The organism is Cellulomonas endophytica (assembly GCF_004123805.1).
GTDB lineage: Bacteria > Actinomycetota > Actinomycetes > Actinomycetales > Cellulomonadaceae > Cellulomonas > Cellulomonas endophytica.
Genome location: NZ_RWJX01000018.1, coordinates 1 through 57671 on the forward strand (window position 1 = coordinate 1; position 57671 = coordinate 57671).

Genomic DNA, 57671 nt, shown 5'->3' on the forward strand with positions numbered 1-57671 from the left:
CCCGCCGGACCGGGGCCCGGCCCCGCCGCGCCCGGCCCGGGCCCCGCCGGACCCGGCCCCGGGCCCGTGGACCCCGGACCGGGGCCCGACCCCGGCCCGCCGGCGCAGCGCGTGCGCGTGGTCACCCCGCAGGGCGACACCGTCGTCCTCGCCGGCGACCAGGAGGTCGTCACGGAGATCACCTTCGTGCAGTACCGGCCGGAGCCCGTGGCCCTCGACACCGGCTCCGCCGTGGGCCTCTCCGTCGAGGGCGGGGTGTGCTCGGACATCGGCGACGGCTCGTTCCAGCTCGACGGCGGCGTGGGGGACACCTGCGTCCTGCGGGTGGTGGCGGCGGGTGACGCGAGCCACGCGGCGCTGGACGCCCGGTTGACGATCCGGTTCCGCGCCGGGCAGCACCTGTCCTGGCGGGTCACGGCCGAGCCCGAGTCGCCGGGCTGCTACGCGCCGGGCCAGGTCGTCGGCGACCTCGTGCTCGCCGTGGCCGGCGGGACGACGACCCTGCGGGACCTGCAGGTGGTGCGGAACGATCCCGAGCTGCGGTGGGACCGGGCCGCCGAGGACGACGAGACCGTGGTGCGGGTGACCGTCCGCGTCGCGGACGACGCCGCCCCCGGTCGGTACGACCTGCGGCTCGGCTACAGCATCGGCGGCGGCACCCTCACCTCGTCCGACGCCCCGACCGACCGCGACTACCGCGTCGGCGACCCGACGGAGGTGCCGCCGTGCGCCTCGACGCCGTAGGGACCGCCCCGGGGGGCGCGGGCCGGACCGCGAGGGGGAGCCGGCTCGGGTCCGCGCGCCGGGGGGCGGCCGCCGCGGTCGTCGTCGGCCTCCTCCTGCCCCTGGTCGCGGCGTGCGGCGATGGCGGCGGTCCGAGCGGCACCGCGTCCGCGTCCGGCGCACCCGCCGTGCCGTCGGCCTCCACGCCGTCCGCCTCGGCGACGGGAGCGACGCCCGGAGCGACGACCGGAGCGACGCCCGGCTCGACCTCGACGCCCGGGACCGGCTCGACGCCCGGGACCGGCTCGTCGCCCGGGACCGGCTCGTCGCCCGGGACCAGCTCGACCCCGGGCACCGGCTCCGCGACGCCGAGCACGGGCACGACGCCGGGCACCGGTTCCTCCGCGACCGCGAGCCCGGAGCTGCCGGCCCAGGCGGTCGAGCTCGCCCTGCCCGGTGGTCGCGTGCGGATCACGGGGGAGCACGCGCTGTCCGTCACCTTCTCGAGCATCACCATCGACCCGGAGCCGGTGGCGGTCGACACGGGAGCGCCCGTGGTCGTCGCGCCGGAGTCGGGCTCCTGCAGAGCCGACGAGGGCGGCATCTCCTACAGCGGCGACATCGGCGACGCGTGCGTGCTGCGGGTCACGGCCCCCGGGGACGCGGGCCACCGACCCTTCGACGCCCGCATCCACATCGCCTTCCGCGCCTCCCAGCACCTGTCGTGGCAGGTCGCCCAGGAGCCGCGGTCCCCGGGGTGCTACGCGCCGGGGACCACGGTCGAGGGCGCCCTCGTGCTCGTGGCGACCGGCACCACGTCGGACCTGTGGGCGCTGGACGTGCTGGACGACGGCGCCGGCCTGAGCGCCGAGCGGGACTACGACAGCGCCCGCGAGGTCCGGGTGACGATCCGCGTCGACCAGGACGCGGAGGCCGGGCTGCACGTCGTCCGGGTCGGGTACCTGTCCCAGGGCCAGACGCTCACGTCGGCCGACCGGCCGACGGTCCGGGACTACCGGGTGAGCGACCCGGGGACGGACCCCACGTGCGCCTCGTCCTCGTGAGCCACCAGGCCGCCGACGCCGAGCGCGCCGCCCGCCTGCGCACGGAGTGGACGGCCGCGCGCCCGGGGGACCGGCTGTTCCTGTCCAGCGACGCGGCCGCCGGGCCGGCGGGCGGCACGGACTGGCGGGCGTGGATCCGACGGGTGGTGAAGAGCAGCGACCTCGTCGTGCTCCTCGCCGACGAGGGCTCCCACTCCGTGTGGTGCAGCGCGGAGCTCGGCATGGCGGTGCTGCTCGGGCGGCCCGTGCTACCCCTGCTCGTGCGGCCGGGGGCGCCGGTCAACCCCGTCGTCGCCCACGTGCACGCCGTGCCGCTGGAGCAGCCCGTCGAGGCCGTCCTCGCCGCGGTGGACGCGCTCCTCGGGCAGGCCGCGGGCGGGGCGGCGGTGCCGCCGGACCTCGTGCCGTGGCCCGGCCTGCAGCCCCTGACGGCCGGGCACGAGGCGGTGCTGGGGCGCTCGGCGGTGCTGCGTCGGGTGCGGGAGGAGGTCGACCGCGCCCGCCTGGAGCGGACGGTGCAGCACGTCGTGCTCAGCGGGCCGTCGGGCTCGGGCAAGTCCTCGCTCGTGCGGGCCGGGCTCGTCCCCGAGCTGCGCCGGCGGGGCTGGACGGTCCTGGACGCCGTGCAGCCCCGCGGGCTCGCCCGGACGCCGGCGGACGCGCCCGGGCCGGCCCCCGGCGCCGGGCTCGTCGTCCTCGACCAGGCGGAGGAGCTGGCGGCGCTCGACGCGGCCGCCCGCGCCGGGGTCGAGGGGTGGCTGGGGCGGGCGGTCGCCGACGGGTGGTCCGTGCTGGCCGTCGTGCGCAGCGAGCACCGCGCGGCGGTGGCCGCCCTCGTCGAGGCGCCCGTGGACGTGTACGTGCCCTTCGTCGAGCGGCGCGACCTCGTCGACGTCGTCCGGCTCCCCGCGCGGCAGGCGCAGCTCGACGTGCCGGACGCCCTCGTCGACCGGCTCGTCGCCGAGACGGGGTCCGGCGAGGCCCTGCCGCTGCTGGCCTACACGCTGCACCTGCTGTGGCTCGACCGGGACCGCGTGGCCGGGGCGCTGCGGGAGGAGAGCCTCGACCGCCTCGGCGGCGTGCAGGGCGTCCTCGCCGGGCAGGCCGGGGCGGCGCTGCGCGGCCTGACGCGGGTCGCCGGCGGCGAGGGCTCCCCGACCACCGGCGAGGAGGTGCTGCGGACCCTGTCGCGGCTGGCGTCCGCGGACACGCTCCCGCCGACGCGCGACCCGCTCCCGGTCGCGTCGTTCAGCGACCGGGAGCGCACCTGGCTCGACGCCTTCCGCGACCGCGGCCTGCTCGTCTACCGCACGTCCTTCGCCGTCGACGACGTCCTGGACGTCGTGGAGGTGCCGGGCGGGACGGACCTCGTCGACGTCACGCACGAACACCTGCTCCGCTGGGAGCCCCTGGAGCGGACGATCCGCGACCAGGGGCGCCGCAACGCCGACCGGCGCGCGGTGGAGGAGACCGCCCGGGCGTGGGCCGCCGGCGGCCGCGCCGACGCCACGCTCCTCGTCGGGGGCGCCCGGCTCGCCGGCGCGCTGGCGGAGGGGCTGCACCGTCGCGAGGGCGTCGTCGGGGACTTCGTCCGGGCCGGCGCCCGGCGCGAGCGCGTGCGCCGCGTGCGCTCCGGCGCCGTGCTGCTCACCGTGCTGCTCGCCGTCACGGCCGTCGTGCTCGGCTCGCTCGCGCTCGTGCAGCGGGCCCGGGCCGAGGAGGCGCGCGCGGAGGCGCAGGCCGTGCGGGTGGCGGCGCAGTCGGGGCAGGCGGTGCCGGGCCGGCGGGACCTCGCGCTGCTGGCGGCGGCCCGGGCCTGGCGGCTGCGGGCCGGCGTGGACACCGAGGCGGCGCTGCTCGACGCCCTCACGGCGCCGCGCGGCCCGCTGCGGTACGTCACCGGCGACGACCAGCGCTGGCCGACGCTGCGGCTCGTCGCGCCGGGGACGGGCGTCGTCGTCACCCCCGACCGCTCCCTGGCCCGCGTGGACCTGGCCACCCGGGCGGCCACGCCGCTGCCGGTGCCGGTGTCCGTGCGGGAGCAGTGGGCCGTGCCGGGAGCCGACCGGGTCGCCTTCAGCGGGGTCACCGGCGAGGGCGGCGCCCTCGTCCACCACGCCGGCGACGTCGCGCTCGACGGCGGGGCGGTCCGGCTCGTCGCGCACGGGACGGAGATCACCGCCGTGGTGTCCCTGCCCGGCGGACTGCTGCTGGGGGACGCGGACGGCGCGGTCCTGTGGGCCGCCGCGGCGGGCGACGGACTGGCGCCCCCCGAGCCCGTCGCGCAGCACCCGGACCGGGTCACGTCCCTCGTCGCCACGCCCGACGGCACCTGGGCGGCCGACGCCTCCGCCGGCGGGGTCCTCGTGCACCCCCTCGTCGACGGGCGGCCCGCGGGGACGCAGCGCCTCGTCGAGGTGCCGCCGGGCACGCCCACGCAGGAGGTGCTCGCCTTCCACGCGGGCGGCGCCGACGGTGCCGACGGTGCCGACGGTGCCGACGGTGCGGACGGTGCGGACGGCGCCCTCGAGCTCCTCGGCGCGGGCAGCGACCCCGAGATCGCCCGGTGGGCGCTCGACCCCGCGGCCGGCGCCTTCGTCCCCGCGGGGCGGCTCGGCGCGCACGGCGGCGCCGTCACCGCCCTGGCCGTCGAGCCGGGGGCGCCCGTCCTGTGGTCCGCCGGCGCCGACGGCGACCTGCGGGAGTGGGACCTGGTCACGGGCGCCGCGCGCGGCGAGCCGCTCACGGGGCACGCCGGGGACGTGCGCGGGCTCACGACGACCGGCGGGGGAGCCGTGGTGTCCGCCGACGACACCACCGCCGTCCTGTGGGACACCCGCGGCGCGCGGTCCGTCGTGGCGCCCGCGGTGGCGGTGCCCGGCACGGACGGGGAGGCCGTGGCGGCGCTCGTCGCCGGGGACGGGCCCGTCGCCGTCGTGACCGCGGCCGGCTGGCTCCGCCGCACCGGGCAGGAGCCCGTGCCGGCCCCGCGGGGCGCCCGCCGGGCCTGGTGGGCCGGCGGCGGCGCGGTCGTCGAGACCGGCGGCCCCCAGCTCGACCGCGGGCCCGCCGCCCTGTGGGCCGTGGGCGGGCCCGCGCCGGTCCCGCTCGCGGAGGGGGCCGACGCGGTCGCGGTCGGGACGTGCCTGGCAGCGGTCGCCCAGGGGTCGGTGGTCCGGTTCCTCGACGTCGGGGGCTGCGGCGCCCCGCCCCCGCCGCTCGCGGTGCCGGCGCCGCCGGTGCGCGCCCTGGCGCTCTCCGAGGACGGGACGCGCCTGGCGCTCGCGGACGCGTCGGCCGGCGTGGCGGAGCGCCGCGTGGCGGACGGTGCCGCGCTGCGCTCGCGCGACCTGGGCACGGGGGTCGTCGCCACGGCGCTCGCGTGGGTGGGCGACGACGCCCTCGCCGTCGGGCACGACCGCGGGGCGCCGCCGCGCGTCCTCGACCTCGGGGGCGACACCACCCGCGACGTCACGGTCGTGGGGCACGACGACGCCGTCTGGTGGTTCGCCCACGACCCGGCACGGGGACGCCTGCTCAGCGGCGGGCAGGACGGCCGGGTGGTGCAGACGGACCTGGCCGGGCAGCGACCCGTGGGGCGCCCGCTCACCGCCCGCGAGCGGCTCCGGGAGAACGACGGGCGCTCCGCCGTGCGCGGGCTGCTCCTCGCCGACCGGGGTCGCGCCGCGCTCGTCGTGCAGGACGGCGCGGTGACGCCCTGGCTGCTCGACCCCGCGGCGCTCGCGGACCTCGCCTGCCGCGCGGCGGGCCGGACGCTCACGCCCCCCGAGCTCGCGGAGCTCGGCCTGCCCGCCGAGGATGTGGCGACGTGCCCGTGAGCGCGCACGGGGCACCCGACGGGCCCGACGAGGGGCGGGGCTCCGTGTGGGACCGGTGGGTGCGGACGGCGGCCCCGCCCCCGGTGGCGGAGGTGCGCGGCACGCTGTGGTCGGGCGCGCCCCCCGCGGCCTGGGACGACCTGCCGCCCGCCACCCGGGACGCGGTGCTCGCGCAGTACGACGCCTACGTCGAGGGCGCGGACCGGGTGAGCGCCCGGCGGGCGACGGCCAACTCCTTCTTCCTCACGCTCAACACCGCGGTCGTCACGGCCGTCGGCGTCCTCGGGGCGGAGGTGCGGCCCGACGTGCCGGCCACGCTCGTGGTGCCCTGGGTGGCCCTCCTGGCGCAGTGCCTCGCGTGGTTCTCGGTGCTGCGGGCCTACCGCCAGCTCAACGCGGCGAAGTACGTGGTGATCGGGGCGATCGAGGAGGTGCTGCCCCTGTCCCCGTGGTGGCGGGCGGAGTGGCGGGCCCTCGGCGCGGGCCGGGACCCCGCGCGCTACCGGCCGGTCGGGCACGTGGAGGCGCTGGTGCCGGCCCTCTTCGCGCTGGCGTACACCGCCGGGCTGGTCCTCGCCCTCGTCGTGCCGCCCGGCGCGTCCTGACCGCCGGCGCGCGCCCGGCGCCCTCGTCGGACGGGGGGCCGTGCCGGCGGGGGTCGGGCCGGCGGAGGTCAGGCCGGCGGAGGTCCGGAGCTGGCCCGCACGACGAGACGGGTCGGCACCATGACGGGGTCCAGCCCCGGCGTGCCCGTGCCGCGGATCTGCACGAGCAGGAGGTCGACGAGCTCGCGGCCGATGCGGTGGAAGTCCTGCTGCACGGTCGTCAGCGGCGGCGCGCTGTACTCCGACAGCGCGATGCCGTCGAAGCCGACCACCGACACGTCCTGGGGGACCCGCCGCCCGTGCTCGTGCAGCGCCCGCACGAGGCCGAAGGCGGTCTCGTCGTTCGCGCACAGCACGGCGGTGACGTCCGGGTCCTGCGCGATGCGCTGCCCCGCCGCGTAGCCCGACCGCGGCGTCCAGTCCCCGGGCCACGGCGGGGGCGGGGTGAGGCCGGCCTCCTGCAGCCGGCGGCGCCACGCGCCCGTGCGCACCATGGCGGGCTCGGAGGAGGCCGGGCCCGCGACGTGGTGGACCGTGCGGTGGCCGAGCCCGAGCAGGTGGTCGACGGCGTCGCGCACGCCCTGCACCTGGTCCGCGGCGACCGCGGGGTAGTGGCCGACGAGCCGGGAGTACGAGGCGACGACGGGCAGCCCCGGCGGCAGCACGAGGGTCTCGGGCGTGCTCTCCTCGGCGCGGATGATGACGAGGCCGTCGACCGCCCGCTGCGAGAGCCGCCGGGCGGCGTGGACCCAGTCCGCCGCGCCGGGGGCCCGGACGTGGATGAGGGTGACGGTGTAGTCCTCGAGCTCGGCCGCCTCGAGCACCGCCTCCGTGACCCCCGCCTCGCCCGTGCGGTCGAACGCGTGCGCGAGGAGCCCGATGGTCCCGAACCGCCCGCTGCGCAGCGCCCGCGCGACGCGGTTGGGGGAGTAGCCGAGCTGGCCCATCGCCTCGAGCACGCGGTCCCGCGTCACGGGCCGCACGGCCGCGGCGCCGTTCGCCACGCGGGAGACCGTCTGCGCCGAGACCCCGGCCAGGCGCGCCACGTCCTCGATCGAGGGGCCGGTGGACCGCCGCCGCGCCGTCGTCGGTGTGGACATGGCGGCGATGCTAGACCGAGCGGGGCCTCCGGATGGCGACGTCACCATCCGGAGGGGTGACGCGTGCCGCGGGCGGCCGCATCGTTACCCGAGCGTGATCTGGGGGGGTTGCGGCGCGAGCGTCCCCCGCTGCTATGTTCACGTCACCATTCGGGACGACGACGTCAGGAGCAGGTCAGGGTGCGCGGGCAGGGCTGCCCGGGCACCGGTCCGCGGCAACCGGCGCGGGCGTGGCACGCGAGGACGCGACACACACCAGAAGGAGACGGCCTCCATGAGGACATCTGCACGCACGATCCGCGTCATGGCAGCGGTGCTGCCGCTCGGGCTCGCCCTCGCCGCGTGCGGCGGCGGCGGTGGCGACGACACCGGCTCGGGCGAGGGCGGCGGCGGGGGCGACGGCGACAACACCCTCACGGTGTGGGCCTGGGACCCGGCCTTCAACATCTACGCGCTGGAGGAGGCCGAGAAGGTCTACCAGAAGGAGAACCCGGACTTCACGCTCGAGGTCCAGGAGGTCCCCTGGGAGGACGTGCAGACGCGCCTGACGACGCTCGCGCAGTCCCAGGAGACGGGCGAGCTGCCCGACATCTTCCTCATGCAGAACAACGCGTTCCAGAAGAACGTCATCAACTACCCCGACCTGTTCAGCGACCTGTCGGGCAGCGACGTCGACTTCTCGGAGTTCCCCGAGTCCGTCGTGGCGTACTCCACGGTGGACGACGTCAACTACGGGGTGCCCTTCGACAACGGCACCGCGATCACCGCGCTGCGGACGGACGTGCTCGAGCAGGCCGGCTACACCGTCGACGACTTCACGGACATCACCTGGGACGAGTTCATCACCCTGGGCGAGGACGTCCTGGCCAAGACGGGGCAGCCCCTGCTCTCCGGCCAGGCCGGCTCCTCCGACATGCCCGTGATGATGCTGCAGAGCGCCGGCGCGAGCCTCTTCGACGAGGAGGGCAACCCCACCATCGTCGACAACGACGCCCTGCTGGCGGCGATCGACACGTACCAGCGCCTCGTGGAGAGCGGCGTCTACATCGAGGTCAACACCTGGGACGAGTTCATCAACACCCTCGTCAACGGCACCGTCGCCGCGACGGTCCAGGGCGTCTGGATCCTCGGCTCCATCCAGAGCGCGGAGGACCAGGCCGGCAAGTGGGCCGTCACGAACGTGCCGATGCTCGACGGCGTCGAGGGCGCGACCCACTACACCGCGAACGGCGGCTCCTCGTGGGCCATCAGCTCCAACGCGGACGTCGAGCTGGCGCAGGACTTCCTGGCGAAGACGTTCGCGGGCTCGGCCGAGCTCTACGACACGATCCTGCCGACCGCGGGTGCGCTGGCGAACTGGATCCCGGCGAGCGAGAGCGACGTCTACGGCGAGCCGCAGGAGTTCTTCGGCGGCGACGCGGTCTACAGCAAGGTCGTGGGCTTCGCCGAGCAGGTGCCGAGCAACAACACCGGCGCCTACTACTACGAGGGGCGTGACGCCGTCAGCGTCGCGATCACGAACATCATGAACGGGGCCGACCCGGAGTCCGCGCTGGCGGAGGCGCAGTCCACCGTCGAGTTCGCGATGGGTTCCTGACCTGACCCACCCCCGTGCCCCCGTCCCGCGCACACCTGAGAGGTGGGTCCGCCGTGGCTCGTCCGACTGCAACGGCGCAGAGGTCCGTCCCGGGAGACGCTCCCGTCGCCGGCACCGTCCCTGCGCCCCTGGCGCCCCGTCCGAAGATCTCGCGGCTCGAGCGCCGCAAGAGCCTCACGGGCTGGGTGTTCCTGCTCCCCGCGTCGCTGCTCATCCTCTGGCTGAGCTTCTGGCCCATGATCCAGGCGGCGATCCTGTCGCTGCAGACCGGCCGCGGCACGCGGCTGAGCTTCGCCGAGCCGCTGTGGTCGAACTACACGCGCCTGCTCGAGGACGAGACGTTCAAGCTCACGCTCCAGAACACGTTCCTCTACCTCATCATCCAGGTCCCGCTCATGCTCATCATGGCGCTCGTCCTGGCGAACCTCCTGAACAACCCGAACCTGCGGTACAAGAGCCTGTGGCGCACCGCGATCTTCCTGCCCAGCGCGGTCGGGCTCGTCTCCTACGCCCTCGTCTTCCGGACGATGTTCGCCAACGACGGCCTCGTCAACGACCTGCTGCAGGGCATGGGGTTCATCGACTCGCCGGTGAACTGGCTCGGCGAGACGGGCACGGCCCGGTTCGTCCTCGTGCTCGGCCTGCTGTGGCGCTGGACGGGCTACAACATGATCTTCTACCTGGCCGCGCTGCAGACCATCGACCGCTCGACGATCGAGGCCGCCAAGATCGACGGCGCCAGCTCGGCGAAGGCCTTCTGGTACGTCACCGTGCCGCAGCTCAAGCCCATGATCCTGCTCACCGCGATCATGTCGACGAACGGCACGCTCCAGCTCTTCGACGAGTCCTACGCCCTCACCGCCGGCGGCCCCGCGAACACGTCGATGACCATCTCGCACTACCTGTACATGGTGTCGTTCCGCAACAGCCCGAACTTCGGCTACGCGTCGGCCATCTCCTACGTGATCCTCATCATCGTCGCCGCGCTCGCCGTGGTGCAGCTCAAGGTCGGTGACAAGCGTGACTAGGTCCATGCAGAAGGTCCCGGGGTACCTCTTCCTGACCCTGGCAGCCGTCGCCTCGGTGTTCCCGCTCTACTTCATGGTCGTCTCGGCGACGAACTCCAGCAACGAGGTCCTGGCCTCCAAGCTGCTGCCGGGCACCCACCTGCTCGAGAACTTCCGGTCCCTGCTCGGGGCGCAGCCGCTGGGCACGGCGCTCTGGTACTCGGCGATCATCGCGGTCGGCACCACGGTGCTGGCGCTGCTGGTCACGTCGATCGCCGGCTACGGCTTCGAGGTCTTCCACACGAAGGCCAAGGACCGGTTCATGGGCCTGCTGCTCCTGGCGATCATGATCCCGTTCGCCGCGACGATGATCCCGCTGTTCCGCATGTTCGCGGACCTCGGGCTCGTGAACAGCTGGATCGCCGTGGTGCTCCCCGCGATCTCGACCCCGTTCCTCGTCCTGCTGTTCCGGCAGGCGTCGCGGTCCTTCCCGCACGAGGTCATCGAGGCCGCCCGGATCGACGGGCTCAAGGAGCTGCAGATCTTCCTGCGGATCTACCTGCCGACGATGAAGCCCACGTTCGCGGCCGCCGCCGTCATCACCTTCATGACCGCGTGGAACAACTTCCTGTGGCCGAAGGTCGTCCTCGTCAACAACGACGTGCAGACCCTGCCGATGCTCCTGACGAACATCCAGGCCGGCTACGTCACCGACTACGGGATGCTCATGCTCGCGGTCCTCATCGCCTCCCTGCCCGCCATGCTCGTCTTCCTCGCGCTGCAGAAGAGCTTCGCCGAGGGCATCACCGGAGCCATCAAGTGACCTTCAGCCTCGACCGCACCGCCGACCCGCGCTACGTCGCCGAGCACCGCCTGGCCCCGCACTCCGACCACCGGTGGTTCGCCTCGGCGGAGGAGGCCGCCCTCGGCACCAGCTCCTTCGAGCAGAGCCTCGACGGCACGTGGCGCCTGCACTACGCCAAGAACCCCGGCGCGGTCCTGCCGGGCTTCGAGGACCCGGGCCTGGACCGCAGCGGCTGGGACGAGGTGACCGTCCCGGGCCACCTGCAGCTGCAGGGCTACCACCGGCCGCAGTACGTCAACGTGCAGTACCCCTGGGACGGGCACGAGACGCTCGAGCCCGGGCAGGTCCCGCAGCGCAGCAACCCCGTCGGCAGCTACGTGCGCACCTTCCGGCTCGACCGGACCCCGGCGCCTGGCGAGCGCGTGAGCATCACCTTCCACGGCGCCGAGAGCGCCGTGGCCGTGTGGGTCAACGGCCGCTACGTCGGCTTCGGGGCGGACACGTTCACGCCGTCGGAGTTCGACGTGACGGACGCCCTCGTCGAGGGGGAGAACACCCTCGCGGCGCAGGTGCCCATGTGGACGTCCGGCTCGTGGATCGAGGACCAGGACTTCTTCCGGTTCTCCGGCCTCTTCCGCAGCGTGGTGCTCCGCCACCGGCCGGCCGTGCACGCCGAGGACGTCCGGGTCGTGACGGACGTGGCGCCCGGGCTCGACCGCGCGGTCGTCCGGGTGCGGGTGGCCCTGCAGGGGGAGGGCTCCGTGACCGCGGTGCTCGACGGCGTCGGGCCGCTCGTGCCCGGCCCGGACGGCGAGCTCGTCGTCGAGGTCCCCGACCCTCACCTGTGGAGCGGCGAGGACCCGCACCTGTACGACCTGCGGCTCGAGGTGCGCGACGCCGGCGGCGCCGTGACCGAGGTCGTGCCGCTGCGCGTGGGCGTGCGGCGCTTCGGCATCGAGGACGGCGTCCTGGCGGTCAACGGCCGGCGCGTGGTGTTCACGGGCGTGAACCGCCACGAGTTCGGGGCGCACGGCCGGGTCATGACCCGCGAGGAGACCGAGGCGGACCTCGTCCTCATGAAGCGGATCGGGATCAACGCGGTCCGCACCAGCCACTACCCGAACAACGGGTTCTTCTACGACCTGTGCGACGAGTACGGGCTGTACGTGATCGACGAGATGAACCTCGAGTCGCACGCGATGTGGGACCGGATCCGGCGCCAGGACGCGCCCCTCGAGGAGGCCCTGCCGGGCGACCGGCCCGAGTGGCTGCCGGCGCTGCTCGACCGCGCCGCGAACATGCTCGAGCGCGACAAGAACCACCCGAGCGTCGTGATGTGGTCCTGCGGCAACGAGTCGTACGGCGGCACGGACCTCCTCGCGGTCGCGGACTGGTTCCGGTCCGTCGACGACCGCCCCGTGCACTACGAGGGCGTGCACTGGGACCCGCGCTACCCGGCGACCACGGACGTCGTCAGCACGATGTACACGCCGGCGGCGGAGGTCGAGGCGTTCCTGGCCGAGCACCGCGACAAGCCGGTCATCCTCTGCGAGTACGCCCACGCCATGGGCAACTCGTTCGGCGCCGTCGGCAGGTACCTCGACCTGGCCTACCGGGACCGCCTCTTCCAGGGTGCGTTCATCTGGGACTTCGCCGACCAGGCCCTGCCCGTCACCGACCGCCACGGGCAGACGTTCGACGGCTACGGCGGGGACTTCGGCGACACCCCGCACGACGCGGACTTCTCCGGCAACGGCATCCTCTTCGCCGACCACACGCCGAAGCCGATCGTCCAGGAGGTGCGCTACCTCTACCAGCCCTACCGGCTGGAGCTGCGCGCCGACGGGCCGGACGCGGGCGTCGTCGTGCACAACCGTCACCTGTTCACGTCCTCGTCCGCCCACGCGTGCGTCGTGACGCTCGCACGCGAGGGGCAGGTGCTCGACGAGCAGACGCTCGACACGGACGTGTCCCCGGGCGAGCAGGGCGTCTACGCCCTGCCGGTCAAGGTGCCGGGCGACCCGGGGGAGTACACCGTCGACGTGTCCTTCCGCCTGCGGGCCGCCACCCGGTGGGCCGACGCCGGCCACGAGGTCGCGCACGAGCAGGCCGTCGTCCGGGTCGCCGCGCCCGCGCGCACCGCCGCGGCCGCCGGCCCCGCGCCGACCGTCGTCGACGGGATCCACAACGTCGGCGTCCACGGCGAGGGCTTCAGCGCCCTGTTCTCCCGGCTGCACGGCGGGCTGCTGTCCTACCGGACGGGTCCGGGCACCGCGACGGGCGGCGGGCTCGAGCTCGTCCGCTCCGTGCCGCAGCCCAGCTTCTGGCACGCGCCCACGTCGAACGAGCGGGGCTACGGCGGCCCGGGGGAGGACGGTCCCTGGCTCCTGGCGAGCCGGTACCCGGCCCTCGCCCCCGACGTCCCGCAGCCCGCGCTCGTGCGGCACGACGACGCCGTGGAGCTGACCTTCCGGTACGTGCTGCCGACGTCGCCCGCGAGCGCCTGCGACGTGACGTACCGGGTCGACGGCACCGGCCGCGTCGAGGTGACGCAGGTCGTGCGGCCGGGCGAGGGGCTCGGGGACATGCCGGAGATGGGCATGCTGCTCACCACGGACCCGGACCTGCACCGGGTGCGGTTCTACGGCGAGGGCCCCGAGGAGTGCTACGTCGACCGCCGGGCGGGCGCCCGCCTGGGCGTGCACGCGTTCGACGTGCGCACGGCGCTGACCCGCTACCTGCGCCCGCAGGAGTCCGGCAGCCGCACGGGCGTCCGGTGGGCCGAGGTGACGGACGACGACGGCGTGGGGATCCGGCTCGAGCACGTCGGCGAGCCCGGCCCGACCGGCGGCATGGAGCTGTCGGCCCTGCCGTGGACGCCGTTCGAGATCGAGAACGCGGCGCACCCGAACGAGCTGCCCCCCGTCCACCGGACGGTGCTGCGCCCGGCGCTCCAGCGCCGCGGCGTCGGCGGGGACGACTCCTGGGGGGCGCGCACCCACCCGGAGTACCTCCTGCCCACGGGCCGGGAGCTGACGTTCCGGTTCGCGTTCCGCGGCATCGGCTGAGGACGCACGCCCCGAGGCCGCCGGAGGTCCCGCACCCGCGGGACCTCCGGCGGCCCTGTCGTACCGGGCCGGCCGAGGGGTGACCTCACACGAGGGCCGCCTGCCTCGTCGGAGGGGGCATGACCTCCACCACCCGCCGGCTCCTGCTTGGCGCCCTCGTCCTCGTCGGCCTGTACGTCGGCCTCTGGGCCGCGGTCCTCCCGGCCTCGTTCCACGCGTCCTTCCCCGGCCCCTTCGGCCCGTGGGTGGCGCAGGACGGCCCGTACGACCAGCACCTCGTCCGCGACGTCGGCACCCTCCACCTCGCGCTGGCGGCGGCGGGCGCCGTCGCCACGCTGCGCCCCGCGCGCGGCACGACGACCGCGGTCGCCCTCGCCTGGGTCGTGCACTCCGTGCCCCACCTGGCCTACCACGTGGCCCACCTCGACCACCTCGGTCCTGCCGACGCGGTGGCGCAGACCGTCGCGCTGGGCGGCACGCTCCTCCTCGCGGCGGCGCTGCTGCTCCCCGGCCGCCGGCCGGCCCGCGCCGGCACCACCGCGCCGGCGGCGGAGGTGGCCCGGTGAGGCTCGCCGTGGCCGGGGGGACCGGCACCGTCGGCCGGCTCGTCGTCGACGCCGCCCGGGCCGACGGGCACGACGTCGTCGTCCTCACGCGCTCGAGCGGGGTCGACCTCGTCGCAGGCACGGGCACGGGCACGGGCACGGGAACGGCCACGGGCGCGGGCCTCGCGGAGCGGCTGGCGGGCGTGGACGCGGTGGTGGACGTGTCCTCCGTGACCTCGACGTCGACGGCGGCGAGCCGCCGCTTCTTCGGCGCCGTGACCGCGCACCTCCTGCAGGCCGGGGCGGCGGCCGGGGTCGGCCACCACGTCGCCCTGTCCGTCGTCGGCTGCGACCGGGCCCCGTACGGGCACTACGCAGGGAAGGTCGAGCAGGAGCGGCTGGTCGCGGCGGGCCCGGTGCCCTGGACGCTGCTGCGCGCCACGCAGTTCCTGGAGTTCGCGCCTCAGGTGCACGCCGCGCTGGCGGTCGGCCCGGTGCACCCCGTCCCCGTGATGCGCTCGCAGCCCGTCGCGGCGGCGGAGGTGGCGCGGCGTCTCCTCGCGCTGGCGGTGGCCGCACCGGCGGGACGGGCCCGCGACCTCGCCGGGCCGCAGGAGGTGCGGATGGCCGGCCTCGTCCGGGCGTGGGCGCGCCGCGCGGGGCGCCGCGGCCCCGTCGTGCCCGTCACCGTGCCGGGGCCGCTCGGGCGGGCGTTCCGCGACGGGACGCTCCTGCCGGGGCCCGACGCCGACCGCGGCACCACCACCCCGGCGCGATGGCTGGCGGACGTGGTGGGGCGCTGAGCCACGGCACCGCTCCGGCAGCCCGGCCGGCGCCGCCCGAGCCCGGTGCCGGTGAGCACGTCGACCCCCGCGCGTCGGGACAGGACGACCACGTCGTGACGCCCGGACCGCCGGCGGGCGAGGCGCGGCCCGGGCGGCCGGTCCCGCCCGCCACGGCGACCCTCACGGGCGGGCCTGCGGCGCCGGCCCTCCGTCCCAGGCCGTCAGCTTGTGCGGGTTGACCTGGAGCCAGACGTCCCGGACGCGCCCGTCCACCACGTGCAGGCCGAGCAGGCCGCGCAACGCGTCCCCGTCCGGCCCGCGGTGCACGACGCGGAACGCCAGCCCGTCGCCCGTGCGGACCGGCTCCATCGTCAGGTGCGGGTCCTTGCGGGCGATGCCGAGGAGGAACCGGGCGACGTCGTCGGCGCCCAGCACCGGGCGCCGCGCCGCGCCCACCACGCCGCCGCCGTCGGAGCGCAGCGTCACCGCCGGGTCGAGCAGGGCGGCGAGCGCGTCGAGGTCGCCCGTGCGGGCGGCGTGCGCGAAGGCGCGGGCCACGTCGTCGTGCGCGCGGCGGTCCCGCACCACCGCACCGTGCTCGCGCACCCGCCGGCGGGCCGACGTCGCGAGCTGCCGCACCGCGGCGGGCGTGCGCCCGACGGTCTCGGCGATCTCCGCGAAGGGCAGCGCGAACACGTCGTGCAGGACGAACGCCACCCGCTCCGCCGGGGTCATCGCCTCCATGACGACGAGGACGGCCGTGCTGACCGACTCGTCGAGGCTCACGTGGTCGAACGGGTCGGAGGTGGCGGCCGGCGCCCCCGACCCCGTCCCCGCGAACAGGTCCGCCGGCACCGGCTCGGGGAGCCACTCGCCGACGTAGCGCTCCCGCCGGTGCCGCGCGGAGGCCAGCACGTCGAGGCAGACGCGGCTCGCCACGCGCGTGCACCAGGCGGCGGGGTTGAGCACCGCCGCGCGCTCGGCCTCCGTCATGCGGTACCACCGCACGTACGTCTCCTGCACCGCGTCCTCGGCCTCGGCCATGGTGCCGAGCATCCGGTACGCCAGCGAGAGCAGGTGCCGGTGCTCCTCGACGACGAGCGGGAGCCCGCTGGGCCCGGCGCTCACGGGACGGGCACCCGGACGCGGTCCCACGGCCGCGTCGCCCGGACGAAGGCGGCCCGGGGGTCCGCCACGTCGGCGAGCGAGGCGGTGTCCCGTCCGACGACGGCGGCGGCCGCCCAGTCCAGGCCGACCCGGACCTTGCGCTCCCACGAGGGGACGGCCAGCAGGTGGTAGCCGCGGTGCATCAGCCAGGCGGCGCGCCCCCGCACCACGAGGCCGTGCCACTGGAAGAGGCCGTGGCCCGTCCCGAGCGTGGCGACGACCCCGAGGCTCGGGTGCCGGTACGGACGCAGGTCCTCGCCACGCAGGGCGGCGACGAGGTTGCGTGCGAGCAGCCGGCCCTGGCGGACGGCGTGCTGGGCGTTGGGCACGGTGCGCGCGCCGCCGCCCACGGCCAGGTCGGGCACGGCGGCGACGTCCCCGGCGGCCCAGGCGTGCGGGACGACCCGCCCGTCGTCGGCGACCCGCAGGTCCGCCAGGACGGTGACGGAGCCGCGCGCGTCGAGGGGCAGGTCCGTGTGCGTGGCGACGACGGGGTTCGCGCCGTTGCCCGCCGTCCAGACCACGAGGCCGGAGTCGTACCGCGTGCCGTCCGAGAGCACGAGGTGGCCGTCGACGGCCGAGAGCAGCCGCGTGCCGAGGTGGACGTGGCCGCCGCGTGCGCGCAGGTGCTCGACGACCCACCGCCCGGGGCCGTCCGAGACCTCGGGCAGGAGGCGGCCCGTCGCCTCGACGAGGTGGAACGCGACCTCGTCGGGCCGGATCTCCGGGTACCGCGCCAGCAGCGCGTGCGCGAGGGCGAGGGTCTCGCCGAAGCCCTCGACGCCCGTGAAGCCCCCACCGACGAACGTCACCGTGAGCAGCCGGCGGCGCAGGTCCCCGGCCGGCAGCGCGGCGGCGCGGTCGAAGGCCGTGAGCACACGGTCCCGGACGGCGACGGCCTCCTCGACGTGCTTGAGGCCGATCGCCTGGTCCGCGAGGCCGGGCACGGGGAACGTCCGCGTCACGGCGCCGGCGGTGAGGACGAGCTCGTCGTAGTGCTCCGTCCACCGGGCGCCGTCGACCGTCGTGATCCCAGCCGTCCGCGTGGCGTGGTCCAGGCCCGTCACGGAGCCGGCGACCACGCGGGTGCGCCGCAGGTGGCGCCGCAGCGGGACCACCGTGTGCCGGGCCTCCACCTGGCCGCCGGCCACCTCCGGCAGGAAGGGCTGGTAGGTCATGTACGGGCGCGGGTCCACGACCGTCACGCGGGCCTCCCCGCGGCGCAGCCGCCGCTCCAGCCCCCACGCCGCGTACAGCCCGGCGTACCCGCCCCCGACGACCAGGATGTCCTGCACCGTGCCCCTCCGTCCCGACGGACGTGCTCCGTCACCACCCTCGACGACGCAGGGTCCCGAGGTGTGAGGTGCCCCTCAGGGCGCGCGCAGGACGAGGAGGAACTGGCCGCCGCCGGGCTCCACCGCCGCCTCCACCGCCAGGTCGGGCGCGAGCCGGGAGACGCGGTCGACGAGCCAGGCGGCGGCCTCGTCGGCGTCGCCGCGGCTCGGGCACCGTGCGACCACCTCGCGCCCGCCGGAGCGGGCGAGCCGCTCGACCGCGGGGATGATCGGTGCCGGGTCGACGACGAAGAGGTCGGCGCGCCAGGGCACCACGGGCGCCACCGCGCCCTTGCGGGTGTTGCACGCGCGGTGCGCGAGCCGCTCGGCCGCCCCCGCCGGGGCCCGGCCCCTGCCGCGGCCCTTGCCGCCCTTCGACGGCTTGCCGCCGGCGCCGCCGTCGATGCTCGGCCCGCGGTCGGCGTTGACGGAGGCGTCGGGGTCCACGGGCTCGTCGCAGAGCCAGCAGCGCCAGCCGTCGCGCTCGCCGACCTCGTCGAGCGTGCTCACGCCGCCTCGTCGGGGACCAGGAGCTCGACCCGCACGCCGCTGACGAGCGTGCGCACCTCGTCGAGGAAGGCGGCGACCTCCGGCCGCGACTCGTGCGCCGCGTGGGCCTCGGGGTCCCGGTAGACCTCGTAGAACACCCGGGCCAGCGGCGCGTCCTCCACCCGGTGCGTCGCGTAGACGAGGGTGCCGGGCTCCTGGGTGCGGATGCCGGGCAGGACCCCGGCGACGAGGGCGTCGAAGCGGGCCGCGGCCGCCTCGTCGGGGAGGTCGAAACGGACGACGAGGGCGCGCATGCGAGCACTGTAGGGGCAGGCGGGCCCGTACCCCGGCCGGCCCGGGGCGGCTCAGCCCGCGCTGCGGCGGTCGGGCAGGATCTGGGTGGGTCCGGCCGGTGCGGCCTCCCCGCGCCCGACGGCGGCGTCGTGGCTGTCCCGCGCGCGCTGCAGGAGGTCCATGAGCTCCGGCTCGTCGCGGACCTTCTGCTTGTACCTCGGGCCCAGGGCGACGATCTGGTCCCGCTCCTGCAGCAGCGCCCGGAAGATGCGCTCGCGCTCGCCCGGGTCGGCGGTGTACTCCGCGTCGAGGTAGGAGGTGGCGTGGCGGCGGGCGTTGGCGATCGCGTTCTGCGCCTTGCCGGCGGGGCTGAGCAGGGACGCGAGCACGGTGACGACGAGGACGCCGAGGATCACGCCGAGCGAGAGCCCGGTGCTGATCTCCACGACCTCGACCGGCTCCCCGCCGTTGACGAACGGCACGTTGTTCTCGTGCAGCGCGTGCAGGACGAGCTTGACCCCGATGAACGCGAGGATCGCGGCGAGGCCGTAGGACAGGTAGATGAGGCGGTCGAGCAGCCCGTCGATGAGGAAGAACAGCTGCCGCAGCCCCAGCAGGGAGAACGCGGTGGCCGTGAACACGATGTAGGTGCTCTGCGTGAGGCCGAAGATCGCGGGGATGGAGTCGAGCGCGAACAGGATGTCCGTGCCGCCGATCGCGACCATGACGAGGAGCATCGGCGTCAGCACGCGTCGCCCGTCGACCGTCGTGACGAGCCTGTCGCCGTCGTACTCCTCCGAGGTGCGCAGGACCTTCCGCGCCAGCCGGATGACCACGTTGTCCCCGGCGTGGGAGTCCTGGCCCTCCGAGCGCAGCAGGTTGCCGGCCGTCAGGAGCAGGATCAGGCCGAAGAGGTAGAAGACCCAGGCGAAGGAGTTGATGAGCGCCGCGCCGAGGAGGATGAAGCCCGTCCGCGCCAGGAGCGAGAACACGATGCCGAACAGCAGCACCTTCTGCTGGTCCTCCCGGGGCACCCGGAAGCTCGTCATGATGATGAGGAAGACGAAGAGGTTGTCGACGGACAGCGCCTTCTCGGTGACGTAGCCGGCGAAGTACTCCGACCCCGCCTGCGGCCCGGCGAGCACGAGGACGCCGACCCCGAACAGCAGTGCGATGCCGATGTAGAGGGCCGACCAGGTCGCCGCCTCGCGGAGCGTGGGCACGTGCGCCTTGCGCACGTGGAACACGAAGTCGAACGCGAGGAGCGCGACGATCCCGACGACCGTCAGGGCCCACACGACGGCGGTGACCTCCATGCACGTGCTCCTGCCTGGCGACGCCGCGGCGCGAGCCGCCCGTCCCCGCTGCGTCGGCGCGCCGGGGAGGAGCCCCGGCCGGTGACCGAGAGGGTAGGCCCCGTCGAGGGCCCGTGCCTGTCGCCGGCTCTTGGCAGGCGGGCCCCGGCGGGCCAGGCTCGGGGCATGCCGCCGGCCGCCGCCCTCCCCGCCGCCCTCCCCGACGCCCTGCGCGGCGCCGTCCGCGGCGAGGTCCTGGTCCCCGGTGCGCCGGGCTACGACGACGCGCGGGCCGTCTGGAACGCCGCGGTCGACCGGCGTCCGGCCGTGGTCGTCCGGTGCGCCGGGTCCGAGGACGTCCGCGCCGCGGTCCGGATCGCCCGGGAGCGCGGCCTGCCGCTCGGTGTGCGGGGCGGTGGGCACAGCGCCGCCGGGTGGGCCGTGCCCGAGGGCGGGCTCATGATCGACCTGTCCCGGATGGGAGGCGTGGACGTCGACCCGGGGGCGGGCACGGCACGGGTGCAGGGCGGCGCGCTCCTCGGGTCGCTGGACGCCGCGGCGCAGCCGTACGGGCTCGCGACGACCGCCGGGATCGTCTCGCACACGGGCATCGGCGGCCTGGCCCTCGGCGGGGGCGTGGGCTGGCTGGCGCGGCTGCTGGGCACCACCTGCGACAACGCCACCGGGTACGAGGTCGTCACCGCCGACGGCGGGCTCGTCCACGCCTCGGCGGAGGAGCACCCGGACCTCTTCTGGGCCCTGCGCGGCGGCGGCGGGAACTTCGGCGTCGTCACCCGGTTCGACCTGCGGCTGCACGACGTCGGCACGCGAGCCCTCGTCGCGGAGGTGGACCTCGACGCGGCGACCGGCCTCGGGCCGCTGCGGGACTGGCTGGCCACGGCCGAGGTCGCCCCCCGTCGCGCCACCCCGCTGGCCGAGGTGCGGGCGGGCGGCCCGCTCACGCTGGGGTTCGTCTGGGTCGGGGAGCCCGACGACGCCGCGCCGTGGGTCGCGCGGCTCGACGCGCTCGGCACGCCGCTGGCCCGTCGCGTGACGGCGCTGCCCTACCTCGAGCTGCAGCGGCAGTCGGACGTCGGAGCCGCCCACGGCTTCCGCCGGTACATGAAGAGCCACTACCTGCGCGAGCTTCCCGACGCCGCGCTCGAGGCCTTCCTCGCGCACGCCGAGGCCGAGGTGGGCGCGGCGAGCCTCCTCGCCTGCGGCGGCGCGATCGCGGACGTCGACCCGGGCGCGACGGCCTTCACCCACCGCGACGCGCGGTTCGAGTACGACACCGGGGCCCGGTGGGAGGACGCGTCCGACGACGAGCGGCACGTCGCGTCGTGCCGGCGGCTCGCCGCGACGATGGAGCCCTGGAGCGTCGGCGCGTACGTCAACGCGATGGGCGACGAGGGCGCGGCGGGCGTCCACCGGGCGTACGGGGCGGCGACCTTCGCGCGGCTCCGCGCGGTCAAGGGGGCGTGGGACCCGGGCAACGTCTTCCACCTCAACCAGAACGTCCCGCCGGCCTGACCGGCCTCCCGGGTCGTCCGCGCCGCACGCCCCGAGGCCCGGCCCCGGGCCGCGTCTGCCGTGCGCGCGTGCGCGTCCCGGTCCTCCCGCTCGACGCGTCCACGACGCGTCGCTCCGCGGGCAACCCGGCCGCCGTGGTGCTGCTCGACCGTGTCCCGGACGAGGCGCTGCTCGGGGCCGTGGCCGCGGACGGCCCACCGCGCCCTCGTCCCGTACCGGGCGGCACGGACCGGCCGCGACATGCTCCTCGCGTACCAGGCGTCGGCCCGCGGGAGCTGGACTGCCGGCTCGTCGGCGACCGCGTCGAGCTGATCGGCTCCTGCGTGCCGTGCCTCGAGGGCCACGTCGAGATCTGACCGAGCCGCCTCCGGGGCCGGGCCGGGGCCGTCGGTGCACGGCCCGGCTCCAGCACGAGCGCCGTCGCTCCTCCCGCATGCCATGGCCCCGCCGCCCCCGCACCACCGCGACCGCATCCGGACGGGCGTCCACACCGGGCCGTCGCGCACGGCAGGATGGCACCCGTGGAACGGGGGCCGCGCGGCACGCGCACGGGCGAGGGGCGCGAGGCGCACGGCGAACTGGACGGGCTGGTCCGGCTGCCGGGGCGGACGGCACTCGTGCAGGCCGTGGACGCCGCGGCCCGGGCCGGTCGCGAGGCGGTGCTGCTGCACGTCGGGGTCGACGGGTTCCGCGACGTCAACGTGCAGCACGGGCACGCCGTCGGCGACGAGGTCCTCGTCGAGGTCGCGCGGCGCCTGGCCGCGGTCGCGGGCGACTCGCTGGTGGCGCGGCTCGGCGGGGACGAGTTCGGCGTCCTGGTCCTCGGCCGGGGCGCCGCCGACCGCGCGCAGGACCTCGCGGAGCGCGTGCTCGAGGTCGCCGGCGCGCCCTACCCGACCTCCGCCGCGGGTCCGGTGGAGCTCACCGTCAGCGTCGGGATCGCGGCGCCGGCGCGCGGGGCGGGGGAGCGGGTGGTCGTGGACCTCCTCGTCGCGGCGGACACGGCCCTGCACCGCGCCAAGCGCCGCGGGCGCGCCCGGGCGGCGTGGCACGAGCCGTCGGAGGACGCCCGGGACGCCACCGTCGACGACACCCGTCGGGTCGAGCGCCGGCTGCGCCTGGCGCTGCGCGCGGGGGCGATCGACGTGCACTACCAGCCCGTCGTGCAGCTGCCGGGCGGGCGCTGCCTGTCCGTCGAGGCCCTGGCGCGGTGGCACGACGAGGAGCTCGGCACCGTCCCGCCGGACCGGTTCGTCGCCGTCGCCGAGCGCACCGGCCTCATCGTCGACCTGGGCCGCCACGTCCTGGAGCGGGCCTGCCGCGACATGAGCCGGCGACCCCCGACGGAGCCGCCGATCAGCGTGGCGGTGAACGTCTCCCCCCTCCAGCTGTCCGACGAGGAGTTCCTCGCCGACGTCGCCGCGGTCCTGCGGTCGACGGGGCTGGCGCCCGAGCGGCTCTGCCTGGAGGTGACCGAGACGGCGGCGGTCGACGACCTGCCCGCCACCGGCCGCCGCCTGCAGGCCCTGCGGGACCTCGGCGTGCAGATCGCCCTCGACGACTTCGGGACGGGGTACTCCTCGCTGACGATGCTCCGGACTATGCCGATCGACGTCGTGAAGATCGACCGGTCCTTCGTCGCGCACATCACCGGCGACGCCCGCGACGCGCTGCTGGCCCGCCTCGTCATCGACGCCGCGCACGCCCTGGGCATGCGGGTCTGCGCCGAGGGCGTCGAGACGGCGGAGCAGGCGCGGCAGCTCGTCGCGCTGGGCTGCGACCGGGCGCAGGGCTGGTGGTTCGCCCGCGCGGTCGGGCTCACCGACCCCGCGCTGGCCCCGGCCCTCGCGGGGCACCGCCTCGGGGGCCCCGTGGCCGCGCCGGCCGGCCACGCGCCCGTGCTGACCGGGACCGACGAGCTCGTCGTGGTCACCGACCGCGCCGGGAGCGTCCGCTTCGCCTCCAGCGCCGCCGTGGCGGTGCTGGGCCGGGCGCCGGCCGAGATGGTGGGCACCCCGTGGAGGTCGTACCTGCGCCGGCCCGACGACGCCGAGGGCGCGGACGGCGGGTCCGGCGGCCCGGTCCCGGAGGGGACGCACCGCTTCGCGGCCCGGCTGCCGGCACCGGGGCGGCCCCGGTGGCTCGCGGTGACGACCACCGCGCTGCGCGACGAGCAGGGCGAGGTGCGCGAGGTGGTGAGCACCGCGCGGGACGTCACCGTCGTCGTGGAGGGCGAGCGGCGGCTGGCGGCGAACGAGCGGCGGTTCCGGCGGGCCTTCGACGAGGCCCCCATCGGCATGGCGATGACGGGTTTCGACGGGACGTTCCTGCGGGTCAACCGCGCGTTCGCCGAGCTGCTGGGCCGCACCCCCGAGGACGTCCTCGGGAGCACGGTCCAGGACCTCACCGTGCCGGAGGACCGCGCGCACGACGCGGCGAACCTGCAGGAGGCGCGCCGCGGCGACGTGCTGGTGCACGACGTCCGCAAGCGCTACCTGCACGCCGACGGGTCGCCCGTCCCGGTGCGCGTGCGGGCCGCCGTCGTCCCCGGCGAGGACGACGCCCCGGCCTACCTCGTGGCGCACGTGCTGCGCGAGGCGGAGCCTCCGGGCGGCGCCTGACCGGCCGGCGGCCCGCCGGCCGCACTGCCCGCGCGGCGACCGGGTCCGCACCGCGCGGTCCACAGCAGCACCGCGCTCGGACGTGTGACGGGCTGGACGCCCGACGAGCTGCGACGGCGGCCGTCCTGGGAGCTGGTCGTCGCGCCCGACGGCGTCGACAGGGCCCGGAGGACCTCGACCGCGCCCTGCGCGAGGGGTCCGCGCCCTCCCGCGGGGGCGAGCGGCAGGACCGCTGGGGCGGTCGTCGCCGCGTCGTCTCCGAGCGGAGCGTGGTGCCCGACGGCGGCGGGGCGCCCGACGCCCTCGTCGTGATGGGCATGGACCTGACGGACCTGTGGACGTCGGCGGTGGCGGGGGAGGGGTCCTCTGCTGGAAGGTGCCCTCGTCGGGCACCCCGCCTACGCGGTCGTGGCCGACCAGGCGCCGAGCAGCCCGGCGGCCAGTGCGAGGAGGTCCTGCCGCGCGGCGACGGTCACGGTGCTGGCGGGGGGTGGCGAGGTGACGTGCCGCACGAGGCGCTGGACCTGCCGGGCGGCCTGCTCGTCGAAGCCGCGGTCGACGAGGCGCTGCGCGGTCCGCAGGTCCTGGGACACGAGGTAGGCGACGGGCCCCGTGATCTCGCCGTCCGCGCGCAGGGCGTCGTAGAGGGCCTGCAGGTCCGCGAGCGTCGGGGGTGTCCGCGCCAGGTCGGCCTCGGCGAGCGCGGCCGCCCAGGAGCCGTCCTCCTGCAGCCCGGCGACCCCGGCGAGCCCGTAGAGGGCGTGCACGCGCGCCCCCGCGGCCAGGGCCACCGGGTCGGTGAGGACGGCGGGGGAGGCGTCGCAGACGACGTCGCCCGCCTCGCACCGGGAGAGCGTGCGGTCGCTGACCGCGTCGGGGACGTCGGAGCCGTCGCCGGTGAGGCCGGCCGGGGCCAGCCCGAGGCGGCGGGCCAGCTCGGCGAGGCCGATCGCCGTCGGCCCGGCGCTGCCCCGGCGCACCGTCGCCGTGCCGGGGACCTGCGCCGGGTCGGCGGTCAGGACGGTCGCTGAGACGGCGGCGAGCGCGGCGGGGGCGTCGTCGGCGAGGCGGTCCAGGGCGAGGTGCCACACCAGCGCGCCCTGGGAGTACCCGACGAGCACGAGCCGTTGCGCCGGGCACGCGCCGAGGTGCGTGCCCAGGCTCACGAGGGCGGCCTGCGTCCCGGCGGCCACGCTGCCGGCGTACGCGTCCAGGCCCTCCGGGTCGACGCCGCCCGGCCCGAGGATCACCCCCACGGGCACGGCCGGCCACGCGAGGTCCTCGGTGGCCACGGTGCGCCCGGCGGCGGCGAGGTCGGCGACGACCGTGCCGACGACGGTGCCCACCACGGCCCCGCTGCCGGTGACCGGGTCACCCGGTGGGCGCGCGCCCAGCACGAGCACGTCCGCGCAGGTGGGCTCTGCGGGTCCCTCGGCCCGGGCCGCGGGGGCGGACGCCGAGGCGAGCGCGAGGCCGACGGCCGCGGCCAGGAGGGCGGCTGCCGACCTCGACCCCGTCCGTCGTCGGGATGTGACGAGCATGGGGTGGCCTCGATCTCCTGGGTGGGACGTCGTGCGCATCATGCTCCCCGGCCGCCGTGGCGTCGATGGCCCGGCGCCGTCCCGCCGGACGACCGCTGCCGCGTCGAGCGCCTCTTCACCCACCCGTCACGTCACCGCCATCCCACGGTCCCCGCCCCGTCCGCCGGGCGCGGTGTCCTGGTGCCATGGGATCCCCCTCCTCGCGCACCGGTGCGCTCCTGACGGCCACGGCCTCGGCGGTCGCTCTGACCGCCGGCCTCGTCCTCGTCCCGGTGGCGCTCGCCAGCGCCTCCGTCCCCCTGCCGGTCACCGGCAGCACCCGTCTGGCCCCGTTGACGGAGCCGACGCTCGTCGCCCGCGCCACGCTGGACGCCGACTTCTCGGCACCGGGTCCGGACTCCGGCGCCCTGGCGACGCCGGCGAACGGACGCACGGGGCCGTTCCCGGGCCAGGTCGTCCCGGGGTTCTCGGGCGTCGTCGAGGGCGACGACGGCCGGTTCTGGGCGCTGCCCGACAACGGCTTCGGCACGAAGGAGAACTCCACGGACTTCCTCCTGCGGATCTACGAGGTCACGCCGGGGTGGGAGACCGCGGACGGCGGCTCCGGCACCCTCGAGGTGGGGGAGTTCCTCCCCCTGCGCGACCCCGACGGCCACGTGCCGTTCCCGATCGTGAACGAGGCGACGCCCGAGCGGCTGCTCACCGGCGGCGACTTCGACGTCGAGTCGATCGTCCGCCTGCGGGACGGCACCTTCTGGATCGGGGAGGAGTTCGGGCCCTTCCTGCTGCACGTCGACGCGACCGGCGCACTGCTGTCCGCGCCGGTGCCGTTCGTCGGGGGGAAGTCGCCGCAGAACCCGGACCTCGGCGCCGACGAGACCCCGGACGTGCGTGCGTCGCGGGGCTTCGAGGCGATGGCCGTGTCGAAGGACGGGAAGTTCCTGTACCCCATGACCGAGGGCGCCTTCGTCGACGACACGGAGCAGCGCCGCCGCACGATCTACCAGTTCGACCTCGGCACGGAGCAGTACACGGGGACCACGTGGCAGTACGAGGCGGACCGGGACGCGAACGTCCTGGGGGACGCCTTCGCCGTCGGCAACAGCCGCCTCCTGGTCCTCGAGCGCGACGACTTCGAGGGCTCCGCCGCGGTGACGAAGCGGGTCTACTCGATCGACCTGACGCAGACCGAGCCCGACGGCTACCTGCGCAAGACGCTGCTCCTCGACGCGCTCAAGATCGCCAACCCGGACGGCCTCGGCGCCGGTGACGGCTACGGCACGGACGACCCCTACTCCTTCCCGGTGCAGTCGTTCGAGACGATCGTGCAGCTGCGCGACGGCCGCCTCCTCCTCGCGAACGACAACAACTACCCGGGCAACGACGCGCGCGTCACCGGCACGCCGGACGACACCGAGCTCGCCGTGGTGGACCTGCGCCGGGTCCCCGCGGCCGCGCCGTCGGACCTCACCCTCATCGGGCACCGCGGGGCCTCGGGCGAGCGGCCCGAGCACACGCTGGCCGCCTACGAGCGGGCGATCCTCGCCTGCGTCGACCACATCGAGCCCGACCTCGTAGCGACGAAGGACGGCGCCCTCGTCGTCCGGCACGAGAACGAGATCAGCGGCACCACGGACGTGGCCACGCGGCCGGAGTTCGCGGACCGCCGGACCACGAAGACCGTGGACGGGGTCTCCCTGACCGGCTGGTTCACCGAGGACTTCACGCTCGCCGAGATGAAGACCCTGCGGGCGGTCGAGCGCCTGCCCGAGGTCCGGCCGGGCAACACCGCCTACGACGGCCTCTACGAGATCCCGACGTTCGACGAGGTGATCGACCTCGCCCGGCGCTCCGTCTCCTGCGACGGACGCCCTGTCGGCGTGGTCCCGGAGATCAAGCACGGCACCTACTTCGACGGCCTCGGTCTGTCGATGGAGGAGCCCCTGGTCGCGGCGATCGCCGACGCGGGCTGGGACAGCCGCGGCTTCCCCGTCCAGATCCAGTCGTTCGAGGTGGCCAACCTCGTCGAGCTCGACGGCCTGACGACCGTCCGCCTGGTGCAGCTGGTCGACGCCGCCGGTGCTCCGGCGGACAGGGTCGCCGCCGGCGACCCGCTCACGTACGCCGACATGGTCACCCGCGCCGGCCTGCACGACGTCGCGGAGTACGCCGACGTCGTCAGCCTGCAGAAGGACGTCATGATCCCGCGCAGGACCGACGGCACGCTCGGCGAGCCGACCCCGGTCGTCGACCTGGCGCACCGCGTGGGGCTCGAGGTCACGGGCTGGACGTTCCGGAAGGAGAACCAGTACCTGCCGGCCGAGTTCCGCCGGGGCGACGACCCCAACGCCGCGGGCGACCTGGCGGGGGAGATCCGCGCCTTCGTCGAGGCCGGGATGGACAACGCCTTCACGGACGACCCGGCGGTCGCGGTGACCCAGCAGCTGCGGGTGGCCACGTACAACGCCTCGCTCAACCGGTCCGCCGAGGGCGAGCTGGCCACCGACCTCGCCACCCCGGAGGACCCGCAGGCACGGGCGGTCGCGGAGGTCGTCCAGACGGTCGCCCCGGACGTGCTGCTGCTCAACGAGTTCGACGGGGACCCTGCGGGTGTGTCCGCCGGGCTGTTCCGGCAGAACTACCTCGAGGTGCCGCAGGGCGACCAGAGGGCGGTGACCTACCCCTACGCCTTCTGGGCGCCGGTGAACACCGGGGTGCCGTCCGGGTTCGACCTCGACGGGGACGGCACGGTCGGCGGGCCGGACGACGCGTGGGGCTTCGGGGCCTTCCCCGGCCAGTACGGGATGCTGGTCCTGTCGAAGTACCCCATCGACACCGAGGCCGTCCGGACGTTCCGCGACTTCCGCTGGCAGGACATGCCCGGCAACGTCCTCCCGGAGGGCTTCTACTCCGACGAGGAGCTGGCCGGGTTCCCGCTGTCCTCCAAGTCGCACTGGGACGTCCCGGTGACGGTCGACGGGCGCACGGTGCACGTCCTGGCCGCGCACCCGACGCCCCCGACCTTCGACGGTCCCGAGGACCGCAACGGCCGCCGCAACCACGACGAGATCCGCTTCTGGGCCGACTACGTCCGGGACGCGGCGTACGTCTACGACGACGCGGGGGTCCGCGGCGGCCTCGACCACGGCGAGCGCTTCGTCGTCGTCGGCGACTACAACGCCGACCCGGTGGACGGCGACTCCGTCGACGGGGCGATCCGGCAGCTCCTGGACCTCGACCTGGTCCAGGACCCGCTGCCGACCTCGGCCGGGGGCCCGGAGGCGGCGGCGCTGCAGGCCGGCGCCAACGTCGCGCACACCGGTGACCCGGCCCTCGACACGGCGGACTTCGCCGACACCGCTCCGGGGAACCTGCGGGTCGACTACGTGCTGCCCTCGACGACGGTCCAGGTCGAGGACGCGGGCGTCTTCTGGCCCGCCGCCGGGGAGCCGGGCTCCGAGCTCACGGGCCTCTTCCCGTTCCCGACGTCCGACCACCGGCTCGTCTGGGCCGACCTGGGGCTCGACCTCCTGCGCTGACCGCACCCCGACCCCGCGGCCACGCACGAGGGGCGCCCGTCCGACGACGGGCGCCCCTCCCGCATGCGCCCGGCCGTCCCCCCGCGGACGGCCGGGCGCCGCTGTGCCGCCCCTGCTGGACCGGTAGGGGCCCGGAGGCTCGGGAGGGCGACCGGGCGCCGGCACCTCGCCGCGGGCCGCGAGGGCGGGGACGCGCGTCCGAGACCGAGGGGGCGCGACACGGGGCCCGGCCCCGCACGACGGTCGGGGGCGCCGGTCGGCACCTCGTCGGTGGGACGCCCGTGGAGGACCGTCGGGGCCGCCGCCACGGACGGCGCTCCCCTCGGCACGGGGACGTGGGCGTGCGACGGCCCGGGTCCCGTCGTGCGGGTCCCGGGCCGTCGCGTGCCGTGCCTGCCGTGCGTGCGGTGCCTGCCGCGGGCGGCGCGGCGGAGGGGTCCTACTCGTTCACGAGCACGGGGACCGCGACCGTGGCGGACGCGTCCGCCGGCACGGGCACGGGCGGCGCGACGTCCACGGGCAGCCCGATGACGCCGGCCGCGCTGTGGTGCTCCTCGGCGTCCTCCGGGTCGACCACGTGGCGCACGCTCGTGACCAGCGCGCCGGCCGCGTCGTACCAGGCGACCTCGAGCTCGAGCTCGAGGAGCTCGCTGACGTCCTTCGTGACGTCGGCGGCGGCGACGACGTGCCCACCCTCCTCCAGCCGCAGCTCGCGGAGCTCGATGCGGTCGGTGAAGGGGCCGTCGAGCACGACGACCGTGCCCGCCGGGGCCGGTGCGTCGAGCGCCTCCGCCGCGGCCGGTGCCGGGGCCGGGCTGCTCAGCGCGACCTCCCGGGCCTGCCCCGCGACGTCCACGGTCGCCGCGTCCGGGGTCGAGCAGCCGGCGAGCGCGACGACCAGCGCGCCGGCGAGCCCGGCCACCGCGAGGGGCGCCGAGGTCCTGCGGACGGGCGTCCGCGCGGTGGCCGGGGTCCTCACGGGGTGCTCAGCGCCTTCGTGGCGGCCAGGATCTTCCCGTACAGGTCGGTGTTGTCCTGGTTGCCGGAGAAGATCTCCGAGCCCTTGCCACCGGCGAACAGCGGCACGTCCGCGCCGGTGTGGTTGCCGGAGAGGTAGGTGAGCCACAGGCTCGCCTCGGGGCTGCCGTCCTCGACGCCGGCGGGGTCGTCGGCCGTGCGGAACGTCGCCGGGGCGAAGTTCGTCGGGTCGGCGGAGCCGGAGCCGTTGACCGGGCCGGTGGAGCGCTCCGGGTCGAGCGCGCCGCTCTCGGTGCGCACGGGCGTCTCGGTCGAGCTCGTGCCGCTCTGGTTGCCGGGGGGCGTGACGGCCTCGGCGTTCGTGTAGGAGCCCTTGCCGATGATGTTGAAGCCGGCGCACTCGTGGTCCGCCGTGACGATGACGAGCGTGTTCTTGTCCTTGGCGGCGAACCTCTTCGCCACCGCGATCGCGTTGTCGAACTCGATGGTCTCGCCGATGGTCTGCGCCGCGTCGTTCGCGTGCGAGCGCTTGTCGATGTTGGCGCCCTCGACCTGGAGGAAGAAGCCGTTCTGGCGTGCGTCGCGGCTCTTGGCGAGGAGGCCGATGGCCGCCTGCGTCATCTGCGACAGGCTCGGCTCCTCCTGGACGGCGGGCGTGGGGAACGCCTTGGCCTTGTTCACCTCGGGCGTGAGGTTGCCCGTGTTGAACAGCCCGATGACCCGCTGCTCGGAGCCGTCGCGCACGGCCTGCAGCTCGTCGCCGGTCGCGACCTGCGCGCCCAGCTCGCCGAGGACGGTGTACCCGTTGCCCTCCATGACGGCCTGGTCCTCGGCCGTGAAGCGGTTGTTGCCGCCGCCGAGGATCACGTCGGCGACGTCGTTGCGGGCGATCTGCTGCGCGATCGGCAGGTACGGCTGGCCGCCGAGGGTGCCGCAGCTCTCCAGGGAGTACGTCGGGCCCTGGCAGCCCCGCAGCGCGGCGTGCGAGAACTGCGCGGCCGGGGTCGCGTCCGTGACCTCGGCCGTGGAGACGTTGCCGGTCCGCATGCCGGCGCCCTTGGCCTGCTCCATCAGCGTCGGCAGGATCTCGCCGTACGCGTCCACGCCGATCGCGGCGTTGTAGGTCTTCCGGCCCGACGACCACGCGGTGGCCGCGGAGGCGGAGTCGGTGACGAGCTCCGGCGTGTCGGACTCGGGCAGGACCGCCCAGGTGCTCACCGCGCCGCGGACGGGCAAGGTCTCCATGTCGAGCTGGCCGGCGGCGCCGACGGCCACCTGGCGGGCGGCGTCGACGTGGGTCTGACCCATGCCGTCGCCGATGAACAGGATGACGTTCCGGGCCTGCTCGCCCGGAGCCGGTGCGGCGGTGGCGGCCGCCGGTGCGGCGACCGAGGCGACTAGCGTGGCGCCGAGGCCGAGAGCGAGTGCGCCCCGGAATCCGACAGGAGTGTGCACGAGGGGTCCCCTTCGTCCGTGATGCCCGACCTGGGCACCACCGCGGCACGCTAGGCAGGCCAGGTGGCGCCGGTGCGTCCGGAGCGGGGCGGCGGGGTGAACTCGGGACGCCCGGTGTGCGCCGGGTGAGGGGGACGGAGGCGGCGCGGTGGACGGCAGAGGCCTGGTGCGCCGACCGCCCGAGCCCCTGCGCTTCGCGCTGCCCTCCCCGCGCCGGGCGCCGACGCCCGTGGTCCTGTCCGTCCGTGGCGCGCTCGTGCCCGGGCGTCTGGAGGTGGCGGCGCTGGACCTCACCGCCGACGTTGCCCTGCTGGTCACGGGCGCGAGCGGCTCGGGCACGTCGACGCTGCTGAACCTGCTGCACCTGCTGCACCTGCTCGCCGGCGACCTGGCGCGGGCGAGGGGCCGCGTCGACGGTGCACGGCGTGTCGAGGTGGCGCTGCTGGAGCAGGACGTGCGGCTCTCCGCGGACCCCCGCGCGCCGCGGGGGCTCTCCACGGCGGTGACGGCGGACCGGCCGGACGCGCCGCCGCTCGCGCGCCTCGGGCTCGTGGGTCCGGCCGACCTGGACCGGCCCCTGCGCGAGCTGTCGGTGGGCCGACGCCGACGTCTCGTGCTCGCCCTCGTCGTGGCGCGGTCCCCGCACGTGCTGCTCCTGGACGAGCCGACGAACCACCTCTCCGTCGGCCTGGCCGAGGAGCTGGTGGACGCCCTCGACGTGGCGCCCGCCGCCGTGGTCGTCGCCTCCCACGGCCGCCGGCTCCGTCGGCGCCGGACCGGTGCCCGTGCCGAGCTCGTCGCCGGACGGCCTCGCGGACCGCTGGTCGCGGCGGCCCGGGCGTCGCCCTGCCGCTCGTCCTGCCAGGACCCGCCGCCGGGCGGCGTCGGCCGGTCGTCCTCGACGGGGCTGGGTACCCCGGGCCGGCAGGAGCTGGGGGAGTCGCCGCCGACCCGGGTCCGACCCCAGCGTGGCAGTGTCGGGCCCGGACGGCGCGGCGAGCCCGTGCGCGGTGGGGACCGGTCCGTGCGCGCCGTCACGGTGCGTGGCCGGGACGGTGCCGGGCTGCGGTCGAGGCGGGCGGTGGATCAGGGCTCGTGGTCGCGCCGGATCCACAGGGTCTCCGCCTCGGCGGCGGTGACGGACTCGCCCGCCGAGCGCGGGCGGGTCCAGCGGCGGGTGCCGCACCGGGCGCAGCGCCAGTGGGGTGCGCTGTCGGGTCCGGCCCCGACCCGCCGCCACCCGTGGTCGACGAACGGCAGCTCGCACACCCACCACCGCCGCGTCGGGGCCCGCTCCTGACCGCGTCGGACGGTCCACGCCCCGACGGCGGTGGAGACGACGAGCGCGGCCAGCACGACGAGGACCAGGGCGCCGCCCAGCGTGCGGTGCAGGTCGACCGCGACCGCCGCGACCGCGAGCGCGGAGAGGACGAGCACGACGACGACCCGGAAGCGCAGCAGGTGCCGGTCGTGGGCCACGTCGACCGGAGGCGGGGCATCGGGCACGGCTCCGCCTCCTCGACCCCAGCGCGGGCAGCACGAGGAGGCGTCGGCGCTGGGACCTCCGAGCGTGGCACCGGCCGGTGCCGGGGCACAAGGTCCGGCGCACCGCGGGGCCGCCGCCCGACCCACCGCGGCGGCGGACCGGGGCCCCCGGTCTCTCGCGCCGGGCGCCACGGCCGGAGCCTTGACGGGCCGGTCCTGCGGGGACACGCTCGCAGGGTCACCGGCGACGGGCGCCGCGACGGGAGGCCGGGACGTGGCTCGACGAGGACGTGCGCTGGTGCGGGGCGCGATGGCACTGGCGGTGCGGCTCTACCGCTGGTCCGGCGGGCGCGTGGGCGGCACGGCGAAGGGCGGCACGCCCGTGCTGCTCCTCACGGTCGCGGGCCGCTCCACGGGCGTGCCCCGCACGACGCCCGTGAGCTGGTTCGAGCACGAGGGCGGGTACCTCGTCGTCGGCTCCGGCGGCGGGTCGGCCGACGAGCCCCAGTGGTTCCGCAACCTGCGGGCCGCCCCCCGTGCCCACGTCGAGGTCCGCTCGGAGCACCAGGACGTGACCGTCCGCGTCCTGCCGCCCGACGAGCGCGACCGCGCCTGGTCGCAGGTCGTCGTGGCGCGCTCCCCGGGCTTCGGGGACTACGCGGCCAAGGCCGGCCGCCCGATCCCGCTCGCGCACCTCGTCCCGGTGACCTGACCGCGCTGCCGCGGGGTCGCCGCGGTCCACCGGGCACGGGCGCTCCCGGAGCCGGTCGGTGTGCACCGTCGGCGGGCGAGGACGACGAAGGCCTGGCTCGGGGTCCGAGCCAGGCCTTCGTCGTGCTGTCGCGGCACTACCGGACCCCGGAGGAGGGTCCGGACGTCTGGGCTGACGACGCGTGGTCCTGGCGCAACCGCAGGGCGACCCGGCGGACGCAGCGTCGGCTGGTGGAGATGCCCCGGCCAGCGCGTGCAGCGCCTTCCGCGACTTCTCCCGGCCACAGCACCCCGCACTCCAGCACGGCACCGCCGGCGGCGCCGTAGCCGTGGCTGTTCTTCCCGGCTCGGCTGCCACCCCTGGAACATGCCGATCCCGGGTACCACGAAGCAGCACCGACTGGCCGAGAACGTCGCCGCCGTCGACGTCGAGCTCACCGCGCAGGACAGGGCCGACCTGACTGCGGCCTCCGACGGGCTCCCGGCTCAGCCCGACCGCTACCCCGAATCCAAGCAGCGCATGATCAACCGCTGACCCACGAGTCAGCGCGGGCGTACCTGCTCGACAGCACGGCCGGCCGGAGCGCAGCTGCGACCGTCGGGCTCTGCACCCGAGGGTCGCGTCCGACGTCGGGCGACCGTCGGCGCCCGTGTCGTCCTGTGGACCGCTCCGACCCGAAGGACGCGGTCCCCCCCAGCCCGCTAGAGCCCGAAGACCTCCGCCGGCCGCCCGACGACGAGGTCGACGAGGGCCTCGGCGGCCTCGTCCTCGTCGAGGCGGTGCTCCGCCACGAGCCCTGCCAGGAACCCGGCGTCCAGGCGGCGCGCCATGTCGTGCCGGGCGGGGACGGACAGCAGGGCTCGCGTGTCGTCGATGAAACCGCTCGTCCGGCGCAGCCCGGCGATCTCGGTGACCGTCTCGCGCCACCGCCGGATGGAGGCGGGGGCGTCGAGGAACCACCACGGCGCCCCGACGTAGACCGACGGGTAGAAGCCGGCCAGCGGGGCGAGCTCGCGCGAGAGCACGCTCTCGTCGAGCGTGAAGAGCACCAGTCGCAGGGACGGGTGGGTGCCGTAGCGCTCCAGCAGCGGTCGCAGGGCGTCGGTGAAGGCACCCGGCAGCGGGATGTCGTGACCGGTGTCGGGGCCGAACCGGGCGCTCGTCGGGCCGTGGTGGCCCCGCCGCACACCCGGGTGGAGCGTCATCGTGAGCCCGTCCTCCGTGGACATCCGGGCCATCTCCAGCAGCATGTGCCGGCGCAGGGCCGTCGCCTCCGGGACGGTGACCGTCCGCGCCCGGGCTGCGGCGTAGAGGCGTGCGGCATCGGCCGGGGAGAGGGGCTGCGTGCCGACGTCCTCGTGGCTGTGGTCCGCCGACACGGCGCCGTGGCGGCGGAAGTGCGCGCGCCGCAGCTGCATCGCCTCGACCCAGCCGTCCCACGTGCCGGCGTCGACCCCGGCGGCATCGCCCAGCCGGTCCGTGTCCGCACGCCACGACGGCCGGCCCGGTTCGAGGTAGCGGTCCGGCCGGAAGGTCGGCACCACACGGGTGCGGACGGTCGGGTCGTCCCGGAGAGCGGCGTGCGCCGCGAGGTCGTCGGCCGGGTCGTCGGTGGTGGCCAGGACCCGGATGCCGAACCGCTCGAGGAGTGCCCGGGGGCGCAGCCCCGGCGTGGTGAGCCCGTCCGCGACGGCGTCGTAGAGCGAGTCGGCGCTCTCCGACGACGGGCGGGTGGTCAGTCCGAAGGCGTCGTGCAGGCTCTGCTCGAGCCAGTAGCGCACCGGGGTCCCCGCGAACACGGCCCAGTGCCGGCACAGCAGCCGCCACGCGGCTCGGGCCGCGGTCTCGTCGAGCGGCCCCTGCCCCACGCCCAGCTCCTGCAGCGGCACGCCCGAGGCGTGCAGCAGCCGCGTGACGTAGTGGTCGGGCGTGAGGAGCAGGGCTGCCGGGTCCCGGAAGGGCGCGTCCTGCAGGAGCAGCCCGGCGTCCACGTGCCCGTGCGGGGACACGATCGGCAGGTCGGCCACCTCGGCGTGCAGCGCGCGGGCCAGACGACGGACGCCGGGGTCGGCCGGCAGCAGCCGATCGGGATGAGGTGCGGGGCCGGTGACCTCTCCGACCGCCGTCCCGTTCGCGGTCCCGGCCGCGGTCCCGGCCGCGGTCATGGTCACGCCCCCTCGCGTGCGGCGGTGGCGTCCGTCGTCGCGGCGGTGCGGGCGGCGCGGCGCTCGGCGACCTCCGCGACCATCGCGGTGAAGCGCTGCTCCGTCAGCGGGTAGGCGAGCATGATCAGCACGCCGATCCCGATGAAGACGGCGGGGACGAGGCCGGCGACGAGGCGGATCCCGTCCATGGTGCCGGCGGCCTGGCTCGGTGCTCCCGCCACGTAGCCGACGAGCCCCAGCCCGTAGGCCGCGGCGGCACCGCCGACGGCCTGGCCGACCTTGCGGGTGAAGGAGAACGCCGCGTAGGTGGTGCCCTCGGTGCGCACGCCCGTGCGCCACTCGCCGTACTCGACCGTGTCCGCCTCGAGGGCGAACATGAGGGTGTTCACCGCGGCGACGGCGATGCCGTAGAGCGCGAAGAACCCGATGGCCACGACCGGCAGGGTGGGCGGGGTGAAGGCGATCCCGAGGCCGGCGACCGCACCGAGGCCCCCGCCCAGCACGTATCCGCGCTTCTTGCCGACGGCGCGCACGAGGCGCGGCATGAGGGGGGCGACGACGAACATGAGGCCGGTGCTGACCAGGGTGAGGACGATGAAGAGGTTCGCGTCGCCCAGGACGTCGCGGGCGTAGTACGCCTGCAGCGTCTGCAGCGTGAACATGCCCGTCAGGAAGGACAGCGCGCTCAGGCACAGCAGCAGGAGCGGGCGGTTGCCGCGCAGGGTGGCCAGGCTCTGGCGCAGAGTGACGTGCGCGACGTCGCGGACCACGTCCTCCCGCGCCGTGCGGAACACGAGCAGGTAGAGGCCGAACCCGACGACGACGAACAGGCCGGTGGTCAGGGTGAGCGACTGCTGCAGGTCCTCGGCGTCGCGGATCTGCGGGGCGACGACGAACGCGAGCAGGATGATCGTCGCGGCGGTGCCCATGAGGCGGAAGCTCGCCAGTCGCGTGCGTTCGGCCGGCACCTGGGTCATGGCCGAGGCCAGCGAGCCGTAGGGGATGTTGACCAGGCTGTAGGCCAGACCCAGCGCCGCGTAGGTGACGTACGCGTAGATGAGCTTGCCGGTGCCGGACAGGCCGCCCGGCACCGTGAAGGTCGCCATGGACAGCAGCAGCAGCGGCAACGACCCGAAGAGGATGAAGGGGCGGAACTTGCCCCACCGCGTCATGGCGCGGTCCACCTGGCGGCCGGCGAAGATGTCGGCGAAGGCGTCCCACACCCGCACGACGAGGAACAGCGTGCCCGCCGCCGCGGCGGAGATGCCCACCACGTCGGTGTAGTAGAGCAGCAGGAACATGGAGCTCATCGAGAAGGCCAGGTTGTTGGCGGCGTCGCCGGCGCCGTAGCCGAGGTACGACGACAGCCGCAGCCGGCCGGCCGTCGTCGCCGGGGTGCCGGCGGGGGCGGCGCCTGCGGTGCTGCTCGTGGTGGTGCTGCCGGTCGAGGCCGGTGCAGCGGCGGTGCTGCTCATGGGTGCTCCTCGGGAGGGCCGCGACGGCGCGGCGCGTGGGCGGGTGTGGTCGGGCCGGGGCCGGCCCCGGGCGGGCCCCGGCCCCGTGCGCGCGAGGGCGCGCGGTCGGGCGGTGGGTCGGACGGTCCGTCCGAGGGGTCCGGTCAGGGGGTGCGGTCGGCCTTCGGGTTCCACCGCCGGCGCAGGGCGTGCGCGGCGGCCTTGGGCCGGCGGTCGCGGGTGAAGACGCCCTTCTTGTTGCCGTCCACCCGGAACACGCTCGTGGACGACGTGGCGAAGTCGGCGAAGTTCCAGACCTGCTCGCCCACCACCGCGTCGACGGCGTCGAAGACCCGGTGGTTCATCTCGAGGTAGGCGACCTGGTACTCCTCGGACCACGGCTGGGGGGTCAGCGAGTGCAGGCCGGTGACGGTGTCGGCGCCGTACTCGGTGATGATGATCGGCTTGCCGTCCGTGGCCCACGCCGTCAGCTCCGCGAGCCACGCGGCCTCGGCGCCGACGAGGTCGCCGGTGTGGGTGTACCAGCCGTAGTACCGGTTGAGCATGACGACGTCGGCCAGCTCGGAGACCCGGCAGGTGCCGTGCGGCGCGAGCATGACGTTGACGAACCCGACCGGTCGGGTGGTGTCGAGCTCGCGGGCCAGCGCGAAGAGGGGCTCGAAGTAGGCGCGCGCCTCCTCGGTGTCCGACTCGGGCTCGTTCGCGATGGACCACAGGATGACGCTGGGGTGGTTCTTGTCCCGGGCGAACAGCTCGCGGATGGCCTGCGCGTGCGCCTCGCGGCTCTCCTCGTTCACGGTCTCGGGGGAGAACGTGGTGTAGCCCTGGCCGCCGAAGATCCCGCCGGCGAGCTTCATGTTCTGCCCGACGGCGGCCACCTCGTCGATGACGAGGACGCCCTCCCGGTCGGCCATGTCGTAGACCTCGTCCGCGTAGGGGTAGTGAGAGGTGCGGAAGGAGTTCGCGCCGATCCAGTCCAGCAGCGCGAAGTCGTGCACGAGGTAGGCGTCGTCGTGGCCCTTGCCGCGCACCGGCGAGTCCTCGTGCTTGCCGAAGCCGGTCAGGTGCACGGGTGCGCCGTTGAGCAGCAGCTGCGTGCCGCGCACCTCGACGGTGCGGACCCCGACGCTCTGGTGGTAGTCGTCGACGACCTCGCCGTCCGGGGCGACGAGCTCGACGTGGGCGTCGTAGAGGTAGCCGTCGCCGACGCCCCAGCGGTGCACCTCGGGCACGACGAGGGTCCCGGCGGCCCCGGTGGCGGTGGCGACCGCCCGGCCGTCGGCGTCCCGCAGCGTGACGTGGACCCCGTGCTCCTCGTCGCCCGCGGTGACGGTGGTGTAGGCCACCACGCCGTCGGTGCCGTCGAGCGTCGTCACGACGGTGACGTCCTCGAGGTGCGTGGCGGCCGTGCTGGTCAGCCACACGCTGCGGTGCAGCCCGGCGTAGTTGAAGAAGTCGTGGAAGTACTGCTGCCGGCGGCCCGCGGGACCGTCGTGCACCACGCCCGGAGGGATGGTCTGGAAGGTGAGCTCGTTGTTCACCACGACGCTGACCCGCAGCTCCTGCCCGGGGCGGACCCGGTCGGTCACGTCCGCCTCGAAGGGCGTGTACCCGCCCGTGTGACGGGCCACCTCAGCGCCGTCCACGTACGCGACGGCCGCGTGGGTGGCGGCGTCGAAGCGCAGCACCACGCGGCGCCCGGCCCAGCCGCGCGGCACGCGGACGGTGGTGGTGTACCAGGCGTCCCCGACGTGGTCGCGACCGACCGAGCCGACGAGGACGTCGTTGTAGCTCGCCGGGACGGGCATGGGCCGGGCCCCCGGCAGCGGACCGGCGGCCCAGCCCTCGCGGCGGCCGTCGCCGGCGGCGTCGAGGCGGAAGTCCCACACGCCGTCGAGGCGCTTGCTGTCGCGGGTGGCGGTGTCCTGAGGACGCAGCATCGTGTGCTCCTGTCGGGTCGGCCGGGCGTCGTCGCCTCCGGCACTGGGTCCATTGGCCACCCGCGGCCCGTGGGGGGACAAGCGGTTGCCACGACTTGCCGTGGGCTCGTACGGTCCGGAGGTGGCACGGGCGCGAGGGCGCGACGAGCGGCGGAGCCCGACGATCTACGACGTGGCGGAGGCCGCCGGCGTCGCGGCGTCGACCGTCTCGCGCGCGTTCTCCCGCCCCGGCCGCGTCAACGTCGACACCGCCGCCCGCATCCACGCCGCCGCGGCCGAGCTGGGGTACCGCGCCAACCCCCTGGCGCGGGCGCTCCCCACCGGGCGGACGTCGATGCTGGCGCTCGTCGTCTCGGACGTGACGAACCCCTTCTTCTTCCAGATCATCCGCGGCGCCGAGGGCGCGGCGACGGAGGCGGACCGCACGCTGCTGGTCGCCGACGTGCACGAGTCCGTGGCCGCGGAGCGCCTCGCGCTGGACCGGGCCCTGCCTCTGGTGGAGGGGGTGGTGCTGGGCACCTCGCGGCTGTCCGACGCGGCCATCCGTGTGGTCGCGCGCGAGCGGCCGACGGTGGTGGTCAACCGGGTCGTCGCGGGCGTGCCGTCCGTCGTCACCGACAACGCCCGCGGTGCGCGCGCCGCGCTCGAGCACCTCGCGGCCCTCGGCCACCGCAGCGTGGTCTACGCCGCCGGGCCGGAGGCGTCCTGGGCCGACGGGATGCGCTGGCGCACGCTCCTGGAGGCCGCCCCGGACCTCGGGGTGAGGGTCCACCGCACGGATCCGCTGGCGCCGACGCTGGCCGGCGGCGAGGGGGCGACCACCGCGGTGCTGGGGACCCGCGCGACGGCGGTGGTCGCGTACAACGACCTCGTCGCGATCGGGCTCCTGCGCGGGCTCGCGGCCGCCGGGGTCGGCGTGCCGCGGGACGTCAGCGTCGTCGGCTTCGACAACATCTTCGGCGCGGACTTCTGCACGCCCGCCCTCACCACCGTCGCCGCGCCGCTGTCGGCGCTCGGCCAGCACGCCGTGCGCACCCTGCTCGAGGGGCTGGGCACGCGGACCCCCGCCGGCGTGCGGCCTGCCCTGCTGCCCGCGCAGCTGGTCGTGCGCGGGTCGACCGCGCCGGCGCGGGTCACGGCCGGCCTCCGTCGCCGCTGACGCCGGCGCGGGCGGCCGCGGAGGGTCGCGTCGGTGCAAGCCGTGGCAACCGGTGGCCACCGGGTCCGGTCCTGCGGTTCGGTCGTCCTGCCGCCACCGAGGGCGGCCGACGACGAGGAGGACCGGACCATGGATGCCACCACCGGCTGGGGGCGCACCGCGCCGCCGCCGCCCGTCCGCCACGTGCACCTCGGGCTGGGCGCGTTCGCCCGGGCGCACGCCGTGGTCTTCACCGACGCCGCCAACCAGCTCGTCGACGCCCCCGAGCGCTGGGGGGTCGCGGGCTTCACGGGCAGGTCCGGCGGGGTCGCCCGGACGCTCGCCGCCCAGGACGGCCGCTACCACCTCGTCGTCCGCGGCGCCGAGGGGGACGCGATCGGCGTCGTCGACGCCCTCGTCGAGGCCCGGGACGGCGCGGACGCCGACCGCTGGCGCGACCGCCTGAGCCGTGCGGAGGTCGGCGTCGTCACCCTCACGGTGACGGAGACCGGCTACCGGGCGACGGGCACGGGAGCCGACGCGGTGCTGGACACCGTCGACCCCGAGGTCCGAGCAGACCTCGCGCTCCTGCGCAGCCCCGACGCCTCCGCCGGGGGAGGACCGGCCTGCCGCACCGCTCCCGGCCGGCTCGTCGACGGGCTCCGTGCCCGCCGCGCGGCCGCGGCCGGTCCGATCGCCCTGGTGCCGTGCGACAACCTGCCCGCCAACGGCGTGGTCCTGCGAGCCGTCGTGCGCGGCATGGCGGCCCTCGTCGACGAGGCGCACGCCCGGTGGATCGACGCGCACGTGTCCTTCGTCAGCACCGTCGTCGACCGCATCACGCCGGCGACGGTCGAGGCCGACCGCACCGCGGTGCGCGCCGCCACCGGGACCGACGACGCCGCCCCGGTCGTGACCGAGCCCTTCCGCGAGTGGGTCCTGGCCGGCGAGTTCCCCGCGGGCCGCCCCGCCTGGGAGCAGGCCGGCGCCCGGTTCGTCCCGGACGTCGCGCCGTACGAGCGCCGCAAGCTCTGGCTGCTCAACGCCGGCCACTCCCTGCTGGCCTACGCCGGGCTGCCGCACGGGCACCGGACCGTCGCGGACGCCGTCGCCGACACCGCCATCGGTGGCCGGCTCGAGGCGCTGTGGTCCGAGGCCGCCGCCGTCCTCGGCCTGCCGGAGGCGGAGGTGGAGGCGGCCACCACCGCGCTGCGGCACCGGTTCGCCAACCCCCGGATCGAGCACCGGCTCGAGCAGATCGCCCGCGACGGGTCCCAGAAGCTCCCCGTCCGGGTCCTGGACGTGGTCCGTGCCCGACGCGCTGCCGGGCTCCCCGTCGGAGGCGCCGGCGTCGAGGTGCTGGCCGACTGGGCCGCGCACCTGCGTCGCTGCGACGTCGCCCACGCCGACCCCCGGGCCCTCGAGCTCGCGGAGCGGCTGCGGACCGCCGCCCCGGCCGACGTCGCCGCGCTCGTGGTGGCAGCCCTGGCCCCCGACCTGGCCGCCGACCACGCGTTCGTCGACCGGCTCGCCGCCGCCGTCGACGCACGGCTCGCGGTCCCCGCCACCTCCTGACGGCACGCCCGACCTCCCGCACACCGACCGTTCCCACCCCCAGCACCGGAGAGACACCATGAAGATCGTCACCGCCGACGTCGTCGTCACCAGCCCGAACCGGAACTTCGTCACCCTGCGTCTCGTGACCGACGACGGGCTCGTGGGGCTCGGGGACGCGACCCTGAACGGCCGCGAGCTCTCCGTCGTCGCCTACCTGCGCGAGCACGTCGTCCCGCTGCTCATCGGGACCGACGCCGCGCGCATCGAGGACACCTGGCAGTTCCTCTACCGCAGCGCCTACTGGCGCCGCGGCCCCGTGACGATGGCGGCCATCGCGTCCGTGGACATGGCGCTGTGGGACATCAAGGGCAAGGCGGCCGGCATGCCGGTCTACCAGCTGCTCGGCGGCGCCAGCAGGAAGGGCCTCATGGCCTACGGGCACGCCTCCGGAGCGGACCTGCCCGAGCTGTTCGACTCCATCCGCCACCACCAGGAGCTGGGATACCGCTCCATCCGGGTGCAGACCGGCGTGCCCGGGCTCACGAAGATCTACGGCATCGCGTCCCAGTCCCGTCCCGCCGAGGCCGGCGCGGAGCGGTACGACCACGAGCCCGCCCAGCGCGGCGCGCTGCCGGCCGAGGAGGACTGGGACACCCGCTCCTACCTCCGCCACCTGCCCGGGGTCTTCGAGGCGGTCCGCCACGAGTTCGGGCCCGACCTGCCGCTCCTGCACGACGGCCACCACCGCATGACGCCCGTCCAGGCGGCGCGGCTCGGCAAGGCCCTGGAGCCGTACGACCTGTTCTGGCTCGAGGACTGCACGCCCGCGGAGAACCAGGAGGCGCTGCGCGTCGTCCGGCAGCACACGACCACGCCCCTGGCCATCGGCGAGGTCTTCAACACCGTCTGGGACTTCCAGGGCCTCATCCGCGAGCAGCTCATCGACTACGTGCGAGCCGCCTCCACCCACTTCGGCGGTATCAGCCCGCTCCGCAAGGTCATGGACTACGCCGCCCAGTACCAGATCAGGTCCGGGTTCCACGGGCCCACGGACATCTCGCCCGTCGGGTTCGCGGCGCAGCTGCACCTGGGCCTGGCCATCCACAACTTCGGCATCCAGGAGTACATGCAGCACGGCGAGCGCACCAACCGCGTGTTCGACCAGGGCATGACCTTCGTCGACGGTCACCTGCACCCCGGCGACCGGCCAGGGCTCGGCGTCGAGCTCGACGTCGACGAGGCCGGGAAGTTCCCGTACGAGACCGCCTACCTGCCGTACAACCGGCTGGCGGACGGCACCGTCCACGACTGGTGAGCGCCGCGGCGCCTCCTCTGCCGCGCCGGCTGCCACGGACCCACCGGCGAGAGCCTGTCGGTGGCGGCAGGACGAACATTCGGAGCGCCACGCACGGCGGAAGGGCAGCGGGGGAGCTCATCCCCACGACGGCGACCGGGCGGCCCGGGCACCCGCGCTCGCCACTGCCTGCCGAGGGGCGTGGGGACCGAGGGAGGCACGGGACCGGGAGAACGAGCAGGTCCGGAGACCCCTTCGCGGCAGCGCTGATCCAGACGTCCAGAGCCGGTCGGCGTGGACGGCCGGAGGGCTCCGACGACAGAGGCCTGGCTCGGGGTCCGAGCCAGGCCTCTGTCGTGCTGCTGCGTGGGTGGGCGATACTGGGATCGAACCAGTGACCTCTTCCGTGTCAGGGAAGCGCGCTACCGCTGCGCCAATCGCCCGGTGGTGGTGCTCTGCGAGGTGGAGACGGGATTCGAACCCGTGTAAACGGCTTTGCAGGCCGGTGCCTCGCCTCTCGGCCACTCCACCCTGAGACAACAGTCCACAGCGACCCGGGGGTCGATGGGGAGAGCCTCCGAGCGGACGACGGGATTCGAACCCGCGACCCTCACCTTGGCAAGGTGATGCTCTACCACTGAGCCACGTCCGCACTGCACGTCCCGCCGGTCTTCACCGGCGCGCCGTGTGCGTGGAAGACTCTATACGGCTCCGGACGCCAGATCCAAACCGGCTCCCCGGACGGTCGACCGCGCCCCCGGGGCGGGGGCGGGGGACGCCCCGCCGGTCCGCGCGGGCGCCCGACGACGGGCCGGGCCCCCGCGGTCGCCTAGCGTGCGGGCATGGTCGAGCACGCGGGCGCTGCTGCGGCGCCGGGGACGGCGTGGTTCGGCGGCCGGGTGGCGCGCGGCGTCGTCGAGGACGTGGACGTGCTCGCCGCTCCCGAGCGCCTGCGCACGCCCGGGCTGTGGGCGCTCGTCGGGACGTTCGAGGGCGACGTCCACGCGTGGCGGTTCGCGGAGGTCGCCCCCGGGCCCGTGCGGCCCGTGGGGGGGTGGCGCGGCCCGTCGCCCGGGTCCTGGGTCTCGTCGCTCGACGCGGCCGGCTACCGCGACGGGGTCCGCGCCGTCCGGTCCGCCGTCCGCGAGGGGCGCGTCTACCAGGCGAACCTCTGCCGCGTGCTGGCGGCCCCGTTGCCCCTCGGCCGTCGCGGGGGCGACGCCGCCGGCGGGTCCGGCGAGGAGCCCGACGCCGCCGCGCTCGCCGCCGTGCTGGCGGCCGGCAACCCCGCCCCCTTCGCGGGCGGCGTCCACGTGCCCGGTGGCGGGCGGCACCGGGCGGCCTGGGTGGTCAGCGCCTCGCCGGAGCTGTTCCTGCGCGTCGGCGACGGGCGCGTCCTCTCGTCGCCCATCAAGGGCACGGCCCCGACGGGGAGGGGGCTGACGGCGAAGGACCGGGCGGAGAACGTCATGATCACCGACCTCGTGCGCAACGACCTCCAGCGGGTGTCGCGGCCGGGCTCGGTGTGGGTCGAGGACCTGCTGCGCGTGGAGGCGCACCCCGGCCTGGTGCACCTCGTCTCGACGGTCGCCGGGGACCTCGAGCCCGCCGTCCTGCGCGCGCCGGACCTGTGGCGGCGCCTCCTGGAGGCGACGTACCCGCCCGGCTCCGTCTCGGGCGCCCCCAAGGGCGCGGCGCTCGAGCTCCTCGCGGGGCTCGAGCCGGTGCCCCGCGGCCCCTACTGCGGCACGGTCGGCTGGGTGGAGGTGGACCCCGACGGCGGCGTGCGCGCGGAGCTGGCCGTCGCCATCCGCACCTTCTGGTGGGACCGCTCGGGCGGGGGGACCCTGCGCTTCGGGACCGGGGCGGGCATCACGTGGGGGAGCGAGCCCGACGGCGAGTGGGCGGAGACGGAGCTGAAGGCCGCGCGGCTCGTCGGGCTGGCGTCGGGCGTGCGCTGACGGCCCCCTCCCGGCCGGCGCGTGCGCGTCGGCGCCCGCTGCCAGACTGGCGGCGTGAGCGTCGTCGTGTGGTCCGCTGGCCGGCTCGTCGAGCCCGGCGCCCCCCTCCTCGCCCCCACGGACCACGCGGTCACGGTGGGCGACGGCGTCTTCGAGACGTGCGCCGTCCGCGGGGGGCGCGTGTTCGCGCTGACCCGGCACCTGCGCCGGCTGCAGCACTCCGCGGCGGGGCTCGGGCTCCCGGCGCCCGACGAGGACGCGGTGCGGACCGGTGTGGCGGCGGTCCTGGCGGCCGCGCCCGATGCGGGCCGCCTGCGGATCACGGTGACCGGGGGGCCGTCGCCGCTCGGCCCGGCGCGGGCGACCGGGGACGCGCTCGCGCCCGTGCTCCTCGTCGCGGCCGCACCCGCGGGAACGGCCTCCGACGTGGCGCGGGCGGTCCGTGTGCCGTGGGTGCGCAACGAGCGCAGCGCGGTCGCCGGCCTGAAGACCACCTCCTACGCGGAAGCGGTCGTCGCCCTGGCCCACGCCCGGTCGCAGGGGGCCGACGAGGCGCTCCTGGCGAACACGGTGGGCGACCTGTGCGAGGGGGCGGCGGCCAACGTCTTCGTCGCCCGGGGCGGCGAGCTGCTGACCCCGGACCTGCGTTCGGGGTGCCTGGCCGGGGTGACGCGGGAGCTCGTCCTCGAGTGGGCCGCCGCGGCCGGGCTGCCGGTCCGCGAGGCCGGTCCGGGGGAGCTGCGGTACGAGACGGTGCTCGAGGACGCGTCGGCCGGGCGCGCGGCGCTCGCCCTGTCCGGGTCGGTGCGCGGGCTGACACCGGTGGTGAGGCTCGACGGGCGGCCGGTCGACCCGGGCGACGCCTTCTCCGCCGTCCGGGACCTCTACGTGCGCCGGGCCGCCGAGGACCTGGACCCCTGAGGGCGGCTGCGGGGCTCACCCGCACGGGGGACAGGACGGGCGAAGCGGACGGAGCGACCAGCACCGCTGCGGCGACCGGGTGAAAGTCGCCCCCCGGGGTCAAGACGGCCTCTCCGGGTGCCGTCCGGAGGGCTACCTTGACGCCGCGAGCCCGGGACCGAGGTCCTCGGCGCAGGGGCAGGGGCGACCCCGGACGGCGGACGACGAGGTGGTCGTCGGCGCGGCGCGGCCTGCGGTTCTTCTTCGGGGGCGGGGAACGGAGCACGGGATGAGCACCAGGGGTGCGGGCGTGCGCGCGGCGAGCGTGCTGGGGTGCCTGGTCATGGGTCTGCTGGGGACGGCGGTGACCGCGCAGGCGGCCGCGCCCGCCGGCGAGGCCCGGCAGCGGTACGTCGTGCAGCTGCGGCCGGGGGCCGCGCAGCGCGGCCTCGCGGAGCAGGCCGGCGCGGCGGCCGAGGGCGTCGGGGAGGCGGCCGTCGGCGCCGCCGCGGTGGCATCGGCCGTGGCCTCCGTCGCCGCGGAGGAGACCGCGCGCGGGGCGGAGGTCGAGCACGTCTACTCCCGCGCGATGGAGGGCTTCTCCGCGGAGCTGACGGCGGGCCGCGCGGAGGCGCTGCGCCGCGACCCGCGCGTGCTGGCCGTGACCCCCGACGCGCGGGTGGGCGTGGCCACGACCCAGGTGCAGCCGCCGTGGGGCCTGGACCGCATCGACCAGCGCGGCGCCGTGGTCGACGGCTCCTACAGCTACGGCCGCACGGGCGCCGGCGTCACCGTGTTCGTCGTCGACACCGGCGTCCGCGCGACCCACCAGGACCTCGTCGGCCGGGTGCGCAGCGGGTGGGACTTCGTGGACGACGACGCCGACGCGAGCGACTGCGACGGTCACGGCACGCACGTCGCCGGCACCGTGGCGGGCACCCGGTACGGCGTCGCGAAGGGGGCGCAGGTCGTCGCGCTGCGGGTCTTCGACTGCACGGGCAACGGGGACTGGTCCGACGTCATCGCCGCCGTCGACTGGGCGATCGCGCACCGGAGCGGGCCGTCCGTCCTCAACTTCAGCGGCAGCGGCGGCGCCTACGCACCGGTGGACTCCGCCGTGGCGCGCGCGGTGGCCGCGGGGATCACCACGGTGGTCGCCGCGGGCAACGACGACACGGACGCCTGCACGGCCAGCCCGGCGCGCTCCGTCTCCGCCCTCACGGTGGGCGCCACGGCCGAGGGCGACGCGCGGGCCTGGTTCTCGAACACGGGCTCCTGCCTCGACCTCTTCGCGCCGGGCGACTGGGTGCTGTCGAGCTCCGTGGACGCCGACGACGCCACGACGATGCTCTCGGGCACGTCCATGGCGGCGCCGCACGTCGCCGGCGCCGCGGCGCTCCACCTCCAGGGTGCGCCGGCCGCGACCCCGGCCCAGGTGACGGCCGCCCTGCTCGGCGCGGCCACCCCCGGCGTGGTCACCGACTCCCGCTCGGCCGGGCACGACGGGCTCCTGCACGTGGCGCCGCCGCCCGCCGCGACGACCGCGGCCGCGGCGCCGACGGGCGTGACGGCCGTGGCGGGCGACGCGACGGCGACCGTGCGGTGGACCGCCGGCGACGCGAGCGCCGTCACGGGCTGGACGGTCACCGCCCAGCCCGGGGGCACGGTCGTGCACCCCGCCGCCGCGGCGCGCTCCGTGGCGGTGCCGGGCCTGACCAACGGCACCGCCTACACCTTCACCGTCCGCGCGGAGACGGCCTCCGGCCCCGGCACGACGTCCGCGCCGTCCGCGCCCGTGACGCCCGCGCGGGCCGCCGTCACGGTGCCCGGGGTGCCCGCCTCGGTCGCCGTGACCACCGACCACGTCCGCGGCACCGCCACCCTCACCTGGGCGCCGCCCGCCCAGGCCGGCGGCGCCGCCGTCACCGGCTACCGCGTCACGCGGGACGGCAGCAGCGTCACCGGTGGCGGGGCGTGGGCCTCGACCCTCGCGGCGACGGCCCGGTCCCAGACCTTCACGGGGCTCGTCCCCGGCGCGACCTACCGGTTCACCGTGCAGGCCGTGAACACCGTCGGGACGGGGACGGCCGGCACCGCGACGTCGACCCTGCGCGGCACCTCGCGCACCGTGACCGTCACCGCGGGCGCCGACACGATGGCCCGTCAGTACGCGCCGAACACCGTCTCCGGCGGCGTCACCCCGCTCCTGTCCGACGTCGACCAGGTCAGCGGGCGGACCTCCCGGGTCACCTCCTACCTGCGCTTCACGGTGCCGTCGCTGGCCGCGGGGGAGCAGGTGCTCAGCTCGCGTCTCGGGCTCACCGTGACCGACGGGACGTCCGACGGCCCGAAGGTCTGGCGCACGGGGACGAGCTGGACGGAGGGGACCCTGTCCTGGAACGTCGGCCGCCCGGCGACGACGGGCACCGCCCCCGTGGCGGACCTCGGCGCCCTCGCCGTGGGTCGCGTGACGACGCCCCTGAGCGGGGTCACCGGTGCCGGCGCCGTGTCGCTCGCGCTCGTCGCCGACTCCACGGACGGTCTCGCCCTCGCCTCCCGCGAGTCGGCGACGACGGGCCAGCGGCCGGCCCTGGTGCTCCTCGTCGGGACGCGCCCCACGGCCTGACGCGGCGCGGTCCTCGGACCGCCGCACCGACGACGCCCGCCCCGGCCACGGCCGGGGCGGGCGTCGTCGTCGTCCTCGACGCCGGGGTCTCGGGGACGCGCGGGGACGGGCGCGGTCGGGGGCGTGCGATCGCCGGGAGGAGCCCGGGCGACGAGGGGCACCCCCGGGCAGCACGACGACGGGCCCCCCGCAGGAGGGCCCGTCGTCGAAGGGAGGTGCGGCCGTCAGGCCGTCAGCAGGGCGGCGATGAGCGCCGAGATCTCGGTCTCCATCCGCTCGCCCTCGTGGCCCAGGGGCACGAGGCGCTCGGTGGACTCGAGGAACCGCAGGATGGGCTCGGTCGGCGCGGCCAGGAGGGCGCTGCCCTCGACCCCGCTGAGCGAGACGAGGGTGAACTCGGGGTCCTCGTCCCGCCAGACCTGCACGTCGCCGCTGCCGGCAGGGGCCTCGGCGGAGGCGTGGACGCCCTGGGCGAGCAGCTCGCGACCGAGCAGCCACGTCGACATGGAGGCGGCGCCCGTGAAGACGGCACGCACCGTGTAGGGATCGGCAGCCCGGAAGGACAGCTCGGTGGCCACCGGCACGACGCTGGCGTCGGACCCGATGAGCTGCATGGCTACGACCTCGACCACGTCGAAGGTGGGGTTCGCCATCGCGGTCCTCCTGTCTGGCGCGGTGCCTGGAGGACCCATCATGGCAGTCCGTGGCCCTCGTGCACCTGTGTTCCTCGTCCATTCACCCGGTAGGACCTAGGGCCCGGCCCGGGCGGGACGGCACCGATCGCCGTCCGGTCGGTGCATCGGGCCCGCCCGTGCCCGACTTGAGGCGGTCACCCGTTCGGTCGGGGTGACGCCCCGGGTCCGCCGCACCGTCCGGGAGCCGAGTTCTGGTTCGGGCCCGACGTCGGCTAGAGTCTGCGACCGACGCACCGCACGGTCCCCGCGGCCGGCGGTCGCGGGCGATTGGCTCAGTGGTAGAGCGCCTCGTTCACACCGAGGAGGTCACTGGTTCGAACCCAGTATCGCCCACCGCAGGACGAGGGGCCGGTCATCGCGACCGGCCCCTCGTCGCGTCCCACCCCGGGCGGGCCGGCGGCCGACCGCGGCGGGACGCCCCCAGCCCCGGCCGGCGCAGGTCGGTCGCCGCCCGTCGGGGCTGCCCGGTGGGCGCGGGGGCCGCCGGTAGCATCGGGGCCGGTCCGCCGCCCGGGCGGACCGCGTCAGAGGAGGCCGCACCGGTGCCCGAGCCCATCACCCTCACCGTCGACGGAGTCGCGACCACGGTGGAGCCGGGGACGACGGGCACGGACCTGTACCCCGGGCGCCGGGACGTCGTCGTCGTCCGCGTCGACGGCGAGCTGCGCGACCTGCACCGCGAGCTGCCCGCCGGGGCCGTCGTGGAGGCCGTGACGATCGACTCCCCGGACGGGCTGTCCGTGCTGCGCCACTCCGCGGCCCACGTGCTGGCGCAGGCGGTGCAGGAGGTGAACCCGGCCGCCCGCCTGGGCATCGGCCCGCCGATCACGGACGGCTTCTACTACGACTTCGACGTCGAGACCCCCTTCACGCCCGAGGACCTCCGGGCGCTCGAGAAGGTGATGTCCCGGATCGTCAAGGAGGGGCAGACCTTCCGGCGCGTCGACGTGAGCGAGGCGGAGGCCCGCGAGATCGAGAAGGACGAGCCCTACAAGCTCGAGCTCATCGGCCTCAAGGGCGACGCGGGCGAGGCCGACGGCGCCTCCGTCGAGGTCGGCCTGGGCGGCCTGACCGTGTACCAGAACGTGCGCGGCGCCGGCCGCGAGAGCGAGCAGGTCGTGTGGCAGGACCTGTGCCGGGGTCCGCACGTCCCGTCGACGCGCGTCCTGGGCAACGGGTACCAGCTGACCCGGTCGGCGGCCGCCTACTGGCGGGGCAGCGAGAAGAACCCCCAGCTCCAGCGCGTCTACGGCACGGCGTGGGCGACGAAGGAGGACCTCAAGGCGCACCTCGACCGGATCGCCGAGGCCGAGCGACGCGACCACCGCCGTCTGGGCAGCGAGCTCGACCTGTTCTCCTTCCCCGACGAGATCGGGTCGGGCCTGGCGGTGTTCCACCCCAAGGGCGGGATCATCCGCATGGAGATGGAGGAGTACTCGCGCCGCCGGCACGTCGCCGCGGGCTACTCCTTCGTCAACACCCCGCACATCACGAAGGAGCAGCTCTTCCAGATCTCGGGGCACCTGGACTGGTACGCCGACGGCATGTACCCGCCCATGCAGCTCGACGAGGAGCGCGACGCCGACGGCGCCGTCCGCAAGCAGGGGCAGAACTACTACCTCAAGCCCATGAACTGCCCCATGCACAACCTCGTCTTCGCGGCGCGCGGCCGGTCCTACCGGGAGCTGCCGCTGCGGCTGTTCGAGTTCGGCACGGTGTACCGGTACGAGAAGTCCGGGGTCGTGCACGGCATGACCCGCGCCCGCGGCTTCACCCAGGACGACGCGCACATCTACTGCACCCGCGAGCAGATGGCGGGCGAGCTCACCAGCCTGCTGACCTTCGTCCTCGACCTGCTCAAGGACTACGGCCTCGAGGACTTCTACCTCGAGCTGTCCACCCGGAACCCGGAGAAGTCCGTCGGCTCGGACGAGGCGTGGGAGGAGGCCACGCAGACCCTGCGCCAGGTCGCGGAGGGCTCGGGCCTGCAGCTCGTGCCCGACCCCGGCGGCGCCGCGTTCTACGGCCCGAAGATCTCCGTGCAGGCCAAGGACGCCATCGGCCGCACCTGGCAGATGTCGACGATCCAGCTCGACTTCAACCTGCCCGAGCGGTTCGGGCTGGAGTACACCGCGCCGGGCGGCACGCGCCAGCGCCCCGTCATGATCCACCGCGCCCTCTTCGGGTCCATCGAGCGGTTCTTCGCGGTGCTCACGGAGCACTACGCCGGGGCGTTCCCGGCCTGGCTCGCGCCCGTGCAGGTGCTCGCGATCCCGGTCGCCGAGCCCTTCGAGGGCTACCTCGACGAGGTCGTGGGACGCCTGCGGGCCGAGGGCGTCCGCGCCGAGGTCGACCGGTCGGACGACCGCTTCGGCAAGAAGATCCGCAACGCCGCCAAGGAGAAGGTGCCGTTCGTCCTCATCGCCGGCGGCGAGGACGTGGACGCCGGCGCGGTCTCCTTCCGGTTCCGGGACGGGCACCAGGAGAACGGCGTGCCCGTCGACGAGGCGGTCGCCCGGGTCGTCGCGGCGGTGCGCGACCGGGTCCAGGTCTGACGTGGCCGACGCGCAGGGGGGTGCGCCCGGGAGCCCGGACGCCACGGGGGCGGCCGCGGCCGCGGGCCCGGTCGTGGAGACGGCCGCCGGGCGTCCCGGCGTGCCCGACGGCTTCGACCGGCTCTGGACCCCGCACCGGATGGCGTACATCGGTGGCGAGAACAAGCCGCCGGACGCCGGCGCCGGCGAGGGGTGCCCCTTCTGCCGGGTGCCGGCCGGGGACGACGCGGAGGGCCTCGTCGTGGCGCGCGGGCGCAGCGCGTACGTCGTGCTCAACCTCTACCCGTACAACACGGGCCACCTCCTCGTGTGCCCCCACCGGCACGTCGCCGACTACACGGACCTGACGGAGGAGGAGACGCACGAGGTGGCCGCGCTGACCCGCACGGCGATGCGCGTCCTGCGCGCGGTCGCCCGCCCGGCCGGCTTCAACCTGGGCATGAACCAGGGCGAGGTGGCGGGGGCCGGCATCGCGGCGCACCTGCACCAGCACGTCGTGCCGCGCTGGCTGGGCGACGCGAACTTCCTCCCGATCGTGGGCCGGAGCCGGGCGCTGCCCGAGCTGCTGGCCGACACGCGGGAGCGGCTGGCGGCCGCCTGGCCGACGGAGGGCTGAGGGCGCGTGCTCGACCACCTCCGCGGGTTCCTCACCGCGCTGCTGACCCCCCTGGCCCGCGCCCTGCTCCGCGCGGGCGTCTCGCCGGACGCCGTGACCGTGACGGGCACACTCGTCGTCGTCGTCACGGCGCTGTGGGCGTTCCCCACGGGGCACCTGCTGCTCGGTGCGGTCCTCATCGGCGCCTTCGCGCTGACGGACGCCCTCGACGGCACGATGGCGCGGCTGTCCGGGCGTCAGGGGCCGTGGGGCGCGTTCCTCGACTCGACGCTCGACCGCCTCGCCGACGGGGCGATCTTCGCCGGGGTGCTGCTGTGGGCCGTCGGTCGCGACGACGAGCCCCTGGCGCTCGTCGCGCTCGCCTGCCTCGTGCTCGGCTCGGTCGTCCCCTACGCCCGCGCCCGCGCCGAGGGCCTGGGCATGACGGCGGCCGTCGGCATCGCGGAGCGGGCGGACCGGCTCGTCGTGGCCCTCGTCGCCGTCGGGCTCGTGGGGCTCGGCCTGCCGCCGGTCGTGCTCACCGTGGTCCTCGGCCTCCTCGCGGTGGCCGCGGCCGTCACGGTCGGGCAGCGCATGGCCACGGTCCACCGCCAGGCCCGCGCCGCCCGGCCGGCGGGGCCCGTGCCGCCGGCAGGCACCGCGTGAGCCGCCCGGACGCCGGCCGTGCCTACGCCCTGGCCTGGCGGTGGGCCGGCCGCGTGCCGGGTCCGCTGCTGCGCGGCGCGTGCGCCCTCGCGGCCGACGTGACCTGGTGGCGGCGGGGCGCCGGCGTGCGCCGGCTCGAGGCCAACCTGGCCCGTGTGCGCCCCGACCTCGCCCCCGCCCGCGTGCGCCGCCTGGCGCGCGCGGGGATGCGGTCCTACCTGCGCTACTTCGGCGAGGCGTTCGCCCTGGCGCACTGGCCCGCCGACGTCCTGGCCGCGCGGGTGCGCGCGGAGGGCCGTGAGCACGTCGAGCGGCACCTCGCGGAGGGACGCTCCGTGGTGCTCGCCCTGGGGCACCTGGGCAACTGGGACCTCGCCGGCGCCTGGGCGACGCGGCACCTCGGACCCGTCACGACCGTGGCCGAGCGCCTGGAGCCGGCGGAGGTGTTCGCCGAGTTCCTGGCATTCCGCGAGGGCCTCGGCATGGAGATCCTGCCGCTCACCGGGGGCGAGGACGTCTTCCGCGGGCTCGTGCGGGCCGTGCGGGGCGGGGGCCGCCTCGTGCCGCTGCTGGCCGACCGCGACCTCACGGCGCGGGGCGTCGAGGTGGACCTGGCCGGCCGGCCGGCGCGCGTCGCCGCGGGCCCCGCCGCGCTCGCCCTCAGCACCGGGGCGTCGCTGCACCCGGTGGTGCTGCACTACGAGCGCCTCACCGGGGCCCGCCGCCGCGCCGCGCGCTCGCCCTGGGGGCTCGTCGTCGCGTTCGGCCCCGCGCTGGCGGTGCCGGCGGGCACCGAGCGGGCCGAGCGCGTCCGCGCGCTGACCCAGGCCTGGGTCGACGCCCTCGCCGAGGGCATCCGCCGCCACCCGCAGGACTGGCACATGCTGCAGCGCGTCTTCGTCGAGGACCTGGACCCGGCGCGGGACGCCGCGGTGCGGGCGGGGTCGGCCGGGGGCGGCACGGGGGAGCGCACCGGCGGGCGCACGGGCACGGGCGGAGCCGCCGGATGAGGGACCCCCGGCCCCACCGCCCGCTCCGGGTCGGCATCGTCTGCCCGTACTCCTTCGACGTGCCGGGCGGCGTGCAGTTCCACGTCCGCGACCTCGCCGAGGCGCTCCTCGCGCGCGGGCACACGGTCTCCGTGCTGGCCCCGGCCGACGACGAGACGCCGGTGCCCCCGTGGATGGTGGCGGCCGGGCGCGCCGTGCCCGTCCGCTACAACGGGGCCGTCGCCCGCATGAACTTCGGGCCGGTGGCCGCGGCCCGGGTGCGTCGCTGGCTCGCCGCGGGGGAGTTCGACGTGCTGCACCTGCACGAGCCCGTCACGCCGAGCCTCAGCCTCCTGGCGCTCTGGATCGCCGACGGCCCGGTCGTCGCCACCTTCCACACGGCGCTCCAGCGCTCGCGCTCGCTCCAGATGGCCTACCCCCTCGTGCGGCAGTCCCTGGAGAAGATCTCCGCGCGCATCGCCGTCTCGGAGGACGCGCGCCGCACCCTCGTCGAGCACATGGGCGGGGACGCCGTGGTCCTCCCCAACGGCGTCTACACGGAGACGTTCGCCGCGGCCCGGCCCGACCCGCGCTGGGTGGGCACCCCCGAGCGGCCGACCGTGGCCTTCCTCGGCCGCCTCGACGAGCCGCGCAAGGGGCTGCACGTGCTGCTCGGCGCCGTGCCGCGGGTCCTCGCGAGCCACCCCGGGGCGCGGTTCCTCGTCGCCGGACGCGGGGACACGGACGCGGACGACGTGCGCGAGGTCCTCGGCGACCACGCCTCCGCGGTGGAGCTGCTCGGCGGGGTGAGCGACGAGGAGAAGGCGTCCCTGCTCGCGTCCGTCGACGTGTACTGCGCGCCCCAAACCGGGGGTGAGAGCTTCGGCATCGTCCTCGTGGAGGCGATGAGCGCCGGTGCGACCGTCGTGGCCAGCGACCTCGGCGCCTTCGCGCGGGTGCTGGACGACGGCGAGACGGGCGTGCTCTTCCCGCTCGGCGACCCCGACGCGCTCGGGGACACGCTGGTGCGGGTGCTCGGCGACCCCGCGCTGCGCGCGCGGGTGCGGGCCGAGGCGGCGCGCCGGGTCGGTCGCTTCGACTGGTCCGTCGTCACCGACGGGGTGCTCGCGGTCTACGAGATGGTGGTCGCCGGCCGTGACGCGCCGGTGGGCGAGGACCCCTCCTCCCTGCGCGGTGCGCGGCTGCGCGGCCTGCGCCGGGGCTGGGCGGAGGGCGCGACGCCGGCACCGACGGACGCGGCGACGCGGGAGGGCCCGCGGTGAGCCCCGGGGACGGGACGTCGGGAGCCGAGGTCGCGGTCGTCGTCCTCCTCGCCTGCGCCCTGCTCGTCTGGTCGGTGTGGGTGGCGGCGTCGCGGCTGGACCGCCTCCACCGCAAGGTCGGGGCGTCCCGGGCGGTCGTCGACACCCAGCTCCTGCGCCGCGCCACCGCCGCCTCCGAGCTGGCCACCTCGGGGCTGCTCGACCCCGTGAGCTCCGTCCTCGTCGGGGAGGCCGCCTTCGCCGCGCTGTCCGCGGGCGGTGCGGACGCCGAGACCGTCGTCGTGCTCCCGCCGGAGCTGCGCGCCCTGCTCGACCAGGACGCCGAGCGTCTCGTCCACCCCGGGCGCGGCCCGCGGCCGGGCCCGCCCCCGAGCGTGCCGCCGCGGCCCACGCCCGGGCAGCGTGCCGCCCGCACCCGGGAGCGGGCGCGGATCGAGAGCGAGCTGACGAACACCCTGCGCACGGTCCTCGACGAGGCGGAGGAGGTGGCCGCGGTCCGCGCCGAGCCCGGCGGCGACGAGCTGCTCGACGACCTGCTCGCCGCCTGGTACCGCGTCCAGCTGGCGCGCCGCTTCCACAACGAGGCCGTCGCGCAGACCCAGCGGGTCCGTCGCGGGGTGCTCGTGCGCACGCTGCGCCTGGCCGGGCGGGCACCGATGCCGATCACGTTCGAGATCGACGACGAGCTGCCCGAGGCGCTCGGCGAGGCGCTCGGCCACCCCGCCGCCGGCTGAGAGGCCGCACCGGCGGCGGGCCCCGTGGTCCTACCATGGGAGGGGCACCGGCGAGGCGGCACGGGGCGACCCGTGCCCCGCCGTCCCGGCGCCCCGCGTCCCCGACCTGCGCGTCCGCGCGCCGACAGACCCAGCGAGGCCCCCCGTGACCGAGAACGCCCAGCCCACCGTCATCGACGCGCCGTCCGAGGCCGTGGCCGCCGCGCGCGCCACGGGGACCGCCCGCGTCAAGCGCGGCATGGCCGAGATGCTCAAGGGCGGCGTGATCATGGACGTCGTCACCGCCGAGCAGGCCCGGATCGCCGAGGACGCGGGCGCGGTGGCCGTCATGGCCCTCGAGCGCGTGCCCGCCGACATCCGCGCGCAGGGCGGCGTCGCCCGCATGAGCGACCCGGACCTCATCGACTCGATCATCGCCGAGGTGTCGATCCCGGTGATGGCGAAGGCGCGCATCGGCCACTTCGTCGAGGCGCAGGTGCTGCAGTCCCTCGGCGTCGACTACATCGACGAGTCCGAGGTGCTGACGCCGGCCGACTACGCGCACCACATCGACAAGTGGGCCTTCACCGCCCCCTTCGTCTGCGGCGCGACCAACCTCGGCGAGGCCCTGCGCCGGATCACCGAGGGCGCGGCCATGATCCGCTCGAAGGGAGAGGCCGGCACCGGCGACGTGTCGAACGCGACCACCCACATGCGGACGATCCGCGCCGAGATCCGCCGCCTCACCTCGCTGCCGGAGGACGAGCTCTTCGTCGCCGCGAAGGAGCTGCAGGCGCCGTACGAGCTGGTCAAGGAGGTCGCCGACGCCGGCAAGCTCCCCGTCGTGCTCTTCACCGCCGGCGGCATCGCGACCCCGGCGGACGCCGCGATGATGATGCAGCTCGGCGCCGAGGGCGTCTTCGTCGGCTCCGGCATCTTCAAGTCGGGCAACCCCGCCGAGCGCGCCGCCGCGATCGTCAAGGCCACGACGTTCCACGACGACCCCGACGTCATCGCGAAGGTCTCGCGCGGCCTCGGCGAGGCCATGGTCGGCATCAACGTCGAGGACGTCCCCGAGCCGCACCGCCTGGCCGAGCGCGGCTGGTGACCTCGCTCGGGGTCGTCGGGCCCGACGGCGTGCTGCGCCGCCGGGCCGCCCGCGTCCTCCTCCTCGACGCCGACGACCGGCTCCTGCTCCTGCGGGGGCACGACGTGGACCAGCTCGAGCGCTCCTGGTGGTTCACGGTCGGCGGCGGCCTCGACCCGGGCGAGGACTCGCGGTCGGCGGCCGCGCGGGAGCTGCTCGAGGAGACGGGGTTCGTCGTCGCGCCCGAGGACCTCGTGGGGCCCGTGCTCACCCGCTCGGCCGTGTTCGACTTCGCGGCCTCGCACCTGCGGCAGGACGAGGAGTTCTACCTCGCCCGCGTCGAGGCGCACGGGGAGGGGCTGAGCCGTGCCGGCTGGACGGCCATGGAGCACGACGTCCTCGACGAGGTGCGCTGGTGGCACCTCGACGACCTCGCGCGGGTGGAGATCGA

Annotated in this window: 44 protein-coding genes and 4 tRNA genes (1 of these 48 running past the window's edge); 32 read left to right on the forward strand and 16 right to left on the reverse strand. The window is 76.1% G+C overall.

All coding sequences use genetic code 11. From position 1 onward, the window contains the following. The 4 genes from EJA20_RS07480 to EJA20_RS07490 all read left to right on the forward strand — a co-directional run. Positions 1 to 744, forward strand: a 744-nt coding sequence (locus EJA20_RS07480; RefSeq protein ID WP_205687411.1) for a hypothetical protein, incomplete at its 5' end; no start/stop codon positions are given. 443 nt (positions 745 to 1187) lie between these two features. Then, positions 1188 to 1787, forward strand: a complete 600-nt coding sequence (locus tag EJA20_RS18630; protein ID WP_164983877.1) for a hypothetical protein — start codon at positions 1188 to 1190, stop codon at positions 1785 to 1787. Beyond that, positions 1769 to 5626 (forward strand): nSTAND1 domain-containing NTPase, encoded by a 3858-nt coding sequence (locus tag EJA20_RS07485; protein WP_164983878.1) that lies wholly within the window; start codon positions 1769 to 1771, stop codon positions 5624 to 5626. Before EJA20_RS18630 ends, EJA20_RS07485 begins: the two co-directional genes overlap by 19 nt. Next, positions 5623 to 6231: a RipA family octameric membrane protein gene (locus EJA20_RS07490; protein WP_205687412.1), complete on the forward strand. Its 609-nt coding sequence runs from the start codon at positions 5623 to 5625 to the stop codon at positions 6229 to 6231. The genes EJA20_RS07485 and EJA20_RS07490 overlap by 4 nt, the downstream gene beginning before the upstream one ends. A 68-nt stretch (positions 6232 to 6299) precedes the next feature. Here the strand turns inward: EJA20_RS07490 and EJA20_RS07495 are convergent, their stop codons facing one another. Further along, positions 6300 to 7331, reverse strand: coding sequence for a LacI family DNA-binding transcriptional regulator (locus EJA20_RS07495; protein ID WP_129337537.1), 1032 nt, complete (start codon positions 7329 to 7331; stop codon positions 6300 to 6302). A 304-nt stretch (positions 7332 to 7635) separates the two neighbouring features. On the opposite strand from EJA20_RS07495, the gene EJA20_RS07500 reads away from it, so the two are divergent. The 6 genes from EJA20_RS07500 (at position 7636) to EJA20_RS07525 (ending at position 15156) form a co-directional block, all read left to right on the forward strand. Next, a complete protein-coding gene (locus tag EJA20_RS07500; RefSeq protein WP_240675175.1) occupies positions 7636 to 8928 on the forward strand; it encodes an ABC transporter substrate-binding protein in 1293 nt (430 codons plus the stop codon). Between the two features lie 53 nt (positions 8929 to 8981). Next, the gene (locus EJA20_RS07505; protein ID WP_240675176.1) at positions 8982 to 9956 is read left to right on the forward strand and encodes a carbohydrate ABC transporter permease; all 975 of its coding nucleotides are present in this window, start codon (positions 8982 to 8984) and stop codon (positions 9954 to 9956) included. Between the two features lie 4 nt (positions 9957 to 9960). Beyond that, positions 9961 to 10758, forward strand: a complete 798-nt coding sequence (locus EJA20_RS07510; protein ID WP_129337539.1) for a carbohydrate ABC transporter permease — start codon at positions 9961 to 9963, stop codon at positions 10756 to 10758. Next, positions 10755 to 13808: a beta-galactosidase, LacZ type gene (gene lacZ, locus EJA20_RS07515; RefSeq protein WP_129337540.1), complete on the forward strand. Its 3054-nt coding sequence runs from the start codon at positions 10755 to 10757 to the stop codon at positions 13806 to 13808. The genes EJA20_RS07510 and lacZ overlap by 4 nt, the downstream gene beginning before the upstream one ends. Before the next feature lie 119 nt (positions 13809 to 13927). Further along, positions 13928 to 14374: a hypothetical protein gene (locus EJA20_RS07520; RefSeq protein ID WP_129337541.1), complete on the forward strand. Its 447-nt coding sequence runs from the start codon at positions 13928 to 13930 to the stop codon at positions 14372 to 14374. Beyond that, positions 14371 to 15156: an SDR family oxidoreductase gene (locus tag EJA20_RS07525; RefSeq protein ID WP_129337542.1), complete on the forward strand. Its 786-nt coding sequence runs from the start codon at positions 14371 to 14373 to the stop codon at positions 15154 to 15156. Before EJA20_RS07520 ends, EJA20_RS07525 begins: the two co-directional genes overlap by 4 nt. Before the next feature lie 162 nt (positions 15157 to 15318). Here the strand turns inward: EJA20_RS07525 and sigJ are convergent, their stop codons facing one another. From sigJ to EJA20_RS07550, 5 genes are all read right to left on the reverse strand, one after another. After that, entirely contained in the window at positions 15319 to 16266 is a 948-nt protein-coding gene (sigJ, locus tag EJA20_RS07530; RefSeq protein WP_240675179.1) for an RNA polymerase sigma factor SigJ, read from the reverse strand. Continuing rightward, on the reverse strand, positions 16263 to 17600 hold the full coding sequence (locus EJA20_RS07535; protein ID WP_129337543.1) for an NAD(P)/FAD-dependent oxidoreductase: 1338 nt from the start codon (positions 17598 to 17600) through the stop codon (positions 16263 to 16265). The genes sigJ and EJA20_RS07535 overlap by 4 nt, the downstream gene beginning before the upstream one ends. Before the next feature lie 75 nt (positions 17601 to 17675). Continuing rightward, positions 17676 to 18149: a hypothetical protein gene (locus EJA20_RS07540; RefSeq protein WP_129337544.1), complete on the reverse strand. Its 474-nt coding sequence runs from the start codon at positions 18147 to 18149 to the stop codon at positions 17676 to 17678. Then, positions 18146 to 18442: a putative quinol monooxygenase gene (locus EJA20_RS07545; protein ID WP_129337545.1), complete on the reverse strand. Its 297-nt coding sequence runs from the start codon at positions 18440 to 18442 to the stop codon at positions 18146 to 18148. The genes EJA20_RS07540 and EJA20_RS07545 overlap by 4 nt, the downstream gene beginning before the upstream one ends. A 51-nt stretch (positions 18443 to 18493) precedes the next feature. Further along, positions 18494 to 19738, reverse strand: a complete 1245-nt coding sequence (locus EJA20_RS07550) for a TerC family protein (RefSeq protein ID WP_129337546.1) — start codon at positions 19736 to 19738, stop codon at positions 18494 to 18496. Between the two features lie 165 nt (positions 19739 to 19903). On the opposite strand from EJA20_RS07550, the gene EJA20_RS07555 reads away from it, so the two are divergent. From EJA20_RS07555 to EJA20_RS07565, 3 genes are all read left to right on the forward strand, one after another. Beyond that, a complete protein-coding gene (locus EJA20_RS07555) occupies positions 19904 to 21250 on the forward strand; it encodes an FAD-binding oxidoreductase (RefSeq protein ID WP_129337547.1) in 1347 nt (448 codons plus the stop codon). A gap of 68 nt (positions 21251 to 21318) precedes the next feature. Further along, the gene (locus EJA20_RS07560; protein ID WP_129337548.1) at positions 21319 to 21606 is read left to right on the forward strand and encodes a hypothetical protein; all 288 of its coding nucleotides are present in this window, start codon (positions 21319 to 21321) and stop codon (positions 21604 to 21606) included. Positions 21607 to 21771: 165 nt separating this feature from the next. Next, positions 21772 to 23871, forward strand: coding sequence for an EAL domain-containing protein (locus EJA20_RS07565; protein ID WP_164983879.1), 2100 nt, complete (start codon positions 21772 to 21774; stop codon positions 23869 to 23871). 398 nt (positions 23872 to 24269) lie between these two features. Here EJA20_RS07565 and EJA20_RS07570 read toward each other — a convergent pair whose 3' ends face one another. Further along, entirely contained in the window at positions 24270 to 25412 is a 1143-nt protein-coding gene (locus EJA20_RS07570) for a cutinase family protein (protein WP_164983880.1), read from the reverse strand. 185 nt (positions 25413 to 25597) lie between these two features. Here EJA20_RS07570 and EJA20_RS07575 point away from each other — a divergent pair, with 185 nt between their 5' ends. Then, positions 25598 to 28951: an esterase-like activity of phytase family protein gene (locus tag EJA20_RS07575; protein WP_129337551.1), complete on the forward strand. Its 3354-nt coding sequence runs from the start codon at positions 25598 to 25600 to the stop codon at positions 28949 to 28951. 439 nt (positions 28952 to 29390) lie between these two features. On the opposite strand, the gene EJA20_RS07580 is transcribed toward EJA20_RS07575, so the two are convergent. Together EJA20_RS07580 and EJA20_RS07585 are read right to left on the reverse strand one after the other, a co-directional pair. Then, the gene (locus EJA20_RS07580; RefSeq protein ID WP_129337552.1) at positions 29391 to 29930 is read right to left on the reverse strand and encodes a hypothetical protein; all 540 of its coding nucleotides are present in this window, start codon (positions 29928 to 29930) and stop codon (positions 29391 to 29393) included. Then, a complete protein-coding gene (locus EJA20_RS07585) occupies positions 29927 to 31384 on the reverse strand; it encodes an alkaline phosphatase (RefSeq protein ID WP_129337553.1) in 1458 nt (485 codons plus the stop codon). The genes EJA20_RS07580 and EJA20_RS07585 overlap by 4 nt, the downstream gene beginning before the upstream one ends. Positions 31385 to 31550: 166 nt before the next feature. Between EJA20_RS07585 and EJA20_RS07590 the strand changes: the two genes are divergently transcribed. From EJA20_RS07590 to EJA20_RS18635, 3 genes are all read left to right on the forward strand, one after another. After that, entirely contained in the window at positions 31551 to 32684 is a 1134-nt protein-coding gene (locus tag EJA20_RS07590; RefSeq protein ID WP_240675180.1) for an ATP-binding cassette domain-containing protein, read from the forward strand. Positions 32685 to 33167: 483 nt separating this feature from the next. After that, complete coding sequence (locus EJA20_RS07595; protein ID WP_129337555.1) at positions 33168 to 33581, forward strand: nitroreductase/quinone reductase family protein; 414 nt, start codon at positions 33168 to 33170, stop codon at positions 33579 to 33581. Positions 33582 to 33947: 366 nt separating this feature from the next. Beyond that, complete coding sequence (locus tag EJA20_RS18635; protein ID WP_164983881.1) at positions 33948 to 34115, forward strand: hypothetical protein; 168 nt, start codon at positions 33948 to 33950, stop codon at positions 34113 to 34115. 167 nt (positions 34116 to 34282) lie between these two features. Here the strand turns inward: EJA20_RS18635 and uxaC are convergent, their stop codons facing one another. From uxaC to uidA, 3 genes are all read right to left on the reverse strand, one after another. Then, positions 34283 to 35746 (reverse strand): glucuronate isomerase, encoded by a 1464-nt coding sequence (gene uxaC, locus EJA20_RS07600; RefSeq protein ID WP_129337583.1) that lies wholly within the window; start codon positions 35744 to 35746, stop codon positions 34283 to 34285. A 2-nt stretch (positions 35747 to 35748) separates the two neighbouring features. Beyond that, positions 35749 to 37221, reverse strand: coding sequence for a glucuronide transporter (gene uidB, locus EJA20_RS07605; RefSeq protein ID WP_129337556.1), 1473 nt, complete (start codon positions 37219 to 37221; stop codon positions 35749 to 35751). A 143-nt stretch (positions 37222 to 37364) separates the two neighbouring features. Continuing rightward, a complete protein-coding gene (gene uidA / locus EJA20_RS07610) occupies positions 37365 to 39161 on the reverse strand; it encodes a beta-glucuronidase (protein ID WP_129337557.1) in 1797 nt (598 codons plus the stop codon). Positions 39162 to 39282: 121 nt separating this feature from the next. On the opposite strand from uidA, the gene EJA20_RS07615 reads away from it, so the two are divergent. The 3 genes from EJA20_RS07615 to manD all read left to right on the forward strand — a co-directional run bounded on the left by EJA20_RS07615 (position 39283) and on the right by manD (position 43171). Beyond that, a complete protein-coding gene (locus EJA20_RS07615; protein ID WP_129337558.1) occupies positions 39283 to 40320 on the forward strand; it encodes a LacI family DNA-binding transcriptional regulator in 1038 nt (345 codons plus the stop codon). A gap of 129 nt (positions 40321 to 40449) precedes the next feature. Continuing rightward, positions 40450 to 41874 (forward strand): mannitol dehydrogenase family protein, encoded by a 1425-nt coding sequence (locus EJA20_RS07620; RefSeq protein ID WP_129337559.1) that lies wholly within the window; start codon positions 40450 to 40452, stop codon positions 41872 to 41874. A 58-nt stretch (positions 41875 to 41932) separates the two neighbouring features. Continuing rightward, positions 41933 to 43171: a D-mannonate dehydratase ManD gene (manD, locus tag EJA20_RS07625; protein ID WP_129337560.1), complete on the forward strand. Its 1239-nt coding sequence runs from the start codon at positions 41933 to 41935 to the stop codon at positions 43169 to 43171. A gap of 350 nt (positions 43172 to 43521) precedes the next feature. Here the strand turns inward: manD and EJA20_RS07630 are convergent. The 3 genes from EJA20_RS07630 to EJA20_RS07640 form a co-directional block, all read right to left on the reverse strand. Next, positions 43522 to 43593: transfer RNA gene (locus tag EJA20_RS07630), tRNA-Val, on the reverse strand. 17 nt (positions 43594 to 43610) lie between these two features. Continuing rightward, positions 43611 to 43681 (reverse strand) — tRNA-Cys (locus EJA20_RS07635). 49 nt (positions 43682 to 43730) lie between these two features. Then, positions 43731 to 43802: transfer RNA gene (locus tag EJA20_RS07640), tRNA-Gly, on the reverse strand. A gap of 190 nt (positions 43803 to 43992) precedes the next feature. Here EJA20_RS07640 and EJA20_RS07645 point away from each other — a divergent pair. The 3 genes from EJA20_RS07645 to EJA20_RS07655 all read left to right on the forward strand — a co-directional run bounded on the left by EJA20_RS07645 (position 43993) and on the right by EJA20_RS07655 (position 48637). Next, positions 43993 to 45111, forward strand: coding sequence for a chorismate-binding protein (locus EJA20_RS07645; RefSeq protein WP_129337561.1), 1119 nt, complete (start codon positions 43993 to 43995; stop codon positions 45109 to 45111). 54 nt (positions 45112 to 45165) lie between these two features. Next, positions 45166 to 46032, forward strand: a complete 867-nt coding sequence (locus EJA20_RS07650) for an aminotransferase class IV (RefSeq protein WP_129337562.1) — start codon at positions 45166 to 45168, stop codon at positions 46030 to 46032. A 268-nt stretch (positions 46033 to 46300) separates the two neighbouring features. Continuing rightward, a complete protein-coding gene (locus tag EJA20_RS07655; RefSeq protein WP_129337563.1) occupies positions 46301 to 48637 on the forward strand; it encodes a S8 family serine peptidase in 2337 nt (778 codons plus the stop codon). A gap of 224 nt (positions 48638 to 48861) precedes the next feature. Here EJA20_RS07655 and EJA20_RS07660 read toward each other — a convergent pair whose 3' ends face one another. Next, entirely contained in the window at positions 48862 to 49290 is a 429-nt protein-coding gene (locus tag EJA20_RS07660; RefSeq protein ID WP_129337564.1) for an SsgA family sporulation/cell division regulator, read from the reverse strand. Between the two features lie 303 nt (positions 49291 to 49593). On the opposite strand from EJA20_RS07660, the gene EJA20_RS07665 reads away from it, so the two are divergent. The 9 genes from EJA20_RS07665 to EJA20_RS07705 all read left to right on the forward strand — a co-directional run. After that, positions 49594 to 49665 (forward strand) — tRNA-Val (locus EJA20_RS07665). Between the two features lie 209 nt (positions 49666 to 49874). Then, a complete protein-coding gene (gene thrS, locus EJA20_RS07670) occupies positions 49875 to 51887 on the forward strand; it encodes a threonine--tRNA ligase (RefSeq protein ID WP_164983882.1) in 2013 nt (670 codons plus the stop codon). Positions 51888 to 51960: 73 nt separating this feature from the next. Next, positions 51961 to 52503 carry an HIT family protein gene (locus EJA20_RS07675; protein ID WP_240675193.1) on the forward strand — a complete coding sequence of 181 codons (543 nt, stop codon included), beginning with the start codon at positions 51961 to 51963 and terminating at the stop codon, positions 52501 to 52503. Positions 52504 to 52509: 6 nt separating this feature from the next. Then, positions 52510 to 53148, forward strand: coding sequence for a phosphatidylinositol phosphate synthase (gene pgsA / locus EJA20_RS07680; protein WP_129337566.1), 639 nt, complete (start codon positions 52510 to 52512; stop codon positions 53146 to 53148). Further along, on the forward strand, positions 53145 to 54158 hold the full coding sequence (locus EJA20_RS07685; protein ID WP_129337567.1) for a phosphatidylinositol mannoside acyltransferase: 1014 nt from the start codon (positions 53145 to 53147) through the stop codon (positions 54156 to 54158). Before pgsA ends, EJA20_RS07685 begins: the two co-directional genes overlap by 4 nt. After that, complete coding sequence (locus tag EJA20_RS07690; protein ID WP_129337568.1) at positions 54155 to 55420, forward strand: glycosyltransferase family 4 protein; 1266 nt, start codon at positions 54155 to 54157, stop codon at positions 55418 to 55420. Before EJA20_RS07685 ends, EJA20_RS07690 begins: the two co-directional genes overlap by 4 nt. Then, on the forward strand, positions 55417 to 56154 hold the full coding sequence (locus EJA20_RS07695) for a hypothetical protein (protein ID WP_129337569.1): 738 nt from the start codon (positions 55417 to 55419) through the stop codon (positions 56152 to 56154). The genes EJA20_RS07690 and EJA20_RS07695 overlap by 4 nt, the downstream gene beginning before the upstream one ends. 193 nt (positions 56155 to 56347) lie before the next feature. Next, positions 56348 to 57241 carry a pyridoxal 5'-phosphate synthase lyase subunit PdxS gene (gene pdxS, locus EJA20_RS07700; RefSeq protein ID WP_420836415.1) on the forward strand — a complete coding sequence of 298 codons (894 nt, stop codon included), beginning with the start codon at positions 56348 to 56350 and terminating at the stop codon, positions 57239 to 57241. Next, a protein-coding gene (locus EJA20_RS07705; protein WP_240675181.1) for an NUDIX hydrolase crosses the window boundary here: on the forward strand, positions 57238 to 57671 show its 5' portion. Its footprint extends 91 nt past the window's final position; only the first 434 of its 525 coding nucleotides appear in the window; its start codon is at positions 57238 to 57240; its stop codon lies beyond the right edge, outside the window. The genes pdxS and EJA20_RS07705 overlap by 4 nt, the downstream gene beginning before the upstream one ends.

Bases quoted from the DNA above. Each gene is read 5' to 3' on its own strand.
- EJA20_RS07620 (WP_129337559.1), top strand. From the start codon at position 40,450: ATGGATGCCACCACCGGCTGGGGGCGCACCGCGCCGCCGCCGCCCGTC.
- EJA20_RS07555 (WP_129337547.1), top strand. From the start codon at position 19,904: ATGCCGCCGGCCGCCGCCCTCCCCGCCGCCCTCCCCGACGCCCTGCGC.
- EJA20_RS18635 (WP_164983881.1), top strand. From the start codon at position 33,948: ATGCCGATCCCGGGTACCACGAAGCAGCACCGACTGGCCGAGAACGTC.
- EJA20_RS07510 (WP_129337539.1), top strand. From the start codon at position 9,961: ATGCAGAAGGTCCCGGGGTACCTCTTCCTGACCCTGGCAGCCGTCGCC.
- uxaC (WP_129337583.1), bottom strand. From the start codon at position 35,746: ATGACCGCGGCCGGGACCGCGGCCGGGACCGCGAACGGGACGGCGGTC.
- EJA20_RS07660 (WP_129337564.1), bottom strand. From the start codon at position 49,290: ATGGCGAACCCCACCTTCGACGTGGTCGAGGTCGTAGCCATGCAGCTC.
- EJA20_RS07645 (WP_129337561.1), top strand. From the start codon at position 43,993: ATGGTCGAGCACGCGGGCGCTGCTGCGGCGCCGGGGACGGCGTGGTTC.
- EJA20_RS07520 (WP_129337541.1), top strand. From the start codon at position 13,928: ATGACCTCCACCACCCGCCGGCTCCTGCTTGGCGCCCTCGTCCTCGTC.
- uidB (WP_129337556.1), bottom strand. From the start codon at position 37,221: ATGAGCAGCACCGCCGCTGCACCGGCCTCGACCGGCAGCACCACCACG.
- EJA20_RS07575 (WP_129337551.1), top strand. From the start codon at position 25,598: ATGGGATCCCCCTCCTCGCGCACCGGTGCGCTCCTGACGGCCACGGCC.
- EJA20_RS07545 (WP_129337545.1), bottom strand. From the start codon at position 18,442: ATGCGCGCCCTCGTCGTCCGTTTCGACCTCCCCGACGAGGCGGCCGCG.
- uidA (WP_129337557.1), bottom strand. From the start codon at position 39,161: ATGCTGCGTCCTCAGGACACCGCCACCCGCGACAGCAAGCGCCTCGAC.
- EJA20_RS07495 (WP_129337537.1), bottom strand. From the start codon at position 7,331: ATGTCCACACCGACGACGGCGCGGCGGCGGTCCACCGGCCCCTCGATC.
- EJA20_RS07500 (WP_240675175.1), top strand. From the start codon at position 7,636: ATGGCAGCGGTGCTGCCGCTCGGGCTCGCCCTCGCCGCGTGCGGCGGC.
- EJA20_RS07570 (WP_164983880.1), bottom strand. From the start codon at position 25,412: ATGCTCGTCACATCCCGACGACGGACGGGGTCGAGGTCGGCAGCCGCC.
- EJA20_RS07655 (WP_129337563.1), top strand. From the start codon at position 46,301: ATGAGCACCAGGGGTGCGGGCGTGCGCGCGGCGAGCGTGCTGGGGTGC.
- EJA20_RS07550 (WP_129337546.1), bottom strand. From the start codon at position 19,738: ATGGAGGTCACCGCCGTCGTGTGGGCCCTGACGGTCGTCGGGATCGTC.
- EJA20_RS07690 (WP_129337568.1), top strand. From the start codon at position 54,155: ATGAGGGACCCCCGGCCCCACCGCCCGCTCCGGGTCGGCATCGTCTGC.
- manD (WP_129337560.1), top strand. From the start codon at position 41,933: ATGAAGATCGTCACCGCCGACGTCGTCGTCACCAGCCCGAACCGGAAC.